The sequence below is a fragment of the Cohaesibacter haloalkalitolerans genome (assembly GCF_003574655.1).
Classification (GTDB): Bacteria; Pseudomonadota; Alphaproteobacteria; order Rhizobiales; family Cohaesibacteraceae; genus Cohaesibacter; species Cohaesibacter haloalkalitolerans.
On sequence record NZ_QNUM01000015.1, the window covers coordinates 1 to 41,137 of the forward strand.

Genomic DNA, 41,137 nt, shown 5'->3' on the forward strand with positions numbered 1-41,137 from the left:
ATTCATCGTGCATCGCTGGTACGACATCTCGCTCAACGGTCTGGCCAAGTTCCACACCCGCAACCTGCCGCGTTTCGAGAGTGCAATGGCTGCCACCGGCAAGGCGCCGCGCTGCATGAGCCTGTCGTTGGCCGCCTGGCTTGCCTTCTACACCGGCGCCTTTGCGGGCAGTGCCGAGCTGCCGCCGCGTGATGCCGAGGATGTGATTGCGACCATGGCAAAGATCGGTGCGCTGAAGGACAGTGATGGTGTTGCCGCGATGGTCAAGGCCTATCTCGCCGAAGAGAGCATCTGGGGCAAGTCCCTTGCGTCCGACACCCTCGTTGCCGCCGTGGCCGATGCCTATGAATTCCTGACCAAGGGATCCTTCGCTCTTGATGACCTCACCAAGTGGGTCAATGCCTGAGCGAGTTGGTGTCTTTTAGACAATGAAAGCGATGCTGGCGGGCGCGGCCTGCCAGCATCCTTGTCAGTTTTCAGGAAGTCCGAAGTGTGAAAGCTTTCGGGCTTCTTTCTTTTGCCTGCCCGGGCATGGGCTCTCCCTCAAGATGCACAGAATTTTCTCTGGAATTGCGGGCAACTTTTTCCTGAAATCGATCCGCCGGTTCGTGTGTTTTTCTCGGATATGGTCTTTTGCATATGATTTTTACCAAATCGGCAAAACATAGGATGTATATCGGAAAACATGCAGATTAATTGGGAATCAAAGTTGACATTCTTGCGCATTTTATGTCAATCATGGGATGAAATGGAGGGCTGGAGGCTCGACCCCCATATCCTTTGCAAGACACGCTTAGACGGGCCTTATTGGTTTCAAGATCCATACATGGGAGGGATTATGAAAACTCTGCTGAAATACTCATTGGCGGCCGCAGTGGCTTTGACGACTATGGTTGGCGCTGCCTGGGCTGACGTGACGATCAAGGTTGCCTACGAAAACAACCCGGGTGAACCGCTCGACATCGTGGTCAACAAATGGGCCAAGGATCTCGAAGCAAAAAGCAACGGGACCATCAAGCTTGAGCTGTATCCTAGCTCCCAGCTGGGTTCCAAGCAGGACGTGACCGAGCAGGCCATGTTCGGTTCCAACGTCATCACCATCAGTGACGTTGGCTTTCTTGCCGACTTTGTGCCAGACCTTGGCATTCTGTTTGGCCCTTACCTGACCGAAGATCCGGCAAAGCTCTTCGCTATCTACGAGAGCGACTGGTTCAAGGAAAAGGAAAAGGAACTGAACGAAAAAGGCGTTCATCTGGTCATGAAGAACTACCTCTATGGTGTTCGTGAACTGATCGCCAACAAACCGGTTCGTACCCCTGAAGACCTGAAGGGTCTGAAGATCCGTACTCCGAATAACGTCATGCAGATCAAGGCTATTGAAGCCATGGGCGGCACGCCGACCCCGATGCCGCTTGGTGAAGCATACACGGCTCTGTCCCAAGGTATCATCGACGGTGTCGAGAACCCGCTTGCCGTTATCTACGGTGCAAAGTTCCAGGAAGAAGCCAAGTATCTTTCCATGATCAACTACCTGACCAACACGTCCGTGTTCATCGGTGGTGAAGCCTTCTTCAAGACCCTTGATCCGAAAGATCTGGAACTGATCCATCAGACCGCTTACGACGCTGGCGTCTACAGCCAGCAGCTGGCCGCTGAAAGCGAAGCAGACTTCATTGCGAAGTTCAAGGAAGCTGGTGTGGAAGTAATCTATCCTGACGTAGCACCGTTCCGCGAAAAGGCAATGGCTGTCTACTCCCAGTTCCCTGAGTGGAGCGAAGGTCTCTACAACAAGATCCAGGAACAGTTGAAGTAAGTTCCGATACAATGCCTCTGCCTGTCGCAGTCCCTGCGGCAGGCACGTTCAACGCCTTGACTTGAAACGGAATTCAAATGTCTATAACGCGTCGAATCTTCACGATTCTGCTGGGCCTGCCACTTGCCTATCTGGTCCTGGCTACTTCCTATTCGGTTTTCATGCGCTACTGGATGGAAGATCCCATTTTGTGGATGGAAGAAACGTCCGGCCTTGCCATGATCTGGGTTGTCATGGTCGGAGCAATGTGCGCCGAGCGGGATGGCGAGAACCTCTCCATCGCATTCCTGACAGAGCTGATGGGAGAAAAGACCCGACTGATCTGCTCGGTGGTGGTTTCCCTGTTCTCGATCGGGCTGCTGCTCTATATCGCCTATCTCGGGCATAGCCTTGCCAACCGTGTTGCATTCAAGCTGACGGGCGTGCTGAAGATCTCCTGGTACTGGATCGATATTGCCGTACCGGTTGGCATGGTCGGTGCAGCGGTCTTCGTTGCCATCAACATGGTCAAGAAAATCCGTGGACTGGACCATCAAGAACATAACAACGAAGGAGAAGCAGCATGACCTGGCTGTGGATCATCCCTCTCATGTTGTTGGCCTTTGCGCTCAACATGCGCCTCTATCTCGGCATCCTTTTGGCCGTTCTCTGCTACTTCACCTTTTTCTCCTTCACGCCGCCTGAAATCGCCATCCAGCGTTTCATCGCACCGGCGCTGAACACATCGCTGCTGGCTATTCCATTCTTCGTCATGCTCGGCACGCTGATGGCCCACTCCGGGGTTGCCGAGCGCATCATCGACGTTGCGCTGCTGATGGTTGGCCGCATCCGTGGTGGTCTTGCCCTGACCAACATTCTGGTATCGAGCCTTCTGGGCGGTCTTTCCGCATCGAACCTTGCCGACAGCGCCATGCTGACCCGCATGATGGTTCCGGAAATGGAACGTCATGGCTATGACCGTGGCTTCTCTGCTGCTGTTACCGCTGCCGGTTCGCTGATCACGCCAATCATTCCTCCCGGAATTGCGCTGATCATCTACGCGCTGATCGCCGACGTCTCCGTTGCCTCCATGTTCATGGCTGGTATCATACCCGGCCTGCTCTGCGCCTTCCTCTTGATGGTCACCGCCTATCTGGTTTCGGTCAAGCGCGGCTATCTGCCAAAGAGCATGAAGCGTCCGACCCCACGCGAAGCTGGCATTACGCTGCTGCGCTCCTGGCCAGCCTTCCTGCTGATCATCGTCATCATCGGCGGTATCCGTCTTGGCATCTTCACGCCAACGGAAGCCGGTGCTGTCGCTGTGCTTGCCATCATCCTGATCGGTACCCTGCTGCACCGCACGATGACCTTTGGTGACATTCTCAACTCGGTTTATTCCGCTGGCAAATCCACGGCATCCGTGCTGCTGATCATCATGGCCAGTGGTGCTCTTGGCTGGATCTTCTCGAACGAAAAGGCCGGTCTGGCATTCGCCGAGATGATCACCCACTTCACCACCAACAAGTATCTGTTCCTTATCACGCTCAACATTGCCCTTCTGTTTTTCGGCATGTTGATCGAAGGAACGGCGCTGATGATCATTCTGGTGCCGCTGCTCAAACCGACCCTGATGAGCATGGGGATCGATCCGGTGCATTTCGGCATCATCATGATCCTCAACATGTCCATCGGCACGCTGACGCCGCCGGTTGGTACGGTGATGCTGGTTGTCTCGCAACTCGCCAATGTGGACGTGATGCGCTTTACCAAGGCTGCGGTGCCGTTCTACATCGCCCTGTTCATTGCGCTTGGTCTGGTGATCTTCATTCCGGAGATCTCCCTGCTGCTGCCACACATGAGCCAGTAGGCTTCAGGAACACACCAATCAAAAAGCCCCGTGGAGCGATCCGCGGGGCTTTTTTCATGTCTGGCTGTTTGCGATGTCGGTCAAGATGGCCTTGGCTGTCGAGAGGCAAAGTGGCATGACGCGGGGACCTGAGCATGGAGCAGCAAGGGCGCTTGGCGCCTTTTAACGCGCAGCTTCCGGGGCCGTATCGGCCTCGTTGTCGCCGCCATTCTTGGAAAAGAAGTCGGGGTTGTTTCTGACCCAGCTCTGCACACCGGAAACATGGGCATACATGGCGTATTTCGCTCCTTCCACATCCTGAGCCTCAATGCAGTTGAGCACGGCTTCGTGCTCGATGCGCAGGTTGTTGGTGGCGCTTTCGGTTAGCCGGTTGCGCCAGATGCGGGCACGCAGGGCAGGGGCGGAGACCACATTGAGCAGGGATGCCATGATCGGATTCTTGGTCGTTTCCGCGATGATGTGATGGAACTCGGAGTCCTTCTTGAGCAGGGTGTCCGTGTCCTCGGCCCTGACCATCGCCATGTGGCATTTCTTGAGCCGGTCGAGATCGGCCTTGGTGCGCCGGGCGGCGGCGATGGCCGTGGTGTGCAGTTCCATCAGGATGCGGATTTCGAGGAACCAGAGCACGGCTTCCGGCCCGGAGACGTCAACCGCGAAGCGCAGGGTTTCAATCATCTGGGTCGGATCCAGTCCGGAGACATAGGTTCCATCGCCTTGCCGGGCTTCAAGAATTTTCATCGCGCTCATGGCGCGAACGGCTTCTCTGAGAGAGTTGCGCGAAACACCGAGCTGGGCCGAGAATTCGGTTTCGTTTGGCAGTCGATCCCCCGGCTTGATTTCACCGGAACGAATCAGGTTCTGAACCAGTGAAATGGCCAAATCCACCTTTGGGCTACTCATGTTTGTGGGCACCTCTTCAAAGAATGTCGGAACCACACATTAGCAATTGGTGGCCGTAAGTCAATGATCCTATCAATGGCAAAAAATTGGCACAAATCACCCCGAATTTTCCAGCAGTTATTGACATTCATCCCATGAATATGTCATAAACATCCCATCAATGATGGATATTTGAGAAAAGTATCAGGTAAAACACTGAATTTTTCCGTATTCATGGGAGCTATCTTTAAAATGCGTTGAGAAGCATCCAAGAGTTATCAAACATGCCCGGGCGGTCGAGACGGGCCTGACGATTGACGTAGAGCCATCTATCACAGGCCAAATCCTCCCAAGACGCTTGGTTCCACCGCAATCCCCCTCAAGAGGTGAGTGGTTCCAAAGGTCTCCTGCCCGGGCGTGAAACCAATACCAAGAATTGGGGGCGGGTGCCGTTCCCGAAAGAAATATCGCTAAGGAGTTAAGTGATGAAAGCGCTTTGCATTGTAGATGCTGAGAAAAGTGAAGTTCGCGATGTCGAACCAATGACCATGGGGCCGGACGATGTGGTCGTTCAGGTCTCTTACGTTGGCTTCTGCGGCAGTGACCTCAACACCTATATGGGCAAGAACCCGCTGGTTCAGCTGCCACGCATTCCCGGTCATGAAGCATCTGGCTTCATCATCGAAAAGGGAGCCAATGTCAGCGCGGATCTGAAGATCGGCCAGTCTGTCATCCTGTGGCCTTACTCCGCCTGTGGCCATTGCAGCAGCTGCCGCGCCGGCCGTTACAATGCCTGCCGCTACAACGAAACCCTTGGCGTTCAGCGCGATGGCGCTCTGCGCGAGAAAATGGTCATCCGCGCCGATTGCGTCGTGCCGAACGACAGCCTGAGTCCGAAACGTCAGGTTCTGGTCGAGCCGCTTTCCGTTGGTTTCCATGCTGCTGCCCGTGGTCGTACCCAGGCTGGCGAAACCGTGGTCGTTCTGGGCTGTGGCATGATCGGCGTTGGCGCCATCATGGGCGCTGCTGCCCGCGGCGCACGTGTCATTGCCGTTGATACCAGCACCGACAAGGAAGCTATTGCGAAACTGGCTGGTGCTTCCGAGTTCCTCAGCCTCAGCGGTGAAGAGCTGGTCAAGAAGGTCAACGAACTGACCGACGACAACGGCGCCAATGTGGTCATCGAGGCTGTTGGTCTGCCGATCACCTTCACCACCGCTGTTGACATTGCCTGCTTCTGCGGTCGCGTGGTCTATGTCGGCTACTCCAAGGCTCCGGTTACCTATGAAACCAAGTTCTTCAACCTCAAGGAACTGGACATCATGGGCTCCCGCAATGCCATGCGCGAAGACTTCGATGCGGTTATCGCTGCCCTGCTGAAGATGGGTGACGACATGGACAAGCTGATCACCAAGACCTTCCCGATGGATGAAGCCGCCGACGTGCTGCCTTATTGGGAAAAGAACAAGAACGACGTTCTCAAGCTGGTTGTTGAACTCTGAGACTGACGTTATCCTGCCCTTAGTGGCAGTTTCCGGGGTGACCGGAAGAAAACAAGTCTGACCCGAAACGAAGCAGGGGCGAATTGCGTGAAAGCGGTTCGCCCCTGTTTTGCATCGAGCTGACAGTGCAATTCCCGCTGCGTCCTTGTGGCCAGGAGTGAACTGGAACGGCTCAAAAACTGCTGAAATCTGAGCTTCTTGCGAGAAAGGGCGCAGCAGATATGCGGGAATCCGCATGCGATTTGTCATATCCACCCTGTGACCGAATTCGGGAGCTGATAGCCTCTGGTCAACGCGAAGACCAAGAGAGTGGGAGCAGGAACGTGCCAACAGCGGAGATCTATCGTTTTAGCGACGACTATATGCAATTGACCTTGCCGGGCGCTTCAATCGAGCGACTGAATACAGGCAATCTGTGGGCCGAAGGTCCGGTCTATTTCCCCGCAGGAGATTTTCTCATCTGGTCGGACATTCCCAACGACTGCCAGTGGCAGTGGGTGCCCGGGCTTGGCTGTCGGGTCTACAGCCACCACTCCAACAATTCCAACGGCAACACGCGGGATCGTCAGGGGCGACTGGTTTCATGCCAGCATCTGACCCGTTCGGTTGTCCGGACCGAATGGGATGGCAGCACCACGACCCTTGCCGATGGCCACGATGGCAAACCTCTCAATTCCCCCAATGATGTCATCGTTGCTTCCGACGGGGCTGTCTGGTTCACGGATCCGAGCTACGGCATCCTCAGCGACTATGAAGGCAAGAAGAGCACGCCGGAACAGGCGGGCTGCTATGTCTACCGCATTGATCCGGATACCGGCGCTGTGACGGCCATGATAACCTCGCTGAAAATGCCGAACGGATTGGCATTTTCACCGGATGAAAAAACGCTTTATGTGGCTGACTCCAGCCGGTCGCACTATAGCGATGGCTATCATCACATCTTTGCCTTCGATGTTGGGCCGGACTGGTCGTTGAGCAATCAGCGGGTCTTCGCCGAGATCGAACATGGTGTGCCCGATGGTATGCGGACTGATGAACTGGGCAATCTATGGTCTTCATCAGCAAGGGGGGTCGAGACCTACGGGCCGGATGGCTCGCACAAGGGCTACATCGCGATACCGGAAACAGTTTCAAATCTTTGTTTTGGTGGCAGGAAGCGCAATCGCCTCTTCATCACGGCGTCGACATCCGTCTATGCCGTCTATGTTGCCGTCAAAGGGAGTGAGTAAGAAAGACCGCCGGCGATCTGGCCGGCGGGCAGGACTGACAATCGGAGTTGAACATTTTTCAATGGGAGTAAGAAATGTCCAATAAGAAGGAAAGAGCCGAACAGGAAGGTCGCCGTGATTTCCTCAAGGGAGTGGTGCTTGGCTCGGCCGCTCTTGGCAGTGGTCTGGTAACGCCCGGCCTCGTCATCGGCGAGAGCGGAAAGGCCATGGCCGCACAGGATGAACGGGTCAAGATGGCCTTTGTGCAGATCCAGCCGCACACTGTGTCGTCAGCCTGGAGCGTTGGACTGGAGGAAGTCCTTTCGACCCAGCAGACCATCGACTATCAGCAACTGGACGGCCAGAACAAGGTCGAGGTTCAAGTCAGCCTGATGGATACGCTGATCAACGAGGGCGCCAAGGTCATCTTCCTGCAGCCCATTGACAGTGTGGCGCTCGGGCCATCCATCAAGAAGGCGCGCCGTCGCGGCATTGCCGTCATCACCCTCAATATCGATGCTTCCGAGGAACATGCCGCCCATGTGGAAATGAACCACTATTATGGTGCCATGGATATTGCCAAGGAAATGGGCAAACGGATGGGTGGCAAGGGCAAGGTCGCCATTCTCAATGCGCCTCCGGGCATCATCATCCGTGACCAGCGCACCAACGGCTTCGTGGATGGCATGAAGAAATATTATCCAGACATCCAGATCGCCGCTGATCAGGTTGCCGACTGGTCGCGCAAGAAGGCTCAGGATGTGCTGTCCAACATTCTGACCGCCCAGCCCGACATCACGGGCGTTTACGGGGTCAACGATTCCATGGCGCTTGGTGGCGTTGACGTCTGCAAGCAGAAGGGCATTCTCGACAAGATGGTGATCTTTGGCAACGACGGTGAAACCGCCGCTCTTGAATCCATCGAACGGGGCGAGTTGACCGGAACCCAGTTTACCGACGTCTATCAGCAGGGGCGCTTTGCTGCCGCAGCCGCATCGGTCTTCGTTTCCGGTGGTGTGACAGCAAAAGAGTTCAAACAGCAGGGCAAGCTGCTGATGCCTTATGTCATCGCAACGTCCGAGACGGTCGGTTCCATTCAGCCAGCCCAGCGCTGGTAGTTCGGCATTGTCCATTGAAGCCGCTGCCCATCGGGCAGCGGTTTTTTTCCACTCACCTCTCGCGCAGGGTTCTCAATATGGTACGCCTCCGCCAGTTGCCCAACATCGAGTTGTTGGCATTTTTCTTACTTCTGTACGCCTTCTTCTGCTTCTATGCCCCGCATTTCAATACCGCATCCAATCTGGAGAATTTGCTCGTTGGCTATTCCTTCATTGCGGTGCTGGCGATCGGGCAGTCCTTCCCGATCATGGTGCGCGGCATCGATCTGAGCATCGGCTCTATCATGGCGCTTGGCGGTATGGTGCTGTTCGACCTCAGCGTCATCTATGAGGTTCCGGGCTATGTGGTCATTCCGGCGGTGCTGCTGGTCTGCCTTCTGGCCGGATTGCTGAACGGGGCGCTGGTCGTCTGGCTGCGGTTGCAGCCGTTTGTTGCGACGCTGTCGACGCTGGCGGCCTATCGTGGTGTCGTCTATGCGATTTCAGGTCGGCAACTGTTTCCGGAAATGGCGACCAGACCGATCACCGACCCGTGGCTGACGGGCATGGATTCCTATCTCGATATCGGCGGTGTCACCGGGCTTGACCAGTATATGGAGATGCCCTGGCTGCCGCTGTCCTTCTTCCTGCTGGTCGGTATTTTCATCATCATCCAGACGATGCACAGCAAGACCCAGTTCGGCATGAATTTCAAGATCGTCGGCGGCAACCCGGAAGCGGCGCGGCTGGCGGGTATCAATGTCAAGCTGACGATCCTCAGCGCCTACGGCCTGTCCGGATTGAGCGCCGGTATTGCCGCGATCATTCTGGTGACGCGCCTGACAACGGCAACAGAGGCGCTCGGCAACGGCATGGAACTGACGGCCATTGCCTCGGCGGTCATCGGCGGCATTAGCCTGCAGGGTGGCATCGGCAACGCCTTCGGGCCGATCATCGGCGCGATGCTGCTTGGCATCATCCTGCTTGGCCTTACGCTGCTCGGCATCTCGCAGTTCGTCCAGCAAATCATTTCTGGCCTGATCCTCATTGGCGCGATCGGATATGACAAGCTTCTGTCCGACTTCCGAATGCGCAAGGCCCGCGCCATGCAGAGTGGGAGTTGATCATGTCCAAACAGATCCTTCTTGAAGGCAGGAAGCTGAGCAAGACCTTCGGGCGCTTTGTTGCCCTGCAGGAGACCGACTTTGCCATACATGCGGGGGAAGTCCATGGCCTGTGCGGCAGCAACGGCGCGGGCAAGTCAACCCTCATCAAGATCCTCACCGGGGCGCATCGACCAACCGGTGGCGAGGTTCATGTCAATGGTACACTGGCGCCAGCGGGCAGTCCGCTGGCCATGCTGGAGCTTGGGGTGGCCTGCATATATCAGCACTCCAACCTGATCCCGGCGCTCACCGTGCTGGACAATGTCTTCCTCGGTCGGCCGCCAAAAACCAAACTCGGCTTCATTGATGCGACCGAGCAGCGCCGCAAGGCGGAAGCGCTGCTTGAGAAATACAATATCGACCTTGATCTTGATGCTCAGGTGTCGACGCTGGCCACCGTCAAGCAGAAGGAAGTGGAGATCCTGAAGGCGTTGGCGCTTGACGCGCAGGTGATCCTGATGGACGAGCCGACGGCCTGGCTGTCCCATTCGGAAGTTCGCAAGCTGCACGACACCATTGCCCGCCTGCGGGCGCTCGGGGTCGGGTTGGTCTACATCTCCCATGTTCTCGACGAAGTGTTTCAGGTCTGCGATGCCGTTACCGTCATGCGGGACGGTGCCGTGGTCTGGAACGGGTCGATTGATGAGATCACCCGCCCCGAGTTGGTTGACCGCATGGTGGGCAACGATCTGGGGGAAGCCTCGCGATCGGTAGCCGCCGAGCCAAGGCATCCGAAGGGAACCGGCGAGATTCTGCTTTCAGCGCGTGATCTGGGCATGACCAACACCTTCGAAGATATCAGCTTCGATCTCTATAAGGGCGAAATTCTCTGCCTTACCGGTCTCATCGGGTCAAAGCGGACCGAGCTGCTGCACAGCATTTTCGGCTCGGCCAAATTCTCGGCCGGAACGCTGGACGTGTTGGGGCGGTCGGTGCGCTACTCCTCACCTTCAGAGGCCATCGCGGCGGGCATTGGCTTTGTACCGGAAGACCGGCTGCGAGACGGATTGCTGCTGGATCATTCGGTGTCTGACAACCTGATCTTTGCCGCGCTCGACAAGGTCTCCCGGTGGGGGTTCTGGAACAACAGGGCTGTGCGGGAGCTGACCGAGCGCCAGATCCGCGACCTCAATGTGAAGCCGGCGGATGGCAGCAAAATCGTCAAGCGCCTGAGCGGTGGAAACCAGCAGAAAGTGCTGCTCGGCAAATGGCTGGAAATAGAACCGAAGATCCTGTTCCTCGACGAGCCGACGGTTGGTGTCGACGTGGGAGCCAAGGCCGAGATCTATGCCATTCTGCGCAAATTGCGCGCACAGGGAACGGCGATCCTTCTGGTCTCTTCCGACATGGAAGAGGTGATGGCCATCGCTGACCGTATTGCCGTCATGGTATCCGGTCGGATGACCATGACCTGCGCCGCCGATGACATCACCCAGGAAGAACTGGTGCTTCAGATCAGTGGAGGAAACAAGTAATGCTGAGCCTGATTTCCTACCTCAGAACCGCCATCCCGACCTATGCCATGCCGGTGGCGCTGCTGATTGTCATCGGCCTGTTTGGCGCTTTGGCGCCGGTGTTCCTGACTCCGGCCAACTTCACGGCCATCATCTATCAGATGTCGATCACCGGCATCATGGCGGTCTGCATGACCTTTGTCATCATGACCGGCGGCATCGACCTGTCGGTTGGGCCGGTGCTGGCGACATCGGGGCTGGTGGTCTTCTTCCTGCTTCATATCGCCCACTTCCCGCTGTTTCCGGCGGTGGTCTTGGGCATCCTGACGGGGGCGGTGACCGGAGCCATCAGCGGGTTGGTAATCGCGCTGTTCAGTCTGCCTGCCATGATCGTGACGCTGGGCATGCTGTCCATTGTCAGGGGCAGCGCGCTTCTTGCCGGTGGGCCGGATCTGCATCTGGTGCGCGAACAGCCTGGGTTCGAATTCATTGGCAATGGCTTCCTGTTCGGCATTCCGTTTGCCATCTGGATTTTCGTTGCAGTCAGCCTGCTGCTGATCTTCATCCAGAAGCGCACGACTTTCGGGCTGCAGGTGGCGGCTGTTGGTGACAATGAACGGGCGGCCTATCTTTCGGGCCGGCGCGTCAAGCTCGTCAAGATGATGACCTACGTCATCTGTGGTATGGGGGCGGCACTGGCCGGTATCATTCAGAGCTCGCAGGTCCACACTGCGGCGGCAACCTATGGCGAGTTCGGCACGGAGCTGGATGTGATTGCCGCAGTCGTGCTGGGCGGTGCCAGCCTTCTGGGTGGCAAGGGGTCTGTGGCCCGCACCATTCTGGGCGTGCTGTTCCTTGCGGTGCTCAACAATGGCTTCAACATTCTCAATGTGCCGATCGACTATCAGCTGATCATCAAGGGAGGCATCATCGTGATTGCGCTGTCCCTCACAGAATGGGCCAACAGCAAGGTTGCCTAGCGACCGGCTCTGCCGGTTGCCAAGAGAAAATCAGGGAGCGGCTCCGCCGCTCTTTGTGCCGTTTCTGGCAGGGCGCCGGTCTGGTGCGGGCGCTGAGATGCGAGCGGAGGATCAACGGCCGGTTTGTGTTGTCGTCTCCAATGCTCTGGTTTAAGGTGTTGCAATGACAGAACAAACGTCCATCCCCGCGACATTTTCGACAGAGCAGGTCATCAATATCACCCGCGCGATTGCCGGTCGTGTCGGCTATCAGGCCGTTATCGACGCGATGAGCGAGGAGATTCAGGAGATTCTGCCACACAATCATTTCGATGTGGTGATCCTTGATGAGGCCAAGGAGAATCTCGTCGCCTATGAAACGGGTATCCAGACCGAGTGGGGCGGGGTCAACCGGAAGAATGTCTCCACCAGCCCGATCCGTGACATCCTTCTGGGCAAGGTGGATTATCTCATCACCCCCAACGCGATGGAGGACACCCGCTTCAACAATGCCGCGATGTTCAACCAGCCGATCTTTGAGCACACGCTGCGCTCGCGCCTGCATGTTCAGGTCAGGGTGGCTGGTGAACTGATCGGTGCACTGTCGATTTCCTCCACCCGTCCCGGCCTTTATTCCCTGCAACATATCGAGAATGCCAAGCTGCTGAGCGATCTCATCGGTCCCTATTTCTTCGCCCTGTGGCAGTCGGAGCTGGTGCGGGCTGCGGAAATCGAGCGGGTGAAGGAAGCCGCCCGGCTGGAAGGCCTGCGCACCGGCGCGCGCTATGTCACCGACGAGCTGGAGCGGGCCCGCGCCCAGATCGGCATGGACCTGCACGACCAGACGCTGGCCGATCTTTCACGCACCTTGCGCTGGCTGGGCTCGGTGGATGAACTTGATCGCGATGAGCTGGATGAACTTAAAGAAGAGCTGGGCAGCTGTCTTCTGGGGCTCAGGCAGATCGTCGATGACGCCAAGCCGACGGTTCTGGAGATGTTCGGCCTGATGGAGGCGGTGGAAGCCCAGCTTGACCGACAGATCAAGACGGCGCGACAGGAGATCGATGTCGAGCTTGTAGACCAGTCGGATGGTCGCATCGACGAATTGCCGCTGAGCCTCAGGATTGTCTTCTACCGCATCCTGCAGGAAGCGGGCAACAATGCCATTCGCCATTCGGGCTGCGACCGTCTCCTCGTCACCTTCCGGAGCGATGATGACAGGCTGATCATTTCCTTTCGGGACAACGGATGCGGCTATCGCCAGGAAAATTACGCCAGCCGCGGTGGCATGCTGAACATGCAGATCCGGGCGTCACTGGTCGGGGCGAAGGTGCGCTTTTCCTGTCCGGGCGAGCCGGCGGAGCTGACCATTTCCTATTCTCGGGACCAGGATGCAGGGGAGCCGATAGCGCTATGAAGGCACGCTCGATACTGATCGTTGAAGATGACCTGCTGCACCGGGAATTCCTGCGCAAGGTGGTCAGCAATCCGGACATGGGCTTTGTCGATGTGCAGGAGGCCAGCGACGGCGAGGAGGGTCTTGCGCTCGCGCTCAAGTTTCGTCCCGATGCCATCATTCTCGATCTGCAGATCCCCAAGATTACCGGTGTTGACGTGGCCAAGGCGGTCTGGGCCCACTTTCCCGATCTGCCGATCATGTTCTGGTCGAACTATGCTGACGAGGCCTATGTGCGCGGTGTTGCCAAGGTGGCGCCGTCGAACACCGCCTATGGCTATCTTCTCAAATCCTCGTCGTCTGATCGGCTTGAAAGGGCCATGCGGGGGATTTTCGAGGACCGGCAGACCATCATCGACTATGAAGTGGTGGGCATCCAGAAGCGGGCCAAGAACAGCTATCACGCGCTCACTGATGCGGAATATGAGGTGCTGCTCGATATTGCGCTGGGGCTGACGGACAGTGCCATTTCGGAGCGGCGCAATATCTCGATGCGCACGGTGCAAAGCCGGTTGCAGAGCATCTATGCCAAGATGGGGATCAGCGAGGTGCCGAGCAGCAAGGGCGGTGCGGTGTTCAACCGGCGCAACCGGGCGGTCGTTCTGGCCCTGATGGCACGGCAGATCAACAGCAAGACCCTTGAGGCGCTCAACAACGAACTGGCGTTTGACGAATAGCCGTAACGCAAGCCGGGCAGAATGGCAAAAAGGCTGGCCGGTTCTGTTAAGAGCCCTGCCAGCCTTGTTTTTTGAGGCGCTTTCCGCGCCAGTCTCCGGTTGCTTGTCGCTTCAGAGAGCGATCTTGACAACAACCTTGCGCACCATGGTCGGTTCGCCAGCGGCACAGCCGGGGCGGTGCACATCCCACGGATAGACAACAGCATAGCTGCCTTCGGAAAGGCAGAGCATGCTTTCATCCGGCACGGACGCAAAGAAGCAGACGTCTTTTTCAGCCAGCAGGTCTTCGGACATGGCAGGGGCTTTTGCCAGCTGGGCAATGCCGATCAGTTCCTTGCCTTTGGCGACATACTGGATGTCGAGATAGCGTTTGTGTGCCTCGGGGCGGGCTTCTTCCAGCGATTTGGATTCGTATTCCTGCACCAGTGCAAAAATCCGGTCGCCATCGATCTCATGGCGTCCCAGAGGAAGGGACATCACGTCGGACTTGGCGATGAAACGAAGGCCTTCAAGGATGTTGGCCGGCAAGTTGGCTTCATCCAGAGACAGGTTTTCTATAGAACCATAAATCAAGGTCAGTCTCCTTGTTGAATGACGGCCCGGCCAAAATGGCCGGGCCGAGCGAGGTGAATGAACGTTCCATCCGGTCGGAGGGAGGAACAATCGCTCTGGTTAAAGCGTATTGACCGGATAGTGGACGGGTTCACCTTTCGCAAACCGTACGGCCTCCTCGGCAACCTTGCGCTTCAACTCAGCAGAAGATTCCTCGGAATAATAGGCCATGTGAGGGGTCAGAAATACATTGTCCATGTCGAGAAGACGCGATTTCTTGTCGATCGGTTCCTGAGCAACGCAGTCAAGGGCTGCCCCGCCCAGAACGCCTGCTTCGAGCAGATCGGCAAGAGCCTCTTCGTCAACGATGCCGCCGCGGGCGGTGTTGATGAGGAAGGCACCCTGCTTCATGCTCTTGAGCCGCTCGGCATTGATCAGATTGCGCGTTTCATCGCTGAGAGGGCAATGGATCGAGAGCACATCCGACTTGGCGAGAAGCTCGTCGATGTCGACCTGTCGAACGCCCGGAATTCTGCTTTCCAGGTCTTTCTTGTTGAGGTCGCACACCAGAACTTCCTTGCCGAGCGGCAGGGCTTTCCTGGCAAACAGTCCGCCGATGCGGCCTGCGCCGAGCACACCGATGGTCATCTCGGTGATGCGGCGAATCGGGGCCATCTTGCGGAAATCCCAATCGCGGTTGCGGGTATGGGAAACGGTTGCCGGGATCTTGCGGATGAGGGCCATCATCAGGGCAAGGGCGTGGTCGGAGACTTCATGCATGCCGTAGTCGGGCACGTTGCAGACCTGAACGCCGTGGCGGGTGGCCGCTGCCAGATCGACGTTGTCGACGCCAACGCCGTAACGGACGATCTGCTTGACTTCCGGCAGGGCGGTGAAGACGCGTTCATCGAACTTGCCATACTGGTTGAGGATGATGTTGCCACCCTTGCACTGCTCGATGACTTCGTCCTGGGTGCGTGCGGCCATGTGCGTGAAACCGAGCCCGGCCTTGGCGAGCACGTCAGTTTCGATCTGCATGGACTCGTGGTCGCAATCGGAAACGATGACTTTCATGTGATTGACTTTCACTTTCTCAATTTGGCTCGATTAACGACCCAGATAGCCGCCATCGACGGGGATGATGGTGCCGTTGACATAGTCGGAAGCGCCCGATGCGAGGAACAGCAGCGGCCCTTTCATGTCTTCCGGGGTGCCCCAGCGATGGGTCGGAATGCGGGCCGAAATCTCGGCGTTGCGTCCTTCATCGGCGAGCAGGGCGCTGTTCATGTCCGTTGCCATGTAGCCGGGGGCCAGAGCGTTGATGCAGATTCCCTTGCTGGCCCATTCGTTGGACAGGGCCTTGGTCAACTGGGCAATGCCGCCCTTGCTGGCTGCGTAGGCAGGCACGGTGAAGCCGCCAAAGAAGCTCAGCAGCGAGGCAATGTTGACAATCTTGCCGCGGCCCTTTGGCAACATGACACGGGCGGCGCGCTGGCAGAGGTCGAAGACGGCAGTCAGGTTGACTTCCAGCACGGCGTTCCAGTCTTCAAGGGGGAACTCTTCACTCTTGTGGCGCTTCTGGACCCCGGCGGCGGTGACCAGAATGTCGAGGTCTCCACCGAGCAGTTCGAGAGCCTTGTCGAAGCCTTCGGCACGGGCCTTGGCGTCGGCAAGATCAACGGTCAGACCGTGGCAGGCAAAGCCGCGGTCGCAGAATTCCTTGGCGACGTCCTTGACGCTTGCGCCAGAGCCAAAAATGACAACCTCGACACCGGCTTCGAGCAATACTTCGGCCATGCCCTTGCCAAGGCCGCGGGTGCCGCCGGTTACAATGGCTTTCTGGCCGGTTACATCATATGGATTCATGATCAATAACTCCTGATATCCTAAGCCTGGCAGTCAACGAGGACCTTGACCGTGTTAACGGCCGGGTCGGCGATCATGTCGAAGATGCCTTCGGACTGTGTCAGTGGAACAATCTGGGTGATGACCTTCTTTAGGTCTTCGGTAATGGTCTGGGCATAGGCGACGGAGACCTCGAACTCGTTCTTGGTGTAGACGCGCGAGCCGATCAGGTTCTGTTCCTTGAAGTTCATGTCGCGCAGATCAACCGGGCGTGGCTCCTTGTGAATACCGGTCATGCAGATGGTGCCGCCGATGCGGGTGATCTTGGTCATCTCGGCAGCGGAACTCGGAGCGCCGGAACATTCGAAGACAATGTCGACGCCTTCGCCGTTGGTGCTGTCATTGATATAGTCGACCAGATTTGTGTCCTTGACATTGACGGTTTCCAGACCAAGGTCCTTGCAGACGTCGAGGCGGGCCTGATCCACGTCGGAAACGACAATCCGGGAGGCGCCGGAATGCTTGAGGACGATGGCGGTGAGGACGCCGATCGGACCGGCACCGGTCACGACGGTCGAGTCGAGCACGTTGAACTTGGCCTGATGCAGCGAACGAACGACCACGGCGAGCGGTTCAACCAGCGCGGCGATCTCGTTGGTCATGGTGTCCGGCACCTTGAACAGCACGTCTTCATCGATCCAGGCGTGGTCGGCGATGCCACCATCCATGTCTATGCCGATCAGCTTGAGCGACTTGCAGACGTGCGGATGGCCGGTGCGGCAGGCAAGGCATTCGCCGCAGGAAATGAGCGGATAGGCAACGACGCGGTCGCCGACGGCAAAGCGGCCAGATCCGTCCTTGATTTCCTCGATGGTGCCGACGAACTCATGGCCCAGCACGAGAGGAGCCTTTGCGCGCGGATGCTTGCCTGCGAAAATGCCGATATCCGATCCGCAAATGCCGCAGTAGTGCATTTTCACCTTGGCTGCTCCACTACGACCTTTGGGCTCCGGAACGTCCTGAACTTCAACCTTGTGCGGGGCCGTATAAACTAGCGCTTTCATTTCATTTCTCCTAGATGAGGCGTCATCGTTCCAATCGCTCCGATTGCCGAAGATGCGCCTGCTTGACCATTGCGCCCTAGCGCGCGAAAAAGTCAAAGATCTCCTGTTGCCGCGCACGGATGCGCGGCAATTCCTTGTCATGGTCTGCTCCTGATGACTAGTTCATCAGGCCTGCTGCGCGGGGCAGCATGAGAGAGATTTCCGGAACAAAGGTCACAACCATCAACAGAGCGGTCAGGATCAGGAAGTAGGGAAGCAGAGGTTTGACAACCTGTTCGATCTTCAAGTCCGCTATTCGACAGCCCACGAATAATATGGGTCCGACCGGCGGTGTAATGGTTCCGATGCAGAGGTTGAAGACCATCAGCACGCCGAAATGCACCACGTCAAAGCCGAGTGACAGGGCAATGGGCAGGAAGATCGGTGCGAAGATGAGAATTGCCGGTGTCGGGTCCATCACGCAGCCGAGCAGCAGCATGACAATGTTCATGATGATCATGATCAGAACCGGGCTGTCGGTAACGCTCAGAAGCGAGCTTGCGATGATGTTCGGGATTTTGGCAAAGGCCATGATCCAGCCCATGATGGCGGAAACACCGATCATGAAGATGATCATTGCGGTTGTCTTGACGGTTGCCAGCAGAAACTGCGGGATCATGTCCACCGTGATGGTGCGGTAGATGAAGGACAGGATCGTGACATAGACAACGGCGATGCAGCTGGCTTCGGTTGGCGTGAAGATACCGGAGATGATCCCGCCGACGACCACGAAGATCAGGAAGAGCGAGGGAACTGCATCAATGGTGATCTTCAGGTTGTCCTTGAAGGAGCCGAGCTTTTCGGACTTGTAGCCGGCCTTGCGGGCAAAGAACAGGGCAGGGATCATGCAGCCCAGACCCCACAGGATGCCCGGACCGTAACCTGCCACGAACAGGGCCGCAACGGAGGCGCCACCACTGGCAAGCGAGTAGATGATGAAGGTGTTGCTCGGGGGAATGAGCATGCCGGCAGGGGCAGACGCGATGTTTGCGGCGGCTGCAACGTTCGGGTCATAGCCTTCGTTCTTCTGCTGCGGGCCGATTGCGCCGCCGATGGCTGCCGCTGCTGCCACGCCGGAGCCGCTGATGGCGCCGAACAACATGTTGGCAACGATGTTGGTCTGGATCAGCGCGCCGGGGATGAACCATATCACCGCCTTGGCGAAGTTGATCAGCCTTTGCGCGATACCGCCGTTGGTCATGATGATGCCAGCGAGCACGAAGAAGGGGATCGCCAGCAGCGAGAAGGAGTTGATGCCAGCAAAAATGCGCTGTGCTGCGGTGATTGCCATCTTGTCGAAGCCGAAGATGGTGGTCATGGCCAGCACCGAGCCAATGCCCATGCTGATACTGATGGGCACACCGATCGCAAGCAGGATCGGTATGGAGATAAGCATGATAAGGCCGATATCAGCTGCGTTTGCCATGGATCAGCCCTCCATTTTGCTTGGTTGGTCCTGGTTCATTCCGACCAGGGTTCTGAAATCGTTCCAGATATTGTAAAGGCAGTAGAAGACCGAGAAACCACCGCACAGGGGAAGAGCCAGATAGATCTGTCCCGTCTTGATATAGGGAATGGCGGCGTTGGTCTGGCGCATCGTTCGCTGCACCGCATCGATCCCGCCGATGAGCAGAATGCTCGCGATGAAGCCGAGGATCAGGATGCTGATGATGATCTGGAAAATGGTCTGCGTCCGGGGGGGCATGATATCGAGGCCAAATTCGATGGCCATATGTCCCTTTTCGCCGAAGAGAAGGGCTGCGCCCAACAGGACAAACCAAACGAACATGATCTTTGCCAGCTCTTCGGACACGGCCCCGGAGCTATTGAAGAAGAAGCGGCCGATGACCTGCCAGGTAACGGCGATCACCAGAAGTCCGCAGAGAATTGTGCAAGTCGTCGCCAGAATTCTGTCAGCCCAGCGCTTGATCGCATGCATCGAAAATACCTCCCTCGAGCCGGAGTGAGGTCCGGATGAAACCACCCGGAGCCTCTCGGCGTCGAAATTCCGCTAAAGATTATTCACCGTGGATCTGCGCGTAGATCTTCTTAGTGACATCGCTGCTGAGTTTCTTTTCGGTCAGCGGCTTGACAGCGTCACGGAAGGACTGCAGATCAACTTCGTTGAACTTTGCACCAGCCTTTTCAGCGTCGGCTTTTGCAACGGCTACGGCTTCAGCGAAGGAAGAGAACTCGTAGTCGACAGCCTTCGGCAGCTCTTCAGCGAAGATCTGCTTTACGTTGTCCGGCAGGTCGTTGTAGACGTCGGCGCTCATGATGAGATAGTCAGGCATCATCAGATGCTGGGTGTAGGAGTAGAACGGTGCGATTTCGCTGTGCTTCAGGGAAGAATAGACGATCTCGTTGTTTTCGCCACCGTCAAGCACGCCGGTCTGGATGGCGGTGTAGACTTCGCCCTGACCCATTGCGATGCCGTTGCCGCCCATCAGGTTCATCATTTCGATGTTGGTGTCAGACTGCATGACGCGGATCTTGTCGCCGCCCAGATCAGCCGGTTTGGTCACCGGACCGGATTTGCGGTATACGTTGCGAACACCACCATGGAAGGCAGCCAGAACAACGATGCCCTGATCTTCAACGGAGTGATACAGATCGCCAACGATGGCAGGATCATTCACAACCTTGCGCTGCTGTTCGATGCTGTCGAACATGTAAGGCAGGTTGAAGACAACGAAGTCAGGGTTCCAGCTTTCCAGAAGACTTGCGGCAGCCAAAGACATGGCAATGGTGCCGGTCTGGGTCATCTCGATGGCTTCTTTCTGGGCACCCAGCAGTTCGTTCGGGTAGACTTCGACCTTGTATTCGCCGTTGGTCCGTGCAGCAAGGGCTTCGCCGAATTTCTGCATGGCCTTGAACTGCGGATGGGTTTCAGGCTGGTTGAAAGCAACCTGGAATACGGTTTCAGCCAATGCCGGGGTTGCGCTGTAGACGGCAGAGAGGGCGAGAGCGCCCATGCCTGCGAATGCAGCGATTGCACTGAAATGTTTCATAACTTCCTCCATATAAGAACAAAGACAGCAGCAAGCCCCTTTCATTGAAGACGCTGGCTGCTAGTTTGGAGAAGAGATGTCTCTTCCCCATCTATCGAGGACTTGATCCAAGTCTCCGACAAAATAGCTTGGGTTGTGGTCCCGAATGACACGAAGGTCTTCGGCACTCAGGCCATCCAAATGCAACCGCATGGCTTCTGCGGCGCGGTGCTCATCGTGTTCGGCAATCGCCTCGACGATATTCCTGTGTTCTTCCAGCACGCGTTCCATGCGCAGCGGATGCTGCAAGGTGAGAAGCCGGTAGCGGTCTACCTGGATCTTGATGCGGTCGATGATGGTCCAGATCCCCGGATACCCGCCCGCAAGGGCGATCGCATGGTGCAGATCCTCGTCCGACTCATAGAACTTCTCGTAGTTGACGGCTTCCTTCTGCTCCTGCTGTACAACCAGCAGGGCCTGCATGCTTGCGATGTCACTGCCCTTGGCGCGTTTGACGGCAGCGATGGTCGTCACCTGCTCAAGGGCGGCTCTGGCCACCTGTGATTCAAGAACGTCGGCAATCGGAATCTTTGCCACAGACGTTCCGGACTTCGGGACAATGTCGACCAGACGCTCTTCTGACAGCCGGAGCAGAGCCTCGCGGATGGGGGTACGGCTGACGCCGATTTCCAACGCAATCTCTTTTTCGCTTATCGGTTCTCCGGGGAGACGTTGCATGGAGATGATTTCATCTCGAAGGCGCTGGTGCACGATCTGGGTCGTGGTCAACGCTCTCTGACTATATCCTCCAGCGGCATTTCGCCTCTCATCAGCCAGGCTACTGATCATCGCATTTTCCTCTCAAGCATATCTCGTATATCTTGTATACAAGTTTGTAAAGCCCGTTTCTCGGGTTCCGTTTATGAAATGATAATCGGGCGGTGGCTTTCACACGAAATGCAGAAACAACTGGGTATGCGGTAAAATACTGATGTGACCCCAGCTTCTTGACAAGATTATCGTTTAAAAACGGAAGGTGATCCCATTGCCGTAGCAAACAGTTCCTCTCCGCACTAGTAATTTTTAACTAGCGTGTTGATAGTGGGGATGGTTTTTTCTGTTGCGCGATGGAGATCATGAATCTTGGGGACATCTTTTGCTGCATTGGGAAGGCGCTGTCTGGTGCTCGTTTGTGAGGGCCGCCGAGGTGCCCCGCTGTTGGGCCGACCTATTGGGTAGGGCTGTGTCGAGGCAAGGGGGATGCCTCCTGCCTGCATGGATGAGGCAGCAGTGTCGAACAGTCGCCGGTGGGAGCAACGGAGAGAATGCCGGGTCAGTGGCTTGTCGGCTCTTGTTGCTGGAGGCGTGAGGATTGTTTGCGGTTATGTGCGGACGCAAAAAAGCCGACCGGAGGCGTTCGTTCCCCGGTCGGCTCAAGAATGACGCAGATCGTTTAGCGCAGTTCGCTGATCTTCAGGTGGTCCATGTCGTCAAAGACCTGGTTTTCGCCAACCATGCCCCAGATGAAGGTGTAGGCCTTGGTGCCGACGCCGCTGTGGATCGACCAGCTCGGAGAGATCACGGCCTGTTCGTTGTGAACCAGAATGTGACGGGTCTGGGTTGGCTCGCCCATCATGTGGAAGACGGCGTTGTCCTCGTCGATGTCGAAATACAGGTAGACTTCCATGCGCCGGTCGTGGGTATGGCAAGGCATGGTGTTCCAGATGCTGCCCGGAGCCAGTCGGGTCAGACCCATGGTCAGCTGGCAGGTTGGCAGGACATCGGGGATGATGAATTTGTTGATGGTGCGCTCGTTGCAGCTTTCCTTGTCACCCATGGCGACCTGCACAGCATCGTCCTTGCTGATCTTGGTGGTCGGATAGGCGCAATGGGCCGGAGCGCTGTTGTAGTAGAGCTTGGCGGGATTGGACGGATCGACGCTGGCGAAGGACACATTGCGTGAGCCCATCGAGATGTAGAGGGCCTGCTCGTTGTCGATGTCATAGACCGTGCCGTCGACGGTGACCTTGGCCGGACCGCCGATGTTGATCAGGCCAAACTCGCGGCGTTCGAGGAAATAGCTGACGCCGAGGCCCTTGCCGAAATCATCGGACAGAACGAGCGTCTTGCCAACCGGCTTGATGCCGCCGACGATGATCCGGTCGACGTGGCTGTAGGTCATCGTGATGGTGTCTGGTTTGAAAATTTCCGGAATGAGGAACTCGTTCCTCAATTCGTCGGTGTCCAGCTGCTTTGCCTCTTTGCGGCTGATGCTTTCGCGGACTTCCATGGTCGACTTCTCCTGCTGTTAGTGGTCTGGGCGAAGCCTGCGAACAAGATGCTCGCGGTTCTGGCGCGGCTATGCATAATCCTGATTATGCCAAAAGCCGCTCGAACAGCCGGTCAAGCAGGTGTCAGCCTGAGTGCCCAGAGCCTGAAGTTTGCCAGACCATTGCACGATATTCAAATTTGGTCAAATAATTTTGTATTTAAATAGCTTGTGTGCTAAATGGAATGGTGTCGTTGAAGTGGCGGCATTTTGCCTTGGATTTCGCGCAGGATCTCGCTCCTTGCGCTGTTATTGCGTGGAAAAGAAAGGCACTTTGAAAGCTGTGGAATCGTCGGGTGGGTGACTGTCGCATTCCTGTCGGGACTGTGATTGCGGAGGCGAAAGAGTGAAATGAGCGAGACGACATCCAAATACAAGGCCCCGGCGCTGGAGCGCGGACTTGATATTCTCGAGTTGCTCAGCGAACAGGACGAGGCGATCTCCAAGAAGGACATGGTGGCAAAGCTCGGGCGGTCGGTGAACGAGCTCTATCGCATGCTGGCCATTCTGGAGGCGCGCGGCTATATCACGACCGAGCCCGAAAGTGGCAAATATCGCCTGACCCTCAAGATGTTCGAATTGTCGAACAAGTTCCCGCCGATGCAGCGGTTGCTGAATGCTGCCGGTACGGAGATGGCCAAGCTGTCGGAAAAGACGCAGCAATCCTGTCACCTGTCGGTGCTTCATGATGCGGAGATGGTTGTCATTGCCGTGCAGGACAGCCCCTACAAGATGGGCTTTTGCATTCGCCTCAGTGCGCGGATCGATGTGCATGGGTCCGGCTCCGGTTTCGCCATGCTGGCCTTTCAGCCAGAAGATCAGCGGCGGGCCATTCTGGAAGCATCGGAAACGCCGGAACCGGTGATCGAGAGTGTGCTGAGCCAGATGGACAAGGTGCGCCAGAAGGGCTATTTCATCGGGGCAAGCCCGCAGATCAGCGGGGTTACCAACATCAGCTATCCGATCTTCAACAGCAACCGGCAGGTCGAGGCGGTTCTGACAATGCCGTTTCTCACGCTGAACTCGGACAGCTTGCATCATCAGGTCGTCAGTTTCGAAGAATCGCGCCTAGCGGTCGCAGACGCTGCCGACAACCTCATCCATGCCATCGGTGGCTGCACGCCCGAGTAGGGCGTTGTTCCTTTCAGCTTGCACCAGCCTTCATCTGGTCTGATGGCCGGAGGGCTTGCTGTTGGGCGAGCCTGTCGTGATATGATCCCGATCTTCCCCTTTTGCCGGACCCCGCCAGGCTTGTTACGCCTGACGTGTTGTGTCTGATGTGTGGTGTCTGGGCTGATGTTGTTGTCTGCCCGAGCGCTGCCGCCTCTAATCTTTCGATGATTGCTGAGCTTGCCTGATGCTGGTGGTAAGGGGTGATGGTCGTGACGACCTGGCTAGATGAATCGAGTTCCTGTTGGTTTGGAATTCAAATTTAAATTATTTTTCCGCATTCAGAAAATTCCCCAAATTTTCCTATACGATGGTTGTACGACAAACGTCCTTGCTGTTTGTTTCTGATCAGGTGTGACTGCGAGTTTTTCCAAAATTGTAAAATATTATTCTTCAATGAAATAAATTTATGTATGAAACTTGTTTAGATTTGAATTTTGAGGAATTTATTTTCCTGCTTCGCCTTTTGCTTCAGGTGGCGGATTTCGCCCAAAGTTCGAAATCTACGCTAAGATGTTGAAGAGACTGTCTTACAAAATCGGATCACAATTTGCATGTTTTGTGTTTGAAAATTCATACTTGACTAGATCGATTTATTTATGAATAGTTTCGTCATCCGTGATACGAGACACATGAAAAGAGCGAGACATCCCATGACAGAGCGTAAGAAGTTTGTTTACACGATCAAGGATCTGCCCCTGACCCCGATTGTTGAAGATCAAGGTATCTGCACACGGTTCCTGTTAAGCGAAAACATTATGGTCAGCTTCATCGAAAACCCTCCGGGGGCGACCTTCCCGATCCATCAGCATGAATGCGAGCAGATCATGATCATGACTGAAGGGTCCGAGGCACATGAAGTGAATGGCGAGATCATCATGATGAAGGCGGGTGATGTTGCTGTGCATCCGTCCAATGTGCCGCATGGCGGCAAAACGGAAACCGGCATGAAAGCGATCGATATCTTTGCGCCGCATCGCGATGCCCATCTCGAAAAAATGAAGCAATACGGCACCATGCCCAATCCGGATGGTACCTATCCTGCCAAAAACAACATTGAAGAGTGAGATTCTGAAGACCGTCTGAATATTTGAAAATAGATCGACACGCAGCGGGAGGAAATTATGCGTAAATTGTCGAACCTGTTGAAGGTATTAGTCTGTGGCTCGACCATGAGCCTCATGGTCATGGCCTCGGCTCAGGCCATCACGCTGAAACTGGGGCATTATGTGGAGCTGGATCATCCCGGTAACCTTGCTGCCCAGCAAATGGCTGATCGTGTGAAGGAGAGGACACACGGCGAAGTCACCATCCAGATTTTCCCGGCCAACCAGTTGGGCTCGCCCGATGAGGTTCTGGAACAGAATGTTCTGGGCGCCATCGACATGGCGTTGCCGACACAGGGACATCTGGATAAGTATTCCAAGAAATTTGCCACCGTCATGACGCCATTTGCTTTCCGTGACAGACAGCATGTCTATCAGGTGCTGGATGGTCCGTTCATGAAGTGGGCGGCACCGGATCTGGAAGCTCAGGGGCTGGTCTATCTGTCCAACTGGGACTATGGCTTCCGCAACATCACCAACGGCAAGCATCCGATCAATGTGCCTGAAGACGTCAAGGGACTGAAACTGCGTACGCCACCGGAAGTCCAGCTGCAGTCTGCCATGTCTGCTCTGGGTGCCAACGTTACCCAGATGGCCTTCAATGAGCTCTATCTGGCACTGCGGCAGGGCGTGGTCGATGGTCAGGAAAACCCTCTTTCTGTCATCTACCACAACAAGCTCTATGAAGTTCAGGACAATCTGGCCATCACCCAGCATGTCTACAACTCCATGGTCAGCGTCATCTCCAAGCGCAGCTGGGACAAGCTGACCCCGGAACAGCAGACGATCCTGAAGGAAGAAAGTGCCTCTGCCGGTCAGATGATGCGCGATCTGATGGAAAAGGAAGACGGCGAGCTAATCAAGAAGCTCGAGGAAAAGGGCATGAAGGTCACTTATCCTGACAAGGCTCTGTTCAAGGACAAAATGGGCCCGGCCTATGAAGCCGTTGGCAAATATGCAGGTGAAGAAAACCTGAAGACATTCCTTGAAATGCTTTGAGATCATGGCGGCTGGCAGGGGATGACCCTGCCAGCCGTTTTTCGGGAGGGAATACCGGGAGGGAATACAATGTCACCGGCAATCATATTCTTGGGGCTGATCGCCCTCATTTCCATGGGCGTGCCCATCGCCATTTCCCTTGGAACCATTTCACTGGCTGCGATGACTGACAACCTGCCGGCCCTCGGGCTGATGGCCCAGCGCATGTATTCCTCGACAACGGGGTTCACGCTGCTGGCGATCCCCTTTTTCATTCTGGCCGGCAACCTGATGAATACCGGTGGTATTACGGAGAAGATCTTCCGCTTTGCCAAGGCGGCCGTTGGCCACTATTGGGGCGGACTTGGTCAGGTCAACATCTTTTCATCCATCATCTTTTCCGGCATGTCCGGCGCTGCGGTTGCCGATGCTGCCGGTCTTGGCAAGATCGAGATCAAGGCCATGGTCGATGATGGCTATGGCAAGGAATTTGCTGGCGCCATCACGGCAGCTTCTTCGACCATCGGACCGGTGATCCCGCCGTCGATCCCGTTTGTCATCTATGGTTCGATGACCGGTGTCTCGGTCGGCAAGCTGTTCATGGCGGGCATGGTGCCGGGGCTGCTGATGGCGGTTGCCATGGCGCTGGCCGTCTATGTCATCTCGCGCAAACGCAATTATCCGCGTCGCCCCAGGGCTGCCTGTTCGGAACTGTGGCGCAGCTTCGTTGATGCCTTTCTGGCGCTGCTGACGCCGATCATCATCATCGGCGGTATTCTGGGCGGCTGGTTCACGCCAACGGAAGCGGCCATCATCGCCTGCATCTATGCAATCATCCTGTCCGGCCTTATCTATCGGGAGCTGACCTGGAGCAAGCTGCTGTTCATTCTGGAGGACACCCTGCTGCACACGGTGCGAGTCATGTTCATCATGGCGACAGCGGGCTTCTTTGCCTGGGTCCTGATCCTCAATCAGGTGCCGCAGGCGCTGATTTCAGGCCTGACGACCGTGACGCAATCGCCAACCCTCTTGCTGCTGATCATGATCGGGGTGCTGCTCATTCTGGGCATGTTCCTTGAAGGGATCGCCGTCATCTTGATCTGTGTGCCGATCTTCATGCCCGTCGTGGACATGATCGGCATGGACCCGATCCAGTTTGGCGTCATCATGATCCTGGCCTCGATGATCGGCCTGCTCAGCCCGCCGGTTGGCATGTGCCTTTATGCCGTCGCTTCCATCGCGGATGTGAAGATCGGAACGCTCAGCAAGGAGGTGATGCCCTATATCCTTGGCATTCTCGTCGTGCTGCTGCTGATCGCCTTCATTCCGGCGCTGTCCCTTTCCACCACTTACCTGATCGGGTGACACCATGATGAAGTTCATCAAGTCCTTAGACTGGGCCGTCTTCACCTTCTTTCGGGTTCTGGCTGTCGGTCTTCTGTGCCTGCTGTTCGTGCTGATGTCGCTCAATGTGATCCTGCGCTTCTATCCGGTGTTTTCCATCGGCTGGTTCGACGAGATCGTCGAGCTGTCCTTTGCCTGGATGGTGTTTGCGACGGCGGCCATCCTGTGGCGCGGGCGCAAGCATCCCAAGATCGACTTTCTGGAGATTCTGCTCAAGGGCACACGCTGCCAGCCGGTGCTGCTGGCGGTAGTCGAGGTGATCAATATTCTCTTCCTGAGCATCTTCACCTATTACGGCTTCATGCTGGTGATGACGGCGGCCGCGACGTCGCCGATCTTCAAGATCCCGCGCAAGGTCTTCTATGTCGCCATGCCAACGGCTGGCGTCTACATGACCATCCTGTCGGTGATCTTCTTGGCAGGCTATCTCAGAAAGATCGTTGCCTTCGAAAGCACAACGACACAACCAGTTGAAAAATCAGTCTAGAAACGAAAGGAATTTGTTGTGAGCAAAATATTGATCACGGGGGCAAGTACCGGCATCGGAGCGGAAACAGCCCGCATGCTGGCCGCAGGAAACGAACTGTTTCTGGTCTATAATCGGTCGGTTGAAAAGGCCAGAAAGCTTGAGCAGGAACTCAAGGAACTCGGAGCCACGACCCATATGCTCCAGTGCGACATCACCAGCGAGATCGCCTGCATCGATCTGTTCAACCAGATCGGTGAATTGACCGACAGTCTGGATGTGCTGGTCAACAATGCCGGTGGGCTGGTTCGCCGTCAGGCAGCCGATGCGCTCGAATGGCAGCTGATGCAGGAGGTCTTTGCTCTCAATGTCTTCTCGCTGATGAAGATCACCTCTCTTGCCATCCCGCTGTTGCGCAAGGGCGTCAACCCCAACATCGTCAACACGACATCGGTCGTGGTGCGCCATGGTGGTCCGACAGCAACGATCTATGGCGCAGCCAAGGGCGCGGTCGATACCTTCACGCGCGGGTTGTGCAAGGAGCTGGCTCCGGTCATTCGCGCCAACTCGGTCTGCCCGGGCGTGATCGACACGCCGTTCCACGAGAAGGTTTCGACGCCTGACCAGATGAAGGCCTGGGCCGAAGGCAACCCGCTCAAGCGCAATGGCTATCCCAAGCATATTGCGCTGGCGATCAAGTTCCTGATCGAGGATGACTTCGTCAATGGCGAAAGCATCGACGTCAACGGTGGCCTGACCATCCGGTAAGGCCTTTTTCGGGCTGGGCTGATCGATCCTTGTCGGTCCTGCCCAACCCGCGCCCCGGACCCTTCAACATAACAGGAGCTGGACATGAACAGTGCGGCAAAGGCTCGCGATCTGATCTATAGCAATATCGATGCCATCATGAGGAACTCCCAACGTCTGCAGGCGCTTGAAACCGTCTCTCTTGTGACGCTTCTTGATGAGGCGTTCATGCGGGAGCATTGCACGGTGAAGAACATCGCGGCCCTGTTTGCTCTGGCTGGGCAATCAGAAGTCAGTGAGCAGGCTCTGGATGCTATCCCGGATTCGCTCTGGGACGAACTCGTCAGACGCCACAGCACGTTCAACTCGTGGGACGAGATGTACAACAAGGCAGCTCAGCGGTTCGTCAGGGCGCGTCTGCTGGAAGGGATCGAGCAGGACTGAGGGCTTGCGGGGGCGGGTGTCTGTCCTCCCATCCGGCCCTGTGAGTTTTCTCAAAACCGGCGTCCTTGATCGTGTTTCAGGTCTCGGACGCCGGAAAAATCGCCAATAGTGGCTCCATCACATCATCTTCATGTTTGTCTGGAGGCACCATGCACTTATTCGCACTTCTCTTTGTTGTCCTTATCGCAGGCTGGGGTGGCGGCTCGGCATCAGCCAGTGAAGAAACTGGTTTTCGTCAGATCGTCCTTGCTGATGGTCCTGTCATGGTCTGGTATCCGACTGCGCAGGACGCGCCTGTCACCATGGTTGCGGACAACAAGGCATTTTTCGGCGTTGACGTCATTCGGGATGCTCCCGTATCCGGCGCTAACCATCCTCTTGTCATCCTGTCTCACGGCTATAGCGGGCTCTGGCGCAATCAGGCGTGGCTGGCCGGGTATCTGGCCCGGGCGGGCTATGTTGTGGCGTCGTTCAACCACGTCGGGACCAGCTTTGGCAGCATGGACCCGTCATGGGCAAAGGATCTGCATCGGCGGCCCGCTCAGGTTTCCCGGGTGCTTGACGCCCTGCTTGCCGACGAAGACCTCGCGCCAGTCATCAATGCTGAACGGATTTCGGTGATCGGGCATTCGTTGGGGGGATCAACTGCCCTGTTGGTGGCTGGGGGTGTGTTCGACCCAGCGCGCCTGCTCGATGCCTGTGGTGATGACAGCCGCAAGCTTGTCTGCACGGTCTATCGCAAGGGTGGTCTCAGCCGCGATATGGCCTCCGTTTCTGCTGCTGATCCGCGCGTCGCTTCCATCGTGTTGCTTGACATGGAGGGCATTCGGGCCTTCACGCCGGAGAGCCTCAAGGGTATCGGCATCCCGGTGCTGGCGCTGGTGTCGGGGGTTGAGGATCCGGCTCTGCCGCTTGGCTGGGAGGGCCGGGAGCAGGCGGCGCTGTTGCCAGCCGCAACCAGCCGCTATGCCGAGGTCATCGGTTCAACGCATTTCAGCTTCATGAGCCAGTGCAAGCCGGGCGCAGTCGAGTTGCTGGAAGAGGACGCCTATGTCTGTCAGGGGGAGACTGCACCACGGGAGCAATTGCACCGGCGTATTGCCGAGACGATTGTCACGTTCCTGACTGCCGGAAAGCAGTTGGTGTCTGCCCTTCAAGTTCCTTGAAAACGCGGTTGAAATTGGACTTTGTCTGGAAGCCGGCGTCCAGCATGATCTCGGTGACGGGCAAGTTCGATCCTTTCAGCAAACGCCTTGCTTCCTCGACGCGATAGCGGTTGACCAGATCGGTGATGCTGAAACCATGCAGCTGATTGACGGCCCGGGAAATGGTCCGGGCCGGGATATGGGCTCGACGCGCCAGCCGCGCCAGCGTGAGGTCGTGGTCCTTGTAGAGACCCTGTCGCAGCAGGGCCTCCACGGTGGCAAGGGTCTCTCGGGCTTCTTCCTCGGCAAGGAGCGGAGCAGAGGTTGCCGGTTCCTCTGGGAAGGCTTGCGAAGCAATGGCTTCCGGGATCTCTGTTTCCGGTGCCTCCGTTTCTTGCATCTGATGGTTGGGCTCGGGCGGCATTTCCAGCCCGGTCCGTCCCAACAGGCCGCCGATGATGACAAGCAGCACGGCGCTGAGTGTCGTGGCGACCACGGGGGCGGCAAGGCTGGTGTAGCCAAGGTTGAGCACGGCCGAGACAATCACGTCAGAGGCGGCACTGAGGACCAGCGCCGCCGCTACACCCTTTCGCATGTGGGCAATGGTGGTCTCGCTGCCAAGGCGCGCGTTGGGTGACACGCCATCGGCGGGTTTGCCCGTGTAGATGAACCAGCCGTAGCAAAGAAATTCCAGACTCAGCAGCATGTCGATGGCGGCTGGCAGCCACAGAAGGGCTATGACCATGGCCAGAGGCCATACCATGTGGCGCCATGAGGGACGGCGACCATCGAGATCCGAAAAGGCAAGGAAGGCCGAGAGCGGAACGATGGACGCAAACACCGGCTGTATGTGGTGCAGCCAACTGAGGTCCGTGCTCCATCTGAGCCCGACAATGGTGGTCTGAAGGGCAGCAACTCCCAGAAAAATCAGAAACCAGCGATTGCGCATCCCGCGCAGCAACAGGGCTGCAATGACTGCCAGCAGTATGCCGGTGGCAATGAAGGGCAGGGGGATGGTCGGCATGGAATCTCCGGTGGGCTTGGTGGGCTGGGCCGTTGCTGCACGGTGCCACAGAAAAGGCATGGGTGAAAAGGGCAATCAGGCGAATTCCAACGGCTGTTGCCTGTTAAACCTGCGGTTTGACCCTGCCTGTCTGCTTGGCCTTGGATAGAGCCTGAAGAGCGGTGTCAATCGTACGGAGGTATACATCCATGCCGTGGGGAAACTGTGTGTTGCCTCTCTTTCTCCCTTTTTGTGTCGCTTTTCTCCTCTATTGCAGCAGACCGCCAAGCGAAGGACGGCCAGCTCCTACCGGGGAGGAGGAGCGCCGTCGATGAAAAGGATGATGGTGTGAGTGCAATGTCGACAACCCATGGGGCTCCGAATGCCGGACGTGATATCAGGATTGACGTGCTGCGCGGTCTGGCGCTGATCACGATTTTCATCAACCACGCGCCTTATACGCCCTGGTCGAACTACACCATGGGCCACTTCGGCTTTGCCGACGCTGCCGAGGCTTTTGTGCTGATGTCCGGTATTGCCGCCGGGCTTGCCTATTCCCGCAGCTTCTTTGAGGGGAGTGTCAGACAGGCCTGCCTGAAGATCTGGCACCGTGCCGGCGTGATCTACAGTGCCCATGTCATGGCAACCGTCGTGGTGATGGCGCTTCTTCTGACGCTTTCGCTGGTCTGGCCGTTGCAAACCCTGATCAGGGAATTGAATGTGGTGCCGTTTCTCGCCAATCCTGTCAAAGCGGTCGCCGGTCTGTTTTCCCTTGCCTATCAGTTGGGCTACTTCAACATCCTGCCGCTCTATTGCGCGTTGCTGCTGGTGCTGCCAGCGCTGTTGTGGATTGCCCGGTGGCGACTGGACGTGTTGCTGTTCCTGTCTGCAGGCCTTTGGCTCATCAGTCATCTGTTCGGTCTCTATGTGCCCGGTTGGCCCGCAGGGGCTCGCTGGTTCCTCAACCCGTTCGGGTGGCAGCTGCTGTTCGTGGTCGGGCTGATGATCGGCATCCGCAAGAAACAAGGCCGTGAGCTGGTGCCGTTCAACGGCTGGCTCTTTGGGGGCTGTGTTGCCTATCTGGCTGCAAGTCTGTTGTGGCAGCTGACGGGGCGCCCCGATTTTCCCCGTTTCGAGCTTGTGCCGGGCTTTGTCTATGACATGGACAAGGGCAACCTTGCCTTTGTGCGGTTCTTGCATATTTTCGCTCTGGCTTATGTCTTTGCCCATAGTGCAATGATCGGGTGGCTGCTGGAGCGGCCTTTCTTCCGTTTCTTTGCCGTGCTCGGACAGGCCAGCCTCACGGTGTTCGTCACCGGATCTCTTCTCGCCGCCTTCCTGCAAATGCTGCGGGTTGTCGTGCCCGAAAATGTCGCACTCGATACGGTGCTGCTGCTGGTCGGTATGGCGGTGCAATATGGCCTTGCACGTCGAGCTGTCGGAGCAAAGAAGACCCGGGTTGAGCGCCAAAAGCGCCTGTCGCTTGAGGTTTCCAGCCCGCTAGTTCAAAGCTCGGCGTCCCAGAAGGGCTGAGGGCCAAAATAGTCGACCATGAAATCGATGAAGGTTCGCACCTTGGGGAGCAGGAACTGGCGGTGGGGATAGACCGCATAGGCCCAGAAGGTGTCGGTTTCCCACTCCGGCAAGAGGCGCACGAGGCGTCCGTTGCGCAGATGGTCATAGGTCAGGAAGGTCGGCTGGTAGATGACGCCCAGCCCGCTGGCGGCTGCATCGCACAGCATGTTGCCGTTGTTGCCATGCAGTTTGCCATGTACCTTCACGCGGGTGGTAGTGCCATCGCGCCGAAAGCGCCATTCTCCAGCGGTGTCCGATTCCGAGAAGATCAGGCATTCGTGGTCAGCAAGGTCCGCTGGTTCCAGAGGGTGTCCGCGCCTGAGCAGATAGTCCGGTGCAGCGCAGACGACAAACCGGACGGGCGTCAGGCGGCGGGCGATCAGACTGGGGGAGAGGTCGTCGGCCACGCGCAACGCCAGATCGAAGCCCTCCTCGACCAGATTGACGATGCGTTCGCACAACACCACTTCCACTTTCACATCGGGATAGCGTAGCAGATAGGCGGCGATGGCCTTGCTCAGCTGCGTGCCACCAAAGGCGACCGAGCAGCTGATACGTAGCGTGCCTCGCGGCTTTGCCGTGTCACTGGCGGCGTCCTCTTCGGTTTCCGCCACCAGCGCAAGGATCTGCATCGACTTGTGATAGTAGGTGTTGCCTGCCTCCGTAATCGAAAGCTGTCGCGTTGTCCGGTTGAGCAGTCTCACGCCGAGATTTTCTTCAATGTTGGCGACATAGCGCGATGCCATTCCGCGCGACATGCCAAGCGTATCGGCGGCCTTGGCGAAACTCTTCAGCTCCACGACCTTGGTGAAGACCTGCATGCCTTTGAAGACATCCATTGTCATGGGGAACATTCCTTTGGTTCCGCGCTCTGGCCGAAATGCCATGTGCCGGGCGCGCGAGGGCTTTCAATTGATGCGTGATAGTAAATTATGAAGTTCAAACTTAGTTATTTATCTCATTTGATGCAACTCGTATTGTGCGGCTCTCAATGATGGGCTTGTCAGCGCGGAGCGATGTGATGCGCTGGGTAGGCCAAAGAACCAGTGCAGATAATAAAAAACAAGAGGCACATCATGACTGAAAAACTGCTCGATTATGCCGGCAAGGTCGTTCTCGTCACAGGAGGAAGCACCGGCATTGGCCGGGCCACGGCTCTGGCTTTTGCCCGGCAGGGCGCCCGGGTTGCCATCGGCAATCCGACCGGGGCGGGAAAGGATACCGCCGAGGAGATCCGCGACTGCGGAGGAGAGGCGATCTTTGTACCAACCGATGTGACAAGCGCCGCATCGGTGGAAGCGTTGGTGAATGCCACGATCGATGCCTTCGGGCGACTGGATTGCGCCTTCAACAATGCCGGCATCCTGCCGCCGACCAAACCGCTTGCCGAGATGACGGAAAAGGATTTCGACAGCGTCATCAATGTTGATCTTCGGGGCGTGTTCCTCAGCATGAAATATGAGATCCCTGAGATGCTGAAGACCGGCGGTGGGGCCATCGTCAACACCGCATCGGTGGCCGGTGTGATCGCCGATCCGGGCATGGCGCCCTATGCCGCAGCCAAGCATGGCGTTGTGGGCCTGACCAAGGCCGCCGCGCTCGATTATGCCACACAGGGGATCCGTGTGAATGCGCTGGCCCCCGGAATCGTGCGCACGCCGATGATCGAGCGCTGGCTTCAGGATGAGGCTTTCGCGGCAAACCTACTTGCCGGCAGCCCGATGCATCGCGCCGCTGACCCCGAGGAAATCGCCGGGACTGTGCTGTTCCTCTGCTCTCCGATGGCAAGTTTCACCACCGGACAGGTTTATCTCGCCGATGGCGGGCAGACTGCCCACTGAGGACCGCTCCGGCCCTTGGTGAAACCGCCGGCGACCTCTGTGGTCGTCCGTATCTAAAAACAACAAAAAAGGATCGGTTCATCATGTCCAACCCAAAAGACCATCACCACCATCACGCCCATCCCAATGGCGTGTGCGACTGTATCCCCAAATGGTATGTCGACAACCTCGGTCAGGTCGGCCTGCCTTACAGCAAGATCGAAGATTATGCGGTTCCGCCTGAAGAATCCTATGGCAGCCTGTTCATGCCGGATCGTCTCAAGAAGGGCTATCACATCGAGGAATTGCGTGATGGCGTCTACTGGGTTTCCGGCGGCTGGTATGACTGCATGTTCGTATGCACCGGCAATGGTGTCATTGCTGTCGACGCACCGCCGTCGCTTGGCGAACGCCTGCTGGATGCCATCGCCAGCGTTACCGACGAGCCCGTCACCCACATGGTCTACAGTCACTGGCACGCGGACCACGTCGGTGCTGCATCGATGTTCGGCCCGAACATCAAGCGGGTGGCCCATGAGAAGACTGCCGAACTGCTGACGCGCTTCCCGGACAAGGATCGCCCGGTTCCGACCGAGACCTTCTCCAAGGATGCGACGCTCGATGTCAACGGTGTCAAGCTGGAGCTGTCCTACAAGGGGCAGAACCACAGTGAAGGCAACATCTTCATTTATGCTCCCAAGCAGAAGGCGCTTGCCGCCATCGACATTCTTGCTCCGGGCTGGGTGGCCTTCAAGGATTGCGATTCCTCGGAGAATATCAGTGGTTGGATCGAGGCACATGACCAGATCCTGGAGTATGATTTCGACGCTATTGTCTGTGGTCACGTCTCCCGCTACGGCACCCGCGAGGATGTGCTGACGGCACGCGAATATACCCATGACATCATCCGCTTCTCGCGGGAAGCGCTGCTGGCGGTGGATCTTGAGTATTTCGTCAAAGATCTTGGCAATGGCCCCTACAAGGGTGCCTTCCGGGCTGCAGAGGAAAACTATTTCTCTGCAATCACCAATCTGGTGACCAGGAATGTGCTTGAGGTGACCACGTCCAATGGCCAGCGTTGGGCCGAGCGGTTGAACGGTGCTGACGTCATGACCAAGAACAATGCCTACACGATGATCCAGAAGATCCGTCTGGAACAGTCGCACAATGGCTATGTGACGCGCGAAGGTCACCCCGAAGGCTTCTTCCTGTAAGCGGTTCGCCGCGTTCGGCCCGTCGCATTTCCAGTTCCGATTTTCGGGAAGGGCTGCGGCGGGCCTTTTTCATTTCAAGGATATGCACTCATGAAAGCATTGCGTTTCAACGAATATGGCCAGCCTGACGTGCTGCAGGTGACCGACATGGAACAGCCAACCCCCGGCCCCGGCGAGGTCCTCGTGCGAGTTGCCGCCGCAGCCATCAATCCCAGCGACGTCAAGAATGTAGCCGGTTTGTTTTCCGCCACTCTGCCGCGCACGCCCGGCCGCGACTTTTCCGGAATCGTGGTGTCGGAAGGGGCATGGCAAGGCAAGGCGGTCTGGGGGAGCGGCGCCGGTTTCGGCGTGGTCCGTGACGGCGCGCAGCGCGAATATCTCTGCCTGCCAGCCGACTGGCTGTCGGAAATGCCTGCCAACCTTTCCCTGCCCGAGGCTGCCACGGTCGGCGTGCCCTATGTGACCGCCTGGACGGCGCTTGTTCGGGCCGGTGATATCCGCTCTGGCGAAACGGTGCTGATCACCGGCAGCAACGGGGCGGTTGGTCGCGCGGCCATCCAGATTGCCCACTGGAAAGGGGCGCGGGTGATCGCCGTTGGGCGTTCGGATCATCCGTCTGAAGCCGACGTTGCCATCAACACCAGCAAAGAGGATCTGCAAGCCGTCGTGGTTGAAGCGACTGGCGGGCGGGGCGTCGACATGGTGCTGGATGCGGTTGGTGGTCCGATGTTCGAGCCAGCGCTCAAGACCCTACGTCAGGGCGGACGACAGGTTGCCATCACCAGTGCGGGCATGCGACGGGTCGAGTTCGACTTGATGGACTACTACCACAGCCAACTGCATCTGATCGGCGTGGACACCATGAAGCTGACAGGCATCGAGATCGCCTCCATTCTTGACGCCCTCCGTCCCGGCTTTGAAAGTGGCGCATTGACGCCCGCGCCCTATTCCCTTTCGTCCATTGAGGGCGCGCGCAAGGCCTACGCCAGCCTGAGCGCGGGAAAGGACAGCCAGAAACAGGTCATCGTCTTCGATTGAGCGGGAAGAGCTTATGCCTCATGGGCCTAATGGAGGTCCGGGTCGGTAGACATCATCGCCAGGAGACCGCCTGGCGATGACACCCTCTTGTCTTCCGATCGCCTTGGGCGGGGTGGAAGGGCTGTTGCCGACGAAAGGCCAAGGTTGTGCCTGAGTGACCATTTGCACAGGGAGACCATCAAGCTTCATCCCAAAATGTGAATTTTTCTGAAAAGCATTCTGTTCGTTTTGCAATTTTGATCTGAACCATATATAGGTTGTGTAAATTTTTTCACGCAACCTATTGGCGCATTATGAGCATGGAAAATATTAGTATTGTCATCCCAGTATACAACACTGGAAATCTGCTATTTGAATGTTATGATTCAGTAAAAATGCAGGTGTTTAAGCCGCATGAAATAATAATTGTCGATGATGGCAGTGAAACTCCGACAAAAACGATAATATCTTATCTTCAATCGATCGATGGAAGGGTCAAAGTAGTAGAATTTGGAGAAAACCGGGGTCTTTCTGCTGCCCGAAATGCGGGGCTGAAAGCTGCAACTTCTGAAATAGTCCTGTTTCTTGATTCAGACGATATGCTGTCGAATCCCAGGGTCTTGGAATATGTTGCAGATGAGTACGGCAAAAACAAATTTGATATGCTTCGCCTTCCGACTGTATTCTACTCACAAAATCAACTGACCGGAAAGATTAGTCTTTCAGAAGATCCGATAGATACAATAATCCCGAATTTTCTGAGGGAAGTAACTCTGAATTCAGCCCCGTTCCTGATTCATAATAGGACATGCTGGCAATTTGCCTATCGTCGGGAGTTTCTGACTTCAAATGGCATTTACTTTTTGGAAGAGTTGAGAAGGCGAGAAGATGTTCCCTTTTTGCTTACTGCTCTCTGTCAGGCGAAGGCCATCTATACGGGGGCGATGACAGGAACGTTCTACCGGCAAAGGGCAAACAGCATTATGAGTAGCCCTCAGTTGGGTGACCTTGAATATATCACTACAGCATATCAATACTGCAACAATATTATAGAAAAATATGAATGTGATGACTATGTAAAGAATATCGTGAATATTCGATATGTAGCTTCGTTCGAGGAATGCATTTCAAAGATAGATTTTCATGAGCAAGATATTGTTGCTGCTTCATATTTGATCGATAATTTCAAATCTGTTTCTACGATTGAATTTTTGGAAAAGCTATCAACTGATCAAGACAGAATGATAGAAGGCATCAAGTTTGCTCCAGGGCTTCAGAATAAAATCGAGAACGGCATTATTGTTGATTTTGCCAGGAAGTTACTAAGAGTAACTCCAAGCACGGTTTCGGAGCTTTGTCCCTTAAGCGGATCTGGAACATCGGAAACGAGCGGTATCGAAATCGCCAAGACAGGCATACATGAAAACAACATTCAGTTGCCTGCGGTTGAACATAAAGAGCGGCCGAAATTGTTTCTCCATGTTGGACTAACAAAGACAGGATCTACTTCAATCCAGAATTTTTGCGAAGTAAATCGTGCATCGCTTCGGGCCGAGGGACTTTTGTATCCATTTACCGGGGTGTATAAAGAAGAGGGCGGAGATAGAGGGTCTGGGCACAATTTCCTGATTAGAGATATTGTTGACGATGATTCTGTTCTTCTTGAAAAATTTAAAACTGAAGTACAGCACGCAGAATGCCCAAATGTTATAATTTCATGCGAAAACATTTCCTATAATCCGCTTTGGAGAAGCAAGGCCAGTCTGGAGAAGATTTCGAAAGCGTTCTCTGAATTTGATGTCATTCCTATATTGGTAAAGCGATCCAAGCTTGATTGGGCCTTTTCGATGTATAAAGAGGCGGCAATTGGGGGCTGGTTGCGCCGAGAGGACAGCTTTTCTCATTATCTGGATGCTGAGACCGCTGTTGGCTCATTGGATTTTGACAATATTTCTGAACTTCTTGCCACATGTTTGGGTAGCGAAGTTCAGGAAATCAGTCTTGACCGGGATGGCGGCGACCTGATCGCGGACTTTCTGTCTGTTGTTGATATTGATCGCAAGAAAGCGTCAGAAATATTTGTTCTTCCTAATGACGTCAATATTGGTGCTGTCGACAATAATATTTCGGCGTTTGTTTCGATCAACAAGCTACTAAACTGGCTTGGTTACGATAGGCGCTTTGTGAATAAAATTCGAAGCAAATACGCATTTGAAAGAAATATTGCCGATACAAATATCGAAGAATTAAAGATTAGAATAGAGAATTCGACCGATGAGAAGGTTCCGGAAAAACTGTTAAAAAGAATCGTCGAGACAGAGCCGTCAAAAGACTTGAGATTGTTCAACTGTTTGCTGGATGAACTGGTTGTTCACGCGGGAATGAAGAATTTAAGATCATATCGAAAGGCTGCTCTGCTGGGGAACGGGTCGCCGATAATTAAGAAAAACCAAAATATAGAGGCTGTTTTCTCATCAAACCTCGGGGACGTTATTCGGTATTGCAACAATGAAGTGGACAGAAGAAGCGCAGGTCGAAATGGTCGTCCAAATGATTACGCTTGTCTTGTTGACCTTTATTCTATGGAAAGAAGGGTCGTTGTCCATTCAAAGTTACCTATCTGGTCCTATCAGATTCTTTGTATGAGGCCAAATGGTGATGGGATCTCCGCTTGTGATTGGATTGAAGCCGAAGTCTCTGACACAAAAGACTTGATCGTAGATATTCCAGTATATTTGTTTCAATTAAACGCCATTCTAAAAATACGCCTAAAAACCTCTGATGGAGAGCCCGTCAGGCAAGTTTGCGCGATAAGCGTTGATGGGGAGCCAAAACTATTAGAAGTTAGTTATTTGAAGGAGTATGACGCGGAGGGGGATTTAATAGAAGGCTGAACTTTTAATATGAAATATTACAGCACTATTAAATGAGGGAATGACATGAATCCTTTTATCTCTATCGTAATGTCTACTTACAATAACGAAAAGACAATAGCTCATAGTTTGATGTCTGTTTTGACATTTGAGAATGTAGACTATGAAATCATTGTTGTGAATGATGGTTCAGATGACGCGACTGAGAAAGTTGTTGTATCCCTCTCCAATGTAGATGGAAGGATAAAGCTTATTAGCTTGTCGAGGAATTCCGGGGCTGCTTTTGCCAGAAATGTTGGTTTGGCGAATGCGTCGGGAGACTACATCATGTTTCTTGACGGGGATGATCTCTTTTTCCCGGGCGTTGTTGATGATGTTTTTGCAAATGCAAAGTCTTCGCGACCGGATCTCCTCCGGGGAGGAATCCTCGTTAAAGAACCAAAGACACAATGGAGCGATTTTCACAAGAACTCGAAGTTGGTTTCTTTTGATGGGAGCAACAGATCAACTTTTGTTTCATATTCTCATTTTACGACTTTTGCTTATAGTCGCGACATGATTAATAGTATGGATATTCAGTTTCCAGTTGATCTTTCTATTGGGGAAGACCGTTTGTTCTTGTTAAAGGCTCAAATGTGTGCGGAAACTTTATACTTATCTGATAAAATGTATTATCAGTATAATGTGGGGTTGGGTTCTGCGATTTCTGGCGCGTGGACAGAGAAAAAGGCCGACGATACGATTGAGTTCCTGTATCGAATGAAAAGGACATTGCTTGATAACGAAGATCGAAAAAGCAAAGATCTTTTGTATACCTGGCTTCCTAATTCCTTTAAATGGCAAATGAATTTGCTTGAAAAGTCGCTCAAGGGGAACAACTCGCAAAGAATAATGAAAATCATTAATAGCCTTGAGGATATCTATTTTTCAGGGATTAGTCCGTTTGATGATAATTACTTTGAAAAAGTATCGAAATTTCCTGCTGCGACACGAAAAAAATTCAATTTCCTATTTGAGAGGAATCACGAAAAGCTGATCGACTCCTTTATGTGATTGTCTTTGATGCCGGGTTGAGCATTTGAGTTGCTTGCCGGGGACCTGCAACAGTCAGCCTGATTAGGATTGTCTGAGGCCTGCTGTGGGGCAGTTATGGCTCATTGCTGGGCTTGCCCTGACCCATTGAAATTCTGCTCATGCTATAGGTAAGGAAAATAGCGATGAGTACGACCATGGACGATAAGATCAAACGTTGGACAGCAAAGCGGAAATCCGCATTGGTTATCGAGATCATACAAGGCA

At 55.5% G+C, this 41,137-nt stretch carries 38 protein-coding genes; 26 read left to right on the forward strand and 12 right to left on the reverse strand.

The window, feature by feature from the left end; genetic code table 11:
• The 4 genes from DSL70_RS21465 to DSL70_RS21480 all read left to right on the forward strand — a co-directional run.
• A partial coding sequence (locus DSL70_RS21465; protein ID WP_205563513.1) for a mannitol dehydrogenase family protein occupies window positions 1-406 on the forward strand: 406 nt, incomplete at its 5' end.
• Between the two features lie 432 nt (window positions 407-838).
• On the forward strand, window positions 839-1,813 hold the full coding sequence (locus tag DSL70_RS21470) for a C4-dicarboxylate TRAP transporter substrate-binding protein (RefSeq protein WP_119310037.1): 975 nt from the start codon (window positions 839-841) through the stop codon (window positions 1,811-1,813).
• 77 nt (window positions 1,814-1,890) lie between these two features.
• Window positions 1,891-2,379: a TRAP transporter small permease gene (locus tag DSL70_RS21475; protein ID WP_119310038.1), complete on the forward strand. Its 489-nt coding sequence runs from the start codon at window positions 1,891-1,893 to the stop codon at window positions 2,377-2,379.
• Window positions 2,376-3,659, forward strand: a complete 1,284-nt coding sequence (locus tag DSL70_RS21480) for a TRAP transporter large permease (RefSeq protein ID WP_119310039.1) — start codon at window positions 2,376-2,378, stop codon at window positions 3,657-3,659. The genes DSL70_RS21475 and DSL70_RS21480 overlap by 4 nt, the downstream gene beginning before the upstream one ends.
• Before the next feature lie 162 nt (window positions 3,660-3,821).
• Here DSL70_RS21480 and DSL70_RS21485 read toward each other — a convergent pair whose 3' ends face one another.
• Window positions 3,822-4,559 (reverse strand): FadR/GntR family transcriptional regulator, encoded by a 738-nt coding sequence (locus DSL70_RS21485; RefSeq protein ID WP_119310040.1) that lies wholly within the window; start codon window positions 4,557-4,559, stop codon window positions 3,822-3,824.
• A 464-nt stretch (window positions 4,560-5,023) separates the two neighbouring features.
• Between DSL70_RS21485 and DSL70_RS21490 the strand changes: the two genes are divergently transcribed.
• The 8 genes from DSL70_RS21490 (at window position 5,024) to DSL70_RS21520 (ending at window position 14,057) form a co-directional block, all read left to right on the forward strand.
• On the forward strand, window positions 5,024-6,040 hold the full coding sequence (locus DSL70_RS21490; RefSeq protein ID WP_119310041.1) for a zinc-binding alcohol dehydrogenase family protein: 1,017 nt from the start codon (window positions 5,024-5,026) through the stop codon (window positions 6,038-6,040).
• Between the two features lie 323 nt (window positions 6,041-6,363).
• Window positions 6,364-7,269 carry an SMP-30/gluconolactonase/LRE family protein gene (locus tag DSL70_RS21495; RefSeq protein ID WP_425359370.1) on the forward strand — a complete coding sequence of 302 codons (906 nt, stop codon included), beginning with the start codon at window positions 6,364-6,366 and terminating at the stop codon, window positions 7,267-7,269.
• Window positions 7,270-7,343: 74 nt separating this feature from the next.
• Window positions 7,344-8,366 (forward strand): sugar ABC transporter substrate-binding protein, encoded by a 1,023-nt coding sequence (locus tag DSL70_RS21500; protein WP_119310043.1) that lies wholly within the window; start codon window positions 7,344-7,346, stop codon window positions 8,364-8,366.
• A 77-nt stretch (window positions 8,367-8,443) separates the two neighbouring features.
• A complete protein-coding gene (locus DSL70_RS21505; protein WP_162916978.1) occupies window positions 8,444-9,469 on the forward strand; it encodes an ABC transporter permease in 1,026 nt (341 codons plus the stop codon).
• A 2-nt stretch (window positions 9,470-9,471) separates the two neighbouring features.
• Entirely contained in the window at window positions 9,472-10,986 is a 1,515-nt protein-coding gene (locus DSL70_RS21510; RefSeq protein WP_119310045.1) for a sugar ABC transporter ATP-binding protein, read from the forward strand.
• Entirely contained in the window at window positions 10,986-11,945 is a 960-nt protein-coding gene (locus DSL70_RS21515; protein ID WP_119310046.1) for an ABC transporter permease, read from the forward strand. The genes DSL70_RS21510 and DSL70_RS21515 overlap by 1 nt, the downstream gene beginning before the upstream one ends.
• Window positions 11,946-12,108: 163 nt before the next feature.
• A complete protein-coding gene (locus DSL70_RS22380) occupies window positions 12,109-13,341 on the forward strand; it encodes a GAF domain-containing sensor histidine kinase (protein ID WP_162916979.1) in 1,233 nt (410 codons plus the stop codon).
• A complete protein-coding gene (locus tag DSL70_RS21520) occupies window positions 13,338-14,057 on the forward strand; it encodes a response regulator transcription factor (protein ID WP_162916981.1) in 720 nt (239 codons plus the stop codon). The genes DSL70_RS22380 and DSL70_RS21520 overlap by 4 nt, the downstream gene beginning before the upstream one ends.
• Window positions 14,058-14,168: 111 nt before the next feature.
• Here the strand turns inward: DSL70_RS21520 and DSL70_RS21525 are convergent, their stop codons facing one another.
• The 9 genes from DSL70_RS21525 to kduI all read right to left on the reverse strand — a co-directional run bounded on the left by DSL70_RS21525 (window position 14,169) and on the right by kduI (window position 22,837).
• Complete coding sequence (locus DSL70_RS21525; RefSeq protein WP_119310048.1) at window positions 14,169-14,630, reverse strand: NanQ anomerase/TabA/YiaL family protein; 462 nt, start codon at window positions 14,628-14,630, stop codon at window positions 14,169-14,171.
• A 99-nt stretch (window positions 14,631-14,729) separates the two neighbouring features.
• Complete coding sequence (locus tag DSL70_RS21530) at window positions 14,730-15,683, reverse strand: C-terminal binding protein (RefSeq protein ID WP_119310049.1); 954 nt, start codon at window positions 15,681-15,683, stop codon at window positions 14,730-14,732.
• Window positions 15,684-15,716: 33 nt separating this feature from the next.
• A complete protein-coding gene (locus DSL70_RS21535) occupies window positions 15,717-16,475 on the reverse strand; it encodes an SDR family oxidoreductase (RefSeq protein WP_119310050.1) in 759 nt (252 codons plus the stop codon).
• A 20-nt stretch (window positions 16,476-16,495) separates the two neighbouring features.
• A complete protein-coding gene (locus DSL70_RS21540) occupies window positions 16,496-17,518 on the reverse strand; it encodes a zinc-dependent alcohol dehydrogenase (RefSeq protein ID WP_119310051.1) in 1,023 nt (340 codons plus the stop codon).
• Between the two features lie 157 nt (window positions 17,519-17,675).
• A complete protein-coding gene (locus tag DSL70_RS21545) occupies window positions 17,676-18,983 on the reverse strand; it encodes a TRAP transporter large permease (protein WP_119310052.1) in 1,308 nt (435 codons plus the stop codon).
• Window positions 18,984-18,986: 3 nt separating this feature from the next.
• A complete protein-coding gene (locus DSL70_RS21550; protein ID WP_119310053.1) occupies window positions 18,987-19,496 on the reverse strand; it encodes a TRAP transporter small permease in 510 nt (169 codons plus the stop codon).
• A gap of 79 nt (window positions 19,497-19,575) precedes the next feature.
• Window positions 19,576-20,568 carry a TRAP transporter substrate-binding protein gene (locus DSL70_RS21555; RefSeq protein WP_119310070.1) on the reverse strand — a complete coding sequence of 331 codons (993 nt, stop codon included), beginning with the start codon at window positions 20,566-20,568 and terminating at the stop codon, window positions 19,576-19,578.
• A 60-nt stretch (window positions 20,569-20,628) separates the two neighbouring features.
• Entirely contained in the window at window positions 20,629-21,396 is a 768-nt protein-coding gene (locus tag DSL70_RS21560; RefSeq protein ID WP_119310054.1) for a GntR family transcriptional regulator, read from the reverse strand.
• A 604-nt stretch (window positions 21,397-22,000) separates the two neighbouring features.
• Complete coding sequence (gene kduI, locus DSL70_RS21565) at window positions 22,001-22,837, reverse strand: 5-dehydro-4-deoxy-D-glucuronate isomerase (RefSeq protein WP_119310055.1); 837 nt, start codon at window positions 22,835-22,837, stop codon at window positions 22,001-22,003.
• 390 nt (window positions 22,838-23,227) lie between these two features.
• Here kduI and DSL70_RS21570 point away from each other — a divergent pair, with 390 nt between their 5' ends.
• The 8 genes from DSL70_RS21570 to DSL70_RS21605 all read left to right on the forward strand — a co-directional run bounded on the left by DSL70_RS21570 (window position 23,228) and on the right by DSL70_RS21605 (window position 30,357).
• Window positions 23,228-24,007 (forward strand): IclR family transcriptional regulator, encoded by a 780-nt coding sequence (locus tag DSL70_RS21570; RefSeq protein WP_119310056.1) that lies wholly within the window; start codon window positions 23,228-23,230, stop codon window positions 24,005-24,007.
• Window positions 24,008-24,699: 692 nt separating this feature from the next.
• A complete protein-coding gene (locus DSL70_RS21575; RefSeq protein WP_162916982.1) occupies window positions 24,700-25,113 on the forward strand; it encodes a cupin domain-containing protein in 414 nt (137 codons plus the stop codon).
• 57 nt (window positions 25,114-25,170) lie between these two features.
• The gene (locus tag DSL70_RS21580) at window positions 25,171-26,151 is read left to right on the forward strand and encodes a TRAP transporter substrate-binding protein (protein WP_205563521.1); all 981 of its coding nucleotides are present in this window, start codon (window positions 25,171-25,173) and stop codon (window positions 26,149-26,151) included.
• Window positions 26,152-26,220: 69 nt separating this feature from the next.
• Entirely contained in the window at window positions 26,221-27,495 is a 1,275-nt protein-coding gene (locus DSL70_RS21585; protein WP_119310059.1) for a TRAP transporter large permease, read from the forward strand.
• 4 nt (window positions 27,496-27,499) lie between these two features.
• Window positions 27,500-28,021 (forward strand): TRAP transporter small permease, encoded by a 522-nt coding sequence (locus DSL70_RS21590; RefSeq protein WP_119310060.1) that lies wholly within the window; start codon window positions 27,500-27,502, stop codon window positions 28,019-28,021.
• 18 nt (window positions 28,022-28,039) lie between these two features.
• Window positions 28,040-28,768 (forward strand): SDR family NAD(P)-dependent oxidoreductase, encoded by a 729-nt coding sequence (locus DSL70_RS21595; protein WP_119310061.1) that lies wholly within the window; start codon window positions 28,040-28,042, stop codon window positions 28,766-28,768.
• An 84-nt stretch (window positions 28,769-28,852) separates the two neighbouring features.
• On the forward strand, window positions 28,853-29,191 hold the full coding sequence (locus tag DSL70_RS21600; RefSeq protein WP_119310062.1) for a hypothetical protein: 339 nt from the start codon (window positions 28,853-28,855) through the stop codon (window positions 29,189-29,191).
• Between the two features lie 149 nt (window positions 29,192-29,340).
• Window positions 29,341-30,357, forward strand: coding sequence for an alpha/beta hydrolase family protein (locus tag DSL70_RS21605; protein ID WP_119310063.1), 1,017 nt, complete (start codon window positions 29,341-29,343; stop codon window positions 30,355-30,357).
• On the opposite strand, the gene DSL70_RS21610 is transcribed toward DSL70_RS21605, so the two are convergent.
• A complete protein-coding gene (locus tag DSL70_RS21610; RefSeq protein ID WP_162916983.1) occupies window positions 30,305-31,360 on the reverse strand; it encodes a helix-turn-helix domain-containing protein in 1,056 nt (351 codons plus the stop codon). The genes DSL70_RS21605 and DSL70_RS21610 overlap by 53 nt on opposite strands.
• A 336-nt stretch (window positions 31,361-31,696) precedes the next feature.
• Between DSL70_RS21610 and DSL70_RS21615 the strand changes: the two genes are divergently transcribed.
• Window positions 31,697-32,872, forward strand: a complete 1,176-nt coding sequence (locus tag DSL70_RS21615) for an OpgC family protein (protein ID WP_119310065.1) — start codon at window positions 31,697-31,699, stop codon at window positions 32,870-32,872.
• Here the strand turns inward: DSL70_RS21615 and DSL70_RS21620 are convergent.
• Complete coding sequence (locus DSL70_RS21620) at window positions 32,845-33,759, reverse strand: LysR family transcriptional regulator (protein WP_205563523.1); 915 nt, start codon at window positions 33,757-33,759, stop codon at window positions 32,845-32,847. The two genes, DSL70_RS21615 and DSL70_RS21620, sit on opposite strands and share 28 nt — an antisense overlap.
• A gap of 231 nt (window positions 33,760-33,990) precedes the next feature.
• Between DSL70_RS21620 and DSL70_RS21625 the strand changes: the two genes are divergently transcribed.
• From DSL70_RS21625 to DSL70_RS21645, 5 genes are all read left to right on the forward strand, one after another.
• Window positions 33,991-34,755 carry an SDR family oxidoreductase gene (locus DSL70_RS21625; protein WP_119310066.1) on the forward strand — a complete coding sequence of 255 codons (765 nt, stop codon included), beginning with the start codon at window positions 33,991-33,993 and terminating at the stop codon, window positions 34,753-34,755.
• Window positions 34,756-34,838: 83 nt separating this feature from the next.
• Window positions 34,839-35,948, forward strand: coding sequence for an MBL fold metallo-hydrolase (locus tag DSL70_RS21630; protein ID WP_205563525.1), 1,110 nt, complete (start codon window positions 34,839-34,841; stop codon window positions 35,946-35,948).
• 90 nt (window positions 35,949-36,038) lie between these two features.
• The gene (locus tag DSL70_RS21635) at window positions 36,039-36,986 is read left to right on the forward strand and encodes a quinone oxidoreductase family protein (protein WP_119310067.1); all 948 of its coding nucleotides are present in this window, start codon (window positions 36,039-36,041) and stop codon (window positions 36,984-36,986) included.
• A gap of 299 nt (window positions 36,987-37,285) precedes the next feature.
• A complete protein-coding gene (locus DSL70_RS21640; RefSeq protein WP_162916984.1) occupies window positions 37,286-39,859 on the forward strand; it encodes a glycosyltransferase family 2 protein in 2,574 nt (857 codons plus the stop codon).
• A 45-nt stretch (window positions 39,860-39,904) separates the two neighbouring features.
• Window positions 39,905-40,891: a glycosyltransferase family 2 protein gene (locus DSL70_RS21645; protein WP_119310069.1), complete on the forward strand. Its 987-nt coding sequence runs from the start codon at window positions 39,905-39,907 to the stop codon at window positions 40,889-40,891.
• Window positions 40,892-41,137: the final 246 nt, after the last annotated feature.

What these genes read in the sequence shown, in the direction of transcription:
- DSL70_RS21620 (WP_205563523.1), bottom strand. Translation starts at nt 33,759, where the DNA reads ATGACAATGGATGTCTTCAAAGGCATGCAGGTCTTCACCAAGGTCGTG.
- DSL70_RS21540 (WP_119310051.1), bottom strand. Translation starts at nt 17,518, where the DNA reads ATGAAAGCGCTAGTTTATACGGCCCCGCACAAGGTTGAAGTTCAGGAC.
- DSL70_RS21615 (WP_119310065.1), top strand. Translation starts at nt 31,697, where the DNA reads ATGTCGACAACCCATGGGGCTCCGAATGCCGGACGTGATATCAGGATT.
- DSL70_RS21480 (WP_119310039.1), top strand. Translation starts at nt 2,376, where the DNA reads ATGACCTGGCTGTGGATCATCCCTCTCATGTTGTTGGCCTTTGCGCTC.
- DSL70_RS21490 (WP_119310041.1), top strand. Translation starts at nt 5,024, where the DNA reads ATGAAAGCGCTTTGCATTGTAGATGCTGAGAAAAGTGAAGTTCGCGAT.
- DSL70_RS21630 (WP_205563525.1), top strand. Translation starts at nt 34,839, where the DNA reads ATGTCCAACCCAAAAGACCATCACCACCATCACGCCCATCCCAATGGC.
- DSL70_RS21485 (WP_119310040.1), bottom strand. Translation starts at nt 4,559, where the DNA reads ATGAGTAGCCCAAAGGTGGATTTGGCCATTTCACTGGTTCAGAACCTG.
- DSL70_RS21610 (WP_162916983.1), bottom strand. Translation starts at nt 31,360, where the DNA reads ATGCCGACCATCCCCCTGCCCTTCATTGCCACCGGCATACTGCTGGCA.
- DSL70_RS22380 (WP_162916979.1), top strand. Translation starts at nt 12,109, where the DNA reads ATGACAGAACAAACGTCCATCCCCGCGACATTTTCGACAGAGCAGGTC.
- kduI (WP_119310055.1), bottom strand. Translation starts at nt 22,837, where the DNA reads ATGGAAGTCCGCGAAAGCATCAGCCGCAAAGAGGCAAAGCAGCTGGAC.
- DSL70_RS21515 (WP_119310046.1), top strand. Translation starts at nt 10,986, where the DNA reads ATGCTGAGCCTGATTTCCTACCTCAGAACCGCCATCCCGACCTATGCC.
- DSL70_RS21570 (WP_119310056.1), top strand. Translation starts at nt 23,228, where the DNA reads ATGAGCGAGACGACATCCAAATACAAGGCCCCGGCGCTGGAGCGCGGA.
- DSL70_RS21470 (WP_119310037.1), top strand. Translation starts at nt 839, where the DNA reads ATGAAAACTCTGCTGAAATACTCATTGGCGGCCGCAGTGGCTTTGACG.
- DSL70_RS21580 (WP_205563521.1), top strand. Translation starts at nt 25,171, where the DNA reads ATGCGTAAATTGTCGAACCTGTTGAAGGTATTAGTCTGTGGCTCGACC.
- DSL70_RS21530 (WP_119310049.1), bottom strand. Translation starts at nt 15,683, where the DNA reads ATGAAAGTCATCGTTTCCGATTGCGACCACGAGTCCATGCAGATCGAA.
- DSL70_RS21575 (WP_162916982.1), top strand. Translation starts at nt 24,700, where the DNA reads ATGACAGAGCGTAAGAAGTTTGTTTACACGATCAAGGATCTGCCCCTG.
- DSL70_RS21605 (WP_119310063.1), top strand. Translation starts at nt 29,341, where the DNA reads ATGCACTTATTCGCACTTCTCTTTGTTGTCCTTATCGCAGGCTGGGGT.
- DSL70_RS21555 (WP_119310070.1), bottom strand. Translation starts at nt 20,568, where the DNA reads ATGAAACATTTCAGTGCAATCGCTGCATTCGCAGGCATGGGCGCTCTC.
- DSL70_RS21645 (WP_119310069.1), top strand. Translation starts at nt 39,905, where the DNA reads ATGAATCCTTTTATCTCTATCGTAATGTCTACTTACAATAACGAAAAG.
- DSL70_RS21590 (WP_119310060.1), top strand. Translation starts at nt 27,500, where the DNA reads ATGATGAAGTTCATCAAGTCCTTAGACTGGGCCGTCTTCACCTTCTTT.
- DSL70_RS21510 (WP_119310045.1), top strand. Translation starts at nt 9,472, where the DNA reads ATGTCCAAACAGATCCTTCTTGAAGGCAGGAAGCTGAGCAAGACCTTC.
- DSL70_RS21560 (WP_119310054.1), bottom strand. Translation starts at nt 21,396, where the DNA reads ATGATCAGTAGCCTGGCTGATGAGAGGCGAAATGCCGCTGGAGGATAT.
- DSL70_RS21505 (WP_162916978.1), top strand. Translation starts at nt 8,444, where the DNA reads ATGGTACGCCTCCGCCAGTTGCCCAACATCGAGTTGTTGGCATTTTTC.
- DSL70_RS21500 (WP_119310043.1), top strand. Translation starts at nt 7,344, where the DNA reads ATGTCCAATAAGAAGGAAAGAGCCGAACAGGAAGGTCGCCGTGATTTC.
- DSL70_RS21545 (WP_119310052.1), bottom strand. Translation starts at nt 18,983, where the DNA reads ATGGCAAACGCAGCTGATATCGGCCTTATCATGCTTATCTCCATACCG.
- DSL70_RS21585 (WP_119310059.1), top strand. Translation starts at nt 26,221, where the DNA reads ATGTCACCGGCAATCATATTCTTGGGGCTGATCGCCCTCATTTCCATG.
- DSL70_RS21535 (WP_119310050.1), bottom strand. Translation starts at nt 16,475, where the DNA reads ATGAATCCATATGATGTAACCGGCCAGAAAGCCATTGTAACCGGCGGC.
- DSL70_RS21635 (WP_119310067.1), top strand. Translation starts at nt 36,039, where the DNA reads ATGAAAGCATTGCGTTTCAACGAATATGGCCAGCCTGACGTGCTGCAG.
- DSL70_RS21640 (WP_162916984.1), top strand. Translation starts at nt 37,286, where the DNA reads ATGGAAAATATTAGTATTGTCATCCCAGTATACAACACTGGAAATCTG.
- DSL70_RS21600 (WP_119310062.1), top strand. Translation starts at nt 28,853, where the DNA reads ATGAACAGTGCGGCAAAGGCTCGCGATCTGATCTATAGCAATATCGAT.
- DSL70_RS21520 (WP_162916981.1), top strand. Translation starts at nt 13,338, where the DNA reads ATGAAGGCACGCTCGATACTGATCGTTGAAGATGACCTGCTGCACCGG.
- DSL70_RS21550 (WP_119310053.1), bottom strand. Translation starts at nt 19,496, where the DNA reads ATGCATGCGATCAAGCGCTGGGCTGACAGAATTCTGGCGACGACTTGC.
- DSL70_RS21625 (WP_119310066.1), top strand. Translation starts at nt 33,991, where the DNA reads ATGACTGAAAAACTGCTCGATTATGCCGGCAAGGTCGTTCTCGTCACA.
- DSL70_RS21475 (WP_119310038.1), top strand. Translation starts at nt 1,891, where the DNA reads ATGTCTATAACGCGTCGAATCTTCACGATTCTGCTGGGCCTGCCACTT.